The following is a 57,003-nucleotide window of genomic DNA, read 5'->3' on the forward strand; positions in this document are numbered from 1 at the left end:
GTCGACGGACTGCGGATCGGCCGGGGCACCGAGGACGGGACGACCATCGGTCCGCTCATCGACGACCGCGCCGTGGACAAGGCCGCCGGGCTCGTCGACGACGCCGTGCAGCGGGGTGCCCGGCTCGTGACCGGCGGGGAGCGGGTCGACCGTCCGGGCACGTTCTACGCACCGACGGTGCTCGACGAGGTCCCGCCGGGGTCGGACATCCTCACCACCGAGATCTTCGGGCCGGTCGTGTCGATCACGCGGTTCGCCACCGAGGAGGAGGGCATCCGCCTCGCGAACGACACCGAGTACGGGCTCGTCGCGTACGCCTTCACGACCGACCTCCGGCGCGGTCAGCGGCTCGCGGAGCGTCTCGAGACGGGCATGCTCGGGCTGAACACGGGCGTCGTGTCGAACGCGGCGTTCCCGTTCGGCGGGGTCAAGTCCTCGGGGCTCGGCCGCGAGGGTTCGCACGAGGGCCTCGAGGAGTACCTGGAGTCGGTCTACGTCCTCACGCCGGACCCCTTCGCCGCCTGACCCCCCTCCGCACGACGCAACGTCGGCGGTTCCCCGCAACGGTACAGCCCTGCGAGGAACCGCCGACGTTGCGTTCCGCGGGATCGACGTCAGACGAGCAGCTGGTGCTTCGCGAGGTCGCGGTAGAGCGGGGTGGACTGCACGAGCTCCGAGTGCGTGCCCGTGCCGACGACACGGCCGTGCTCGAGCACGACGATGACGTCGGAGTCGACGACGGTCGACAGCCGGTGCGCGATGACGAGCAGCGTCCGGTCGGCCGCGACGGCGTCGATCGCGAGCCGCATCTTCTGCTCGTTCACCCCGTCGAGCGAGGACGTCGACTCGTCGAGCAGCAGGATCGGGGGCGCGGCGAGCAGTGCCCGGGCGATCGCGAGCCGTTGCCGCTCACCACCGGACAGCATGACGCCGTCCTCACCGACCTGGGCGTCGAGCCCGCGGGGGTCGCGGTGCAGCACGTCGCCGAGGTTGACGGCCTCGAGCACCCGGACGCACTCGGCCTCGGACGCGTCGGGGGAGCCGAGCAGCAGGTTCGCCCGGATGGTGCCGGCGAGCACGGGGGCGTCCTGCTCGACGTACCCGATCTGCGCGCGGAGCTCGGCGCGGTCGAGCCCGCGGACGTCGACGCCGCCGAGCCGGATCACACCCGAGGTCGGGTCGTAGAAGCGCTCGATGAGCGCGAGCGTCGTGGACTTGCCGGCCCCGGAGGGACCGACCAGCGCCACCCGCGCGCCGCGGGGCACGCGGAACGACACGTCGTCCAGCACCACGTCCTCGGCGGAGGGTGCGGCGTCGACGGCACCCGAGCCTCCCGACCGGTCCGTCGCGCTGCCCGCGCCCGTCGCGCCGTCCGCGCCCGACGCGCTACCCGCGCCCGACGCGCCGTCCGCGCCCGTCGCATCCGCAGCCCGCGCGTACCGGAACGTCACGTGCTCGAACGCGATCGCGTCGTCGGTCTCCGTCGCCGCGGCGACCCGGACGGCACCGTCGTCCTGGTCCTCCGTCGGCAGGTGCAGGATCTCCTCGATGCGGCCGAGGGCGCCGAGTGCCTGCGCGACCGCGACGGCTGCGCCGAGGGCCTGCCCGAGCGGCATGACCATCATGAAGAGCAGCAGGATGAAGGTGATCAGCGTGGCGATGGTGATCTGCCCCGCGGCGACCTGTGCACCCCCGACCCCGAGCACGGCGATGAACGCGACCTGCATCACGATGCTCGCGACCGGCACCACGAACGCCGACATCTTCGCGATGTCCAGGCCGCGGCGGTAGGCCTCGGTGGCGTGGCCGTCGACCTCCGCGACCTCGCGGCCGGTAGCCCCGGCGGCACGGATCGTGCGGACGGCACCGATGCCCCGCTCGACCGCCGCGGTCAGGTCGCCGACCTTCTCCTGGGCACGCTTCGACGCGACGCGGATGCGTCGGCTGAGCCCGCCGACGACGACGATCGCGACGAGGACGATGACGACGGTGATGCCGAGGAGCAGGGGGTCGATGACCGCCATCGCGATGATCGCGCCGACGAACGTCAGGGCGCCACCGATCGACTCGATGAGTCCCTGCGTGAGCACGGCGCGCAGGAGCGTCGTGTCGCTGCCGACGCGGGACACGAGGTCGCCGGTGCGGCGGGTGTCGAACTCCGAGATCGGCAGGTTGAGGATCCGCGCGATGAGCTTGCGGCGGGTGGAGAGCACCACGCCCTCACCGGCGCGCTGGAGCAGGAAGTGCTGCACGCCGTTCAGGACGCCCGAGACGAGCACGAGGGCGACGAGCGCCCAGACCAGGATCGAGAGCGTCTCCCCGTGCTGCACGGCGGTGACGACCTGGTTGACGAGCAACGGCTGCGCGAGCGACGCGCCGGCTCCGAGGACGCTCAGCACGATGATCACGGCCATCGCGGGCTTGTTCTCGAACAGGTAGGTCAGCAGGCGGCCGAAGCTCGCCCGTGGGCCCTCGGACGGCTTGCGGCGTGCGGAGAAGAGGCTCATCGTTCCTGGTTCCTGCCGCCCGTGCGAGGTGTGCTGGCGGCCGTCGTCCATCTTCGCACCGTCCCGTGGGAGCGTGGTGCGCGGCGTCGTGTTGGTCGTCTCGCCGTTGAACGACATCCCCGCTGTCGGACGACGTCGGGGGTGTCGTCCCACAGCGGCAGCACGCGCAGGCGACATCGCGCGCGCGACCCTGGACGCGACGGACGGGAGGCGCGGTGCCGGACCGGCACCGCGCCTCCCGTCCGTCGGGTGGTCGCGTCAGGACGCGCCGGTCATGCCCGCACGTCTGCCGGAGCAGCGTCCGGCGAACCGGCTGCGTCGGCCTCGTCGAGCCCCGCACCCTTCGTCTCACGGACGAAGAACAGCGCGACCACGGTCACCACGGCGGCGAGCGTCAGGTAGAGCCCGACCCAGACGATCGTGCCGTCCGGCTGCCACAGCGCCAGGGCGATCGTCGGTGCGAGCGACGCCCCGAGGATCGACGCCACGTTGTAGGCGATCGCCGACCCGGTGTAGCGGACGTTCGTCGGGAAGAGCTCCGGCAGCAGGGCCCCCATCGGACCGAACGTCAGGCCCATGAGCGAGAGCCCCACGACCAGGAACGTGACGACGGTGATCGGCCCGGTCGACGCGGCGAACCAGAACTGGAACGTCAGGCCGAACAGGGCGATGCCGATCGTGGTGGGGATCAGCGTGCGTCGGCGGCCGTACCTGTCGGCGAGCCACCCGGCGATCGGGGTGAAGACGCCGAAGAACACGACGCCGATCATGAGCAGCGTGAGGAACTCGCCCCGGCTGTACCCGAGGCCGACCTTCGGCACCAGCGGGCCGGCCTCGGCGGCGGTGGTGCCGTAGGACAGCGTGAACGTCGTCATGAAGTAGAAGAGCACGTAGGTCGCGACCATGCCGAAGGTGCCGACGATCAGGGCCTTCCACGAGGTGCGGAACACCCGTCCGAGCGGCACCTTGGCGACCGAGCCGGACTCCTGCACGCCGCGGAACACCGTGGACTCGACGAGCTTGAACCGGACGTAGAGGCCGACGATCACGAGGACGGCCGAGAGCAGGAACGGGATGCGCCAGCCCCACGCCTGGAAGTCGGCGTTCGGGGTGCCGTCCGCGCCGGCGGGCATCGCGGCGTTGATCGCGATGAACAGGCCGTTCGCGAGCAGGAAGCCGATCGGGGCGCCGAGCTGCGGCATCGACCCGAACACACCGCGCTTGCCCTTCGGCGCGTTCTCGGTCGCGAGCAGCGCCGCGCCGGACCACTCGCCGCCGAGCCCGACGCCCTGGGCGAAGCGCATCACGGCGAGCAGGACCGGTGCCCAGATGCCGATCGACGCGAAGGTCGGCAGGCAGCCGATCAGGAACGTGGCGGTCCCCATCACGAGCAGCGACGCGACGAGGGTGGCCTTGCGACCGACACGGTCGCCGAAGTGGCCGAAGACGATCGACCCCACCGGGCGGGCGAAGAACGCCAGGGCGAACGTGACGAAGGACGACAGCTGCGAGGCCGTCGGGTCCTCGTTGGGGAAGAACAGCGTGGGGAAGACGAGGACGGCGGCGGTCGCGTAGACGTAGAAGTCGTAGAACTCGATGGAGGTTCCGACGAGGCTGGCGATGATCACGCGGGAGCGCGGGTTGCCGGTGGCCTTCGTGTCGGTCGTGGCGGCGGGTGCCGGGGCGGCGGTCATGTACGGGGACTCCGAGGGGAGCACTCACGAGGAGCGCGGCGGTGTACCGAGGCTGCGGACACCGGTCGGTCGCGCGGGGTGGCGCGGGCTCGGACCGGGTGCGTTCGGTGGGTGGTGGACCGCTCGTGACGGAACCCTCACCTTACGACACCCGTCGCGCAGCTGGAAATCGGCCGGGAGGCCCGTGGCAGCGTCCGCGCGCCGCGGAGCGTCCGTCAGCCGGCCACCGCCGTCAGCCGGCCATCCCCGTCAGCTGGTCGCGCCGGTCTCCAGGTGCGCGGGCAGCTGGTGGCCCATGCGGTCGCGCTTGGTGTCGAGGTACCCGGCGTTCTGCGCGACGACGCCGACCACGAGCGGGACCAGCGACGACACCGCGATGCCGTGCTCCTCGAGCTGCCGACGCTTCTCGGGGTTGTTCGAGAGCAGTCGGACGCGGGCGATGCCGAGGTCGGTGAGGATGCCCGCCGCGCCGCCGTACTCGCGGGAGTCGGCCGGCAGTCCGAGCGCGAGGTTCGCGTCGAGCGTGTCGAGACCGTCCTCCTGCAGGCGGTAGGCCTTGAGCTTGTTGATCAGCCCGATACCGCGTCCCTCCTGCCCGCGCAGGTAGATCACGACCCCGCCCTCGGTGGCGATGGTGTCGAGCGCGGCGTCGAGCTGCGGCCCGCACTCGCACTTCAGCGACCCGAACGCCTCGCCGGTCAGGCACTCCGAGTGCACGCGGACCAGGGCGTCGTCCCCGGGGGCCGATCCGTCGGGCAGCGCGGCGATGATCGCGACGTGCTCGGCGCTCGTGACGAGGTCGCGGTAGGCCCGCATCTCGAACGTGCCGTGGGTGGTCGGGACGGTGGTCGCGACCTCGAACTGCACCGGGCTGCCCGGGGTGGGGGAGGTGAGGGCGTCGGTCATGGGGTGCTCCGGTCGTTCTGTGCCTGGTCGGCGGTCCTGGTCGTCGCGGCCGTCGACGTCGCGTCGTCGGCACGGGCGGTCCGGGCGCGGTGGGGTCGAGCGCGGACCAGGAGGTCGGGTCCCAGGCTGGTGGTCGATGTGATGTCCAACGGGTGGCGGTCGCCGATGCTTCCCACGCCGACGTCACCGATCGCGACGCGCGGGCCACCGAGCAGCACGGGCGCGAGGTACACGAGCAGCTCGTCGACGAGGCCCGCGGCGACGAGCGCCGAGGCCACGGTGGGACCGCCCTCGACGAGGACGCTGTGCACGCCGTGGTCACGCAGGGTGCGCAGCGCGGCGGCGAGGTCGTGCCCCGGCAGGGCGAGCAGGCCGCGTGGGTGGCGTCGGACGGCCGCGTCGTCGGGTACCGGGCGGTCGCCGACGACGACGGGGAGCGGCTGGTCGGCGAGCAGTTCGCCGGCGTCGCCGCGTGCGGTGAGGCTCGGGTCGTCGGCGAGCACGGTGCCGGTGCCGACCAGGATCGCGTCGTGGGCGGCACGCTGCTCGTGCACGTGCTGTCGGGCTGCCGCGCCGGTGATCCACTTGCTCGTGCCGTCGGCGGCGGCCGCGCGACCGTCGAGGCTCGACGCCCACTTCACGGTCACCCACGGGCGCCCGGTGCGGACGGACAGCAGCCAGCGCTCGAGGAACGCCTCGGCCTCGTCGGCGAGGACGCCGCTGACGACCTCGACGCCGGACGTCCGCAGTCGCTCGGCCCCGCCGCTCGCCTGCTCACCCGGGTCGTCGACGGCGTAGACGACGCGGCCGACGCCGGCCTCGATCAGGGCGAGCGCGCAGGGGCCGGTGCGACCGACGTGGTTGCACGGCTCGAGCGTCACGACGGCGGTGGCGCCCCGCAGCTGTTCGGCGGGCACCTTCGCCATCGCGTCGACCTCGGCGTGCGGGGTCCCCGCGCCCTTGTGCCAGCCGTCGGCGAGGACGTCCCCGGCGGGGGAGAGCAGCACGGCACCGACGCGGGCGTGGTCACCGACGACCGGTCCGAGCGCGGCGAGCTCGAGGGCGCGGCGCATCGCCCGGAGTTCCTCGGGGCGGGCGCGCGGGTCGGACGGCGACATCACGCTCCGACACTACCGACGAGGCGTCGATGACGCGTCACCTTGCTGTCCCCTGTCAGCGAACGACGCCGCGGGCCAGGGCAGGTCGGACGCAGGGACGCCGTCGGCGCGACGGAGGCCGGTCCACGCGGTCGTCGGCCCGCCGTCCCGGTCGGGGATCCGGGCGGTCCCGGTGCCCGTGAACGCGAAGCCGCCGGCGCGGGCCACCGAGGCGGAGCCGACGTTGCCCTCGTAGCACTCCCAGTACACGTCGGGCGCCCCCTGGGAGAACGCCCACGCGACGACGAGCTCCACCGCCGCGTGCATCAGGCCCTGGCCTCGGGCCGTCGGTGCGAGCCAGAAGCCGAGGTCGCGGTGCTCGGTGCGGAACGACACCACACCCTCGAGCCACGTCGACCCCGGGCGCCGGATGCCCCACGTGTACTCGCGGTCGGACGCCCACCCCGGGCCGACCAGCGCGTCGACGAAGGTCTGCGCGTCGCGGTCCGTGTACGGCGTCGGGACGGTCGTCCACCGCACGACCGACGGGTCCTGGCAGCCCCGCGTGATGGCCGCGGTGTCGGACCGGGTCGGCACCGTGAGGTGCACCCGGTCCGACGACAGCGTCACGGGGAGCATCGTCAGCCGCGCGAGCGGGGCACGAAGCCGATGCGGTCGTACACGCGGGCGAGCGTGGCCTGCGCGATGGACTCGGCACGCTCGGCGCCGACGGCGAGCAGCCGGTCGAGCTCCGCAGGGTCGTCGAGCAGTTCGAGCGTCCGCGCGCGCACGGGTTCGAGCTCGGCGACGACGGCGTCGGCCACGGCACCCTTGAGGTCGCCGTAGCCCTTGCCGACGAACTGTTCCTCGAGCGACGCGACCGTGGTCCGCGTGAACGCCGACAGGATCGCGAGCAGGTTGGTCACGCCGGGCTTCTCCTGGCGGTCCGCCCGGATCTCGCGCTCGGTGTCGGTGACGGCGGAGCGGATCTTCTTCGCGGTGCGCTTCGGGTCGTCGAGCAGGCGGATGAGGCCGTTGTCCGACGCGGCGGACTTGCTCATCTTGCTCGTCGGGTCCTGCAGGTCGTAGATGCGTGCGGTCTCGGTGCCGATCTGCGCCTTCGGGACGACGAAGGTGTCGCCGAAGCGGGAGTTGAACCGGGTCGCCAGGTCCCGCGTCAGCTCGACGTGCTGTCGCTGGTCGTCGCCGACCGGCACCACGGCGGTGTCGTAGAGCAGGATGTCCGCCGCCATGAGGACCGGGTACGTGAAGAGCCCGACCGAGGCCGCCTCGGCGCCCTGCCGTGCCGACTTGTCCTTGAACTGGGTCATGCGGCTCGCCTCGCCGAACCCCGTCAGGGTGTTCAGCACCCAGGCGAGTTCGGCGTGCGCCGGCACGTGCGACTGCACGAACAGGGTCGACTTCGTCGGGTCGATGCCGGAGGCGATGTACTGCGCCGCGGTCGCCCGGGTGCTCGCGCGGAGCTCCGCGGGGTCCTGCGGGGACGTGATCGCGTGCATGTCGACCACGCAGTAGATGGCGTCGTGGTCGTCCTGCAGGTCGCGCCACTGCATGAGCGCCCCGACGTAGTTGCCGAGGTGGAGGGATCCGGCCGACGGCTGGATGCCCGAGAAGATGCGCGTCTTGGTCATGAGGGTGTTCCTGTACTGCGTGGAGGGGAGGGGGTCAGAGCTCGTAGTCGACGACCACGGGGGCGTGGTCGGACCATCGCTGGTCGTACGCCGCAGCGCGGTCGACCGTGCAGCTCGTGACCTTCGCGGCGAGGTCGGGGGTGGCCACCTGGTAGTCGATGCGCCATCCGGAGTCGTTGTCGAACGCCTGCCCGCGCCACGACCACCACGTGTAGGGACCGTCGACGTCGCCGGCCTGCTCACGGCCGACGTCGACCCAGCCGAGACCCGGCGCGGTGGACCCGTCGGCGCCCTCGACCTGCTCGCCCTCGGCGCCGAAGAACCGCGAGAAGTAGGCGCGCTCCCGCGGCAGGAAACCGGCGCGCTTGACGTTGCCCTTCCAGTTCTTGATGTCGCGCTGGTCGTGCCCGACGTTGAGGTCGCCGACGACGACCGCGAGCGGGTTGTGCTCGCGCAGCGCGGGGAGCCGCTCGGTCATCCCGTCGAGGAACTTCCACTTCTCGTCCTGCTTGGGGGTGTCGACCTCGCCCGAGTGGACGTAGCAGGACACCACCGTGACCGTGGTGCCGTCGAGCTCGTAGTCGGCCTCGATCCAGCGCCCGGCGGAGTCGAAGTCGGACGGGCCGAGCTCCACACGGTGGACGTGCGCGCGGTGCCGCGAGGCGATCGCCACCCCCGCGCGGCCCTTCGCCGTCGCGGGGTCGTGCACGATGTCCCACTCGTCGCCGAGCAGCCCCGCCAGGTCGTCGGTCGAGGCGCGGACCTCCTGCAGGGCGAGCACGTCGACGTCGCGGGTGGCGAGCCAGTCGCCCATGCCCTTCCGGAACGCGGCGCGGACGCCGTTCACGTTGACGGATGCGAGGCGCAGGCGTGTCATGCCGACCACCCTACCGACGCGCGCCGACGGCTCCGGCCCAGCCCGTCGCCGTGGGTCGCGAGAGACGGACGGGAGGCACGGTGCCAGCTGGCACCGTGCCTCCCGTCCGTCGTGTGGTCGCGTGCGCGACCGACCTGCTCAGGCCGCGTCGTGGTCCGTCTGCAGGAACTCGACCAGGCTGTCGGCCGTCGTCTCGGCGTCGTCGCCGGTCACCGTGAGGGTGACCTCGTCGCCGTTCTCGATGCCCAGGCCGAGGAGCGCGAGGATGCTGCCCGCGTTGCCGGACTTGTCGCCCTTGGCGATCGTCACCTGGTGACCGGACGCGGTGACGGTCTGGACGAAGAGGGACGCGGGGCGGGCGTGCAGGCCGGACGCGCTGGCGACGGTGACGGTGCGGGTGGCTTCGGACATCGATGGACTCCTGTCGACGGGTGGTGCGCTCATGCTAGCGAGCGCGTGGTGGGCGGTCCCGGGGACCGGCGCCGGTCAGTCGCGACCGGGCCAGAGGACCTCGGTGCCGGCGGCCTCGACCTCGCGCACGAGGTCGGCGTTCACGCCGGGGTCGGTGATGATCGTGTCGATCGCGGCGAGCGGCGCGACGCGGCCGAACTCCTCGCGGCCGAACTTGGTGTGGTCCGCGAGCAGGATGCTCCTGCGGGCGGACTTGATCATCGCGCTCTTCACGGCGGCCTCGGCCATGTTGTGGGTCGTCAGCCCGCGCTCGGGCGTGATGCCGTTGATGCTGATGAAGGCGACGTCGACGCTGACCATGCCGATGAGCTGGTGCGTCCAGGTGCCGACGCCGGCGAGCGAGTCGCTCCGGATGTTGCCGCCGAGCAGGTGCAGGTCGATGCCGGACCGGTTCGCGACGGCCATGGCGACCGGCAGCGAGTGGGTCACGACGGTGAGCCCGCGGTCGGTGGGGAGCATCTCGGCCAGGCAGATCGTCGAGGTCCCGGCGTCGATCATCACCGAGCCGTTCTCCGGCAGCTCGGCGAGGGCCGCCTCGGCGATGACCATCTTCTCGGCCTGGTTGATGCCGCCGCGGTCGCCGACGCCCGGGTGCAGGGTGATCCGCTCGACGGGGATCGCGCCACCGTGTGCACGACGGACGAGCCCACGCCGCTCCAGGCTGGTGAGGTCACGACGGATGGTCTCGGGCGTGACCTCGAGCAGCTCGGCGAGGTCCTTCACGTCGACCCGTCCCTGCGACCTCGCGCGTTCGACGATGCGCTGGTGGCGCTCTGGTGCGTACATGGACCTCGTCGTCTCGGTCGATCGGCCTGCTCGGAACAGAACGGGCATGCTCGGGCAGACCGGCGCCGGATCCGTCCGGATCGCTTCGTCCGCCAGACGCAAACGGGCATCTGTTTCTGCATTTTTATCCCCGGATGTGTTTGTTTGTCAACGCGGATCGGGGTAGTGTGCTGCCAAGCCGCACGGGCGTGGTCCGTTCGTGTCGCTGCGCACCGAACGAACCACCCCCACCGTGAGCGCGTGGAGATGAAGGAGTCTCGAATGTCCGAACTGCTCGGCACCGGCGTCGGCCGTGGCGTCGCCCACGGCCCCGTGCTCCGCATGGCGGACCCGCTCGGCGAACCCTCGAAGGACGCGCTGGCCGGCACGGCGGACGACGCGAAGCACGCCGTCGCCGAGGCGCTCGCGGCCGTGGCCGAGGACCTCAACAAGCGCGGACAGCTCGCCGGCGGCGACGCCCAGGCCGTGCTCGAGGCGCAGGCGCTCATGGCGCAGGACCCGACGCTCCTCGACGACGTGCACGCCCGCATCGACGGCGGCACCAACGCCGAGCGTGCGGTGTTCGAGGCGTTCGGCCAGTTCCGTGACCTCCTCGTCGGCATGGGCGGCTACATGGGGGAGCGCGCGGCCGACCTCGACGACGTGGCGCAGCGCATCATCGCGAAGCTCCGCGGTGTCCCCGCCCCGGGCGTCCCCGAGTCGGACACCCCCTTCGTCCTCGTCGCCCGTGACCTGGCGCCGGCCGACACCGCGCTGCTCGACCTCGACAAGGTGCTCGCCCTCGTCACCCGTGACGGCGGCCCGACCTCCCACACCGCGATCCTCGCCCGTGCCAAGGGCATCACCGCGATCGTCGGCGTCACCGGCGCCGATGACCTGTCCGACGGCACCCACGTCGTCGTGGACGCCGCGGCCGACACCGTCGTCACCGACCCGTCCACCGAGCTCGTGGCCGACGTCGACCAGCGCATCGCGGACCGCCTCGCCGCTGCCGCCGCACCGCTGACCGCCGGTGCACTCGCCGACGGCCACACCGTCCCGCTGCTCGCGAACCTCGGCAGCCCCGCCGACGCCGCCGGCGCCGTTGCTCTCGGTGCGGAGGGCGTGGGGCTCTTCCGCACCGAGTTCCTCTTCCTCGACTCGCCGAAGGCGCCGACCGTCGAGCAACAGACCGAGTCCTACCGCCAGCTGCTCGAGGCGTTCCCCGGCAAGAAGGTCGTCGTCCGCGCGCTCGACGCCGGCGCCGACAAGCCGCTGCCCTTCCTCACCGACAAGGACGAGGAGAACCCGGCGCTCGGCCGTCGCGGACTGCGCGCGCTGCGGAACCACGAGGAGGTCCTCCGCGACCAGCTCACCGCGCTCGCCCAGGCCGACGCGGCGACCGAGGCCGACCTCTGGGTGATGGCACCGATGGTCGCCGACGCCGAGGAGACCGAGTACTTCGTCGACCTGGCCCGCGAGCTCGGCATCCGCACCGCCGGTGTCATGGCCGAGGTGCCCTCGCTCGCACTCATGGCCGAGCAGGTCTTCACGAACGCCGACTTCGTGTCGATCGGCACGAACGACCTGACCCAGTACACGATGGCCGCCGACCGCATGCTCGGCACCGTCGCGTCCTACCAGGACCCGTGGCACCCCGCCGTGCTGCGCCTCGTCGCACAGCTCGGTGCGGCCGGCGCCGACGCGGGCAAGGCCGTGGGCATCTGCGGCGAGGCCGCGGCCGACCCGCTGCTCGCCGTCGTGCTCGTCGGCCTCGGCGCCACCACCCTGTCCATGACCCCCGCGGCCCTGGCCGACGTGCGCGCCGAACTCGGCAAGCACTCGCTCGAGCAGGCCCGCGAGATGGCGAAGGCGGCACTCGCCGCGAGCACCGCGGCGGCGGCCAAGTCCGCCGCGGCTGCCGCGCACGCCGTCTGACCCGACCAGCTCCACCCCACGCAGCACCCGCACCACCGCAGCACCAGCACCACCGCAGCACCCCTTCACACCGCAGCAGCACCCATCACAGAAAGCCAGGCACATGACAACGTCGTCCGTTGCAGCGCCCGACGCACCCGCGAAGTCGCGGGGCGGCGCACGCGTCGCCGTCCAGAAGTTCGGCACGTTCCTCTCCGGCATGGTGATGCCGAACATCGCGATCTTCATCGCGTGGGGCCTCATCACCGCCTTCTTCATCGAGACCGGGTGGACGCCCGTGGGCGTCCTCGGCGGTTTCGGTGAGACCGACGGCGTGGCCAACATCGGTCTCGTCGGCCCGATCCTGACCTACCTCATCCCGCTCGCGATCGCCTTCCAGGGCGGCCGGATGATCTACGAGACCCGCGGCGCCGTCGTCGGGTCGATCATGGCGATGGGTGTGATCATCGGCGCCAACGGCACGATCATGATCCTCGGCGCGATGATCTGCGGCCCGCTCGGCGCGTGGCTCATCAAGCAGATCGACAAGATCTGGGACGGCAAGATCAAGCCCGGCTTCGAGATGCTCGTGAACAACTACGCGGCCGGCATCCTCGGCTTCGTGCTCGCGCTCGTCGGCTTCTTCTGGCTCGCGCCGCTGTTCAAGCTCATCGCCGAGGGCCTCGGTGCCGCGGTGAAGTTCCTGGTCGACAGCTCGCTCCTGCCGCTCGCCAGCGTCATCATCGAGCCCGCCAAGGTCTTCTTCCTGAACAACGCGATCAACCACGGCGTGCTCGACCAGCTCGGTGCGCAGCAGGTCCAGGAGTCGGGCAAGAGCATCCTGTTCCTGCTCGAGGCGAACCCCGGCCCGGGTCTCGGCATCCTGCTCGCCTTCACCTTCTTCGGTGTCGGCATCGCCCGCTCGACCGCTCCCGGTGCGATCCTCATCCAGTTCTTCGGCGGCATCCACGAGATCTACTTCCCGTACGTGCTGCAGAAGCCGGTCCTGTTCCTCGCCGTCATCCTCGGCGGTGCGACCGGTGTCGCGACCAACGTCGCGTTCCAGTCCGGCCTGGTCGCGCCGGCTTCGCCCGGTTCGATCATCGCCGTCCTCACCGCCACGGCGAAGGACAGCTACGTCGGCGTCATCCTCTCGGTGATCCTGTCCGCGGCGGTCTCGTTCGCGGTGGCCTCGTTCTTCCTGCTCGCCAGCCGCAAGCGTGACCTGGCGAACAACGGTGGCGACATGAGCGCCGCGATGGCGAAGCTCCAGGCCAACAAGGGCCGCGACGTCAACGCCGCGACCTCGGGCCTGCTCGGCAACAACGCGCCGGCCAACGACGAGGAGGCCGAGGCCGCGCTCGGTGGCGTCGGTTCGGCGTCCACCGCGACGGCGACCCGGGTCGAGAGCGTCGTGTTCGCCTGCGATGCGGGCATGGGCTCGAGCGCCATGGGCGCCAGCGTCCTGCGCAACAAGGTCAAGAAGGCGGGCATCGAGGGCGTCACGGTCGTCAACAAGGCGATCGCGAACCTCGACGGCACCGAGGACCTGATCATCACGCAGGAGGAACTGACCGACCGTGCGAAGCAGAAGAACCCGAACGCACAGCACGTGTCGGTCGGCAACTTCATGAACGCGCCGCAGTACGACCAGGTCGTCGACCAGCTCAAGAACCAGTAACGAAGTGCAGTATCGGAGGGGACGGGTGCGAACCCGTCCCCTCCACCACGTCCGTCGAGAACAAGGAGAACCCCGATGCCCGTCCTGCAGGAGAGCCAGATCCGCATCCACACCGAGGACACCGCCCCGACCAAGTCGGAGGCGATGAAGGAGGCGGCCGAGATCCTCGAGGCTGCGGGCGCGGTCACGGCGGACTACTACCCGGCGATGCTCGAGCGTGAGAAGAGCGTCTCGACGTACATGGGGAACTTCCTCGCCATCCCGCACGGCACGAACGACGCCAAGGACGCCATCAAGTCCTCGGCCCTGTCGTTCATCCGCTACGCCACCCCGATCGACTGGGACGGCAACCCCGTGCGCTTCGTCGTCGGCATCGCCGGCGTGAACAACGAGCACCTCGACATCCTGTCGAAGATCGCGATCGTGTTCTCGGACGAGGACGAGGTCCAGAAGCTCACCGACGCGCCGGACACCGCCGCGATCCTGTCGATCCTCGGTGAGGTCAACGAGTGACCGGGACCGCCGTCCACTTCGGCGCCGGCAACATCGGGCGCGGCTTCGTCGGGCTCCTGCTCCACGAAGCTGGCTACGAGGTCGTCTTCGCGGACGTCGCCGCGCCGCTCATCGACGCCCTCGCCGCCGCCGACTCGTACACCGTGCACGAGGTCGGCCAGGGCGCACAGGACCACGAGGTCACCGGCTTCCGTGCCGTGAACAGCGCGCAGGACGAGGCCGGCGTGGTCGCCGAGGTCGCCGCCGCCGACATCGTGACCTGCGCCGTCGGGCCGACCGTCCTGAAGTTCATCGCCCCGGTCATCGCGAAGGCGCTCCAGCAGCGCGACGCCGGTGCCGCGCCCCTCGCCGTCATGGCGTGCGAGAACGCGATCAACGCGACCGACCGCCTGCGCGAGTTCATCGTCGAGGCGCTCCCGGCCGAGTCGCGCGACGAGGCCCTGGCCAAGGCCGTGTTCGCGAACACCGCCGTCGACCGGATCGTCCCGGCCCAGCCCGAGGGCGCCGGCCTCGACGTGACGGTCGAGACGTACTTCGAGTGGGCCATCGACCGCACGCCCTTCGGCGGGAACGAGCCGGAGATCCCCGGTGCGCACTACGTCGACGGGCTCGCCGCGTCGATCGAGCGCAAGCTCTTCACGGTGAACACCGGACACGCCACGGTCGCGTACCACGGCTTCCTCGCCGGCGCCGACAAGATCTCGGACGCGATCGCGATCCCGGCCGTGCGGTCGGAGATCGAGTCGGTGCTCGCCGAGACGAGCGACCTGCTGGTGCGTCGTCACGAGCTGGACCCCGAGGTGCACCGCTCGTACGTGCAGGCGATCATCGGCCGCTTCGAGAACCCGCACCTGCCCGACACGGTCACCCGCGTCGGTCGGCAGCCGCTCCGCAAGCTGTCGCGTGACGAGCGCTTCGTCTCGCCCGCGGCCGCCCTCGCCGAGGACGGTACCGAGCCGACCGCGCTGCTCGACGCGATGGGCGCTGCGCTGCGCTTCGACGTCGCCGACGACGAGCAGAGCGTCGAGCTGCAGCAGCTGCTGCGTTCGGACCGCTCGGACGCCGACGTGGCGACGGAGATCACCGGGCTCGACGCACAGCACCCGCTGCACGCGGCGTTCACCGACCGGGTGCGGTCGGCGCGCGGCTGACGCGACGACACGACGCTCTGGAGGCGCGGTGCCGGCCGGCACCGCGCCTCCCGTGCGTCCGGGTACCGCGCCGCCCGCGAGACGCCGCGCTGCCCGCGAGACGCCGTGCTGCCCGCGAGACGCAGCCGGATCCGACGGTGTCTCGCCGACCCGGCGGCGTCTCGACGAGACGCCGCCGTCACGCTGCGGCGCCGCCCGGACCTGAGGGCAGGCCGGTCCCGGAGCGTAGCGTCCACCCCATGACGAAGCACTGGGTCGCCCCCGAGTTCGGCGGCAGCGAGGTCCTCGAGTACGTCGACGTCGAGGTGCCCGCCCCCGGCACCGGCGCGGTCACGATCGACGTCCGTGCCGCCGGTATGAACCCCGCCGACACGAAGCACACCCGGCAGGGCGACCCGTCCGACCTGCCGATCGCGGTCGGGTACGAGGTGTCCGGCGTGATCAGCGCGGTCGGCCCCGGCACCGAGATCGCCTCGGGCGGGGGAGCGGTCGGCGAAGAGGTCCTCGCCTTCCGGGTCGAGGGCGGCTGGGCCGAGCGCATCACCGTCCCGGCCGCGGACGTCTTCGCCAAGCCCGCGTCGCTCGACCACCCGCAGGCCGCGAACCTGCTGCTCGCCGGGACCACCGCCGCCGACATGATCCGGGTCACCCGTGCCGAGGGGCGCGACACGGTCCTGGTGCACGGCGCCTCCGGTGCGGTCGGGGTCGCCGTCCTGCAGCTCCTCCGCCAGCTCGGCACACGCGTCATCGGCACCGCCTCGGAACGCAACGCCGAGACCGTCCGCCGCTTCGGGGGCGAGTGGGTCGCGTACGGTGACGGCCTGGAGGCGCGCGTCCGGGACCTCGCACCCTCCGGTGTCGACGTGGCGCTGGACTGCGTCGGGACGGACGAGGCGGTCGACGTGTCGCTGGCACTCGTCGCCGACCGCTCCCGCATCGTGACCATCGCGGCCTTCGGCCGCGCGCAGCAGGACGGCTTCCCCGCGGTGGGCGGTGCGCAGCCGGAGAGCCAGGCCTTCCGGGACTCCGTGCGGCAGCGGCTGGTCGACCTCGCCGCGGCGGGGGAGCTCGAGGTGCCCGTGGCGCGCACGTTCCCGCTGGCCGAGGCGAAGGCCGCGGCGGAGCTGCTCGAGTCGCAGCACCCGGGCGGCAAGCTCGCACTGATCCCGTGAGCGCACTCGGTTCTGGTTGACTCGACGGGTACGTCGCACGACCGAACACCACGAGGGGGATCACGTGAGCGACCAACGACCGTCCGATCGACCGGGACCGACGGGCCCACCGTCGGCACCGCAGTACCAGCAGACGCAGTACGACCAGCCGCCGCAGTTCCGACCGCAGGGCCAGGCGCTGTTCGAGCGTTCGGCGCCGGTGGGACCGGACGGGCGCCCTCCGCTCTGGGCACCCTGGTACGGCATCGGCTTCGTCCAGGCGTACGCGCGCTACTGGAGGAAGTACGTCCGCTTCGACGGGCGCGCGAGCCGCAGCGAGTTCTGGTGGGTGTACCTCTGGAACGTCGCGATCTCCGTCGTGCTGGGCGCGATCTGGGGCATCGGCTTCGCGCAGTCCGGCCGTGAGACGTACGTGACGCCGTCCGGGGTCGAGACGGTCGTCAGCGAGCCGTCCGCGCTGTTCTTCATCATGGGGTACGTGGGGTCCCTGTGGATGCTCGTGATCGTCCTGCCCTCGATCGCCCTGGCGTGGCGACGCCTGCACGACGCGAACCTGGCGGGCCCGTTCTTCTTCCTCGGCCTGGTCCCGTTCTTCGGCGGGATCGCGCTCCTCGTCTTCACCCTGCTCGACTCCAAGCCCGCAGGCGCCCGCTTCGACCGACCGGAGGGATCGCGGTGACGAACGGCGAGCAGCACGACCGGAATCCTGAGCAGCAGCAGCAGCAGCCGTACGGCCAGCCCTACCCCCAGCACCAGCCGTACGGCCAGCCGTACCCGCAGTACCAGCAGCAGGCGCCGATCCCGACGGACGCCAGCGGCGCCCCGCCGCTCTGGGCGCCCTGGTACGGCGCCGGGTTCCTCGACGCCTTCGTCCGGTTCTGGAAGAAGTACGCCCGGTTCGACGGGCGCGCGAGCCGCAGTGAGTTCTGGTGGTGGTACCTGGCGAACGCGATCGTGGTGACGGTCCTGTTCAGCGCGTACATCGCCTCGATCCTCGTCTGGGCGGCCGGGGCCACCACGACGGACGAGTACGGCACCACGACCTCGACCGGCGGCTTCCCGGTGGTCGCGCTCCTGTTCGCCGGGCTGCTCGGGCTGTGGGGACTCGCGACCTTCGTCCCGTCCCTCGCGCTCGGCTGGCGCCGCGTGCACGACGCCGGTCTCGCCGGCCCCTTCTGGCTGGTCTCCTTCGCGGCTGGGGTCGCCGGCATCGTCTTCGGGTGCCTGGAGTCGAGCCCCGCCGGGGCGCAGTACGACCGACCGGAGGCACCCGGCCCGCAGGTCTGAGCACCCGGACACGACGAAGCGGCTCACCCCGGCAGGGGTGGGCCGCTTCGTCAGGTCAGGGAGATGGGCGGAGGCTCAGACCACCCGGAGACGGACCAGCGAACCGTCCACGACGAGGTCGCGCACCGTGACGGACGGGTCGGCCGTCGCGAACCGGAGCGCGCCTCCCGGCTGGTCGAACCAGGGCTGCACGAACGTGACCGTGACCATGAAGGGCCGGTCGACGACGTAGCGGTGCACCTCGGGTGCCGCCGCGACGTGCGGCGGCAGTGACCGCTGGGGGAGCGGGGTGTCGAGTGGGTGCAGCAGGTAGCCGTCGGGGCCGCCGACGCGGTCGACGGGGACGCCGGCCGGGATCTGGATGGTGAGCCCCTGCGGACCGGCCTGGCCGACCTGCTGCGCGAGCTGCGGGTACGTCGACGCAGCACGGTCACGCAGCCCGTCGAGCTCGTGCCGGGGGATGTCCCGCGGTGCCGGGAAGGCGCGGTTCAGGAAGCGGCGGAGCATCTCGACGGCGTCGTCCTCACCACGCGCGGTGGCGAGTCGGCGAGCGGTGCCGTAGTCGACGACCTCGAGCGCGAAGTCGCCGTGGGCCTCGGTCGAGACGACCCGGAGGGCACCCTCGACCGGGGGCTCGCCGAGCGTCTCACCGGGGAGCTGCACGTAGCGGATCGTGTAGCCGAGCTGGTCCAGGATGGGGCGGGTCTCCGCGAACGTCATGGGCGCGAGCCTACCGGCCGGTTCCATGCCGTTCGCCGAGACACCGCCGTGCCCCCGGTGGGTCGACGTCTCACACGCCGCCGCGCATGATCGCCTGCTTGACCTCGGAGATCGCCTTGGTCACCTGGATGCCGCGCGGGCAGGCGTCGGTGCAGTTGAAGGTGGTGCGGCACCGCCACACGCCCTCCTTGTCGTTGAGGATGTCGAGGCGCACGTTCGCCGAGTCGTCGCGCGAGTCGAAGATGAAGCGGTGTGCGTTGACGATCGCCGCCGGGCCGAAGTACTGCCCGTCGGTCCAGAACACGGGGCACGACGAGGTGCACGCGGCGCAGAGGATGCACTTCGTGGTGTCGTCGAACCGGGCGCGGTCGGCGACGGACTGCACGCGCTCCTTGCCCTTCTCCGGCTTGCTCGAGGCCTGCAGGAACGGCTGGACCTCGCGGTAGGACTGGAAGAACGGCTCCATGTCCACGACCAGGTCCTTCTCGAGGGGCAGGCCCTTGATCGCCTCGACGTAGATCGGCTTCGACACGTCGAGGTCCTTGATCAGGGTCTTGCACGCGAGCCGGTTGCGCCCGTTGATGCGCATCGCGTCCGAGCCGCACACGCCGTGCGCGCAGGACCGACGGAACGTGAGCGAGCCGTCCTGCTCCCACTTGATCTGGTGCAGGGCGTCGAGGATGCGGTCCGTCGGCAGCATCATCACGTCGAAGTCCTGCCAGCGCGGCTCGTCGTCGACGTCCGGGTCGAACCGGCGGACGATGATCGTGACGGGGAACGATCCGGGAGGAGCGCTCTGCACGGTGTCGGTGCGCGGGCTGTCGGAGACCAGGGTGTCGGTCATCAGTACTTCCTCTCCATCGGCTCGTACCGCGTCACGACGACGGGCTTCCAGTCGAGTGTGATGTGGTCGTCGGCGAGTGACGAGTGCGGGTCGCCCGTCAGGTACGCCATGGTGTGCTGCATGTAGTTCTCGTCGTCGCGCTTCGGGTAGTCGTCGCGCATGTGGCCGCCGCGGCTCTCCTTGCGGTTCCGCGCGGAGAACACGACCACCTCGGCCAGGTCGAGCAGGAACCCGAGTTCGACGGCTTCGAGCAGGTCGGTGTTGAAGCGCTTGCCCTTGTCCTGCACGGCGATGTTCAGGTACCGCTCGCGGAGCTGGTGGATCGTCTCGGTCATCTTGCCGAGCGACTCGTCGGTGCGGAACACCTGCGCGTTCTTGTCCATCTCGTCCTGCAGCTCCTTGCGGAGGACGGCGATGCGCTCGGTCCCGGTCGAGGCGCGGAGCTGGTCGAGCATCCCGCGGACGCCGGCGGCCGGGTCCTCGGGCAGGGGGAGGAACTCGGCGGTCTGCACCCACTCGGCCGCGTTGTTGCCCGAGCGCTTGCCGAAGACGTTGATGTCGAGCAGCGAGTTGGTGCCGAGGCGGTTCGAGCCGTGCACGGACACGCAGGCGCACTCGCCGGCGGCGTACAGGCCGGGCACGACCGTGGTGTTGTCGTAGAGCACCTCGGCGTTGGTGTTCGTCGGGATGCCGCCCATCGCGTAGTGCGCGGTCGGCATGACCGGTACCGGCTCGACGACCGGGTCGACACCGAGGTAGGTGCGGGCGAACTCGGTGATGTCCGGCAGCTTCGTCTCGAGCACCTCGGCACCGAGGTGGGTGCAGTCGAGGAGGACGTAGTCCTTGTTCGGACCGGCACCGCGCCCCTCGGCGACCTCCTGCACCATGCACCGGGCGACGATGTCGCGGGGCGCGAGGTCCTTGATGGTCGGGGCGTACCGCTCCATGAAGCGCTCGCCCGAGGCGTTGCGGAGGATCGCGCCCTCGCCGCGGGCACCCTCGGTGAGCAGGATGCCGAGGCCGGCGAGGCCGGTCGGGTGGAACTGGAAGAACTCCATGTCCTCGAGCGGCAGACCCTGGCGCCAGACGATGCCGACGCCGTCACCGGTCAGGGTGTGGGCGTTCGAGGTCGTCTTGTACATCTTGCCGAAGCCGCCGGTCGCGAAGATCACGGCCTTGGCGTGGAAGACGTGCAGTTCACCGGTCGCGAGCTCGAACGCGACGACGCCAGCGGGCTGCTGACGGGTGACCCCGTCGTCGCCGACGACGTCGACCATGACGAGGTCCAGCGCGTAGAACTCGTTGTGGAACTCGACGCCGAGCTTCACGCAGTTCTGGAACAGCGTCTGCAGGATCATGTGGCCCGTGCGGTCGGCCGCGTAGCAGGCCCGGCGGACGGGGGCCTTGCCGTGGTCACGCGTGTGCCCGCCGAAGCGCCGCTGGTCGATCTTGCCCTCGGGCGTGCGGTTGAACGGCAGGCCCATGTTCTCGAGGTCGATGACGGCGTCGATCGCCTCCTTCGCCAGGATCTCGGCGGCGTCCTGGTCGACCAGGTAGTCACCGCCCTTGATCGTGTCGAAGGTGTGCCACTCCCACGAGTCCTCCTCGACGTTGGCCAGGGCCGCAGCCATGCCGCCCTGGGCCGCACCGGTGTGCGAGCGCGTCGGGTAGAGCTTCGAGATGACGGCCGTCTTCGCCTTCGGGCCGGCTTCGATGGCGGCACGCATGCCGGCACCGCCCGCGCCGATGATGACGATGTCGTGCTGGTGGTGGTGGACGGTGGTCTCGCTCACTGGGGCCTTTCGGGGTGGGTCAGCGCGCCGGCGGGGTGGTCGCGGCGTGCGCGTGGGTCTACGGCGCGGTGCTCGTGGCCGAGCCGTGCTGCTACTGCGCGGGGCAGAACGACGGCAGGTCGGCAGCGGCGGCGCCGGCCGGGCACGGGTCGAACGTCCAGCAGACGAGCAGGCCGAGCACGACCAGCGCGACGCACGCGATGAGCACCGCGAGCAGCAGGGTCTTCCGGATGCCGGGCTTCGCGACGTAGTCGTTGATGATCGTCCGCATGCCGTTCGAGCCGTGCACGAGGGCGAGGACGAGCATCAGGGAGTCCCAGACCTGCCAGAAGGGGTTCGCCCACTTGCCGGCGACGAAGGCGAAGTCGATCTGCTTGACGCCTTCGCCGGCGACCATGTTGACGAAGAGGTGGCCGAAGATCAGCACGACGAGCAGGACGCCCGAGGCGCGCATGTAGATCCACCCCCACTTCTCCCAGTTGGTGGTGCGGCGGGCTGCTGCGGCCGAACGAGGCGGCTCGACGATCTGCGTGGTCATGTCCGTGGGTCCCTTCGCCTACTGGAAGTCCGCGACGAGGTTCATGAGCTGACGGGGCAGGAAGCCCGCGATCAGGACGGCCCACACGACCAGGACGATCCAGAACATGGCGCGCTGGTACTTCGGCCCCTTCGACCAGAAGTCGACCAGGATGATCCGCAGCCCGTTCAGCGCGTGGAAGACGATCGCCATCACGAGCGCGATCTCACCGATGTTCATGATCGGCGTCTTGTAGGTGCCGATCACGGCGTTGTACGCCTCGGGGGACAGGCGCACCAGCGCGGTGTCGAGGATGTGCACGAGCAGGAAGAAGTAGATCGCGACACCGGTGATGCGGTGCAGCACCCAGGACCACATCCCCGTGGACCCGCGGTACAGCGTTCCTTCGAGCTTCCGGGACGCACGGGGCGCCTCGATCGTCACTCTCGGTTCGACGATCGTCGTCCCGCCTGCGGTCTGCTCGGCCATGAGCGAGTCCTCCCATAGGACGGGCTCGTCCGATCGGCGAGCCCTTGCCGTTCGTGTTCGTGTGGAACACGACCCATCCTATGCGCGTGCGCTGACACTCTCGTCCCACCCGACACGGAGGGTCCGGGACAGGGTCGGCGGAGCCCCGATCGTGCGGGCGGAGTCGTGGTGTGCGAGGAGCTGGTCGCCGACGGCCTCCCACGTGGTGCCCTCGACCCGGAGACGCCCGGCCGAGCCCATCCGTGCGGCCGCCGCCGGGTCCGTCACGAGCCCGAGCACGGCGTGACGGAGTGCCTGGGGCACGTCGGGGTCGTACAGCTCGCCGTCGAGGCCGGGCGCGACGAGGTCGATCGGGCCGCCCGATGCCGGCGCGACGACCGGCAGGCCACTCGCGTGGGCCTCCTGCAGGGTCTGCCCGAAGGTCTCGGCCGGACCCGTGTGCACGAAGACGTCGAGCATCGCGTAGGCGTCGGCCAGGGCGTCGCCGCGCAGGGGTCCCGTGAACGTGACGTCGAGGTGTCGCAGCCGACGCTCGAGGGACGCACGCGACGGCCCGCCGCCGGCGACCACGATCCGGACCCCCGGCACACCGCCGAGCTCGGCGAGCCGCTCGACCTCCTTCTCGGGTGCGAGCCGACCGACGTAGCCGACGATCGTCTCGCCGTCGGGAGCGATCCGACGTCGGGCTGCGCGGACCGCCGCCGAACGGCGTCGGTCCGGGTGGAAGAGCGCGGTGTCGACACCGCGACCCCACCGGGCGACGCGGGGCACGCCGTCCTCGGCGAGCATCGCCGCGGTCGCACTGGACGGGGCGAGCGTCAGCGACGCCCCCGCGTGGATGCGGCCCAGGATCCTCCTGACCAACGGGACGGTCGCGGTCAGCCCGTTGCGGCGGGCGAACCCGGCCACGTCGGTCTGGAAGACGGCGACGGAGGGGATGCCGAGCCTCCCGGCCGCCGTGATCGCGCGACCGCCCAGCAGGAACGGACTCGCAGCGTGCAGCACGTCGGCGCCGGAGGCGGCGAGGATCGTGTCGAGCACGGGGTGGGGGAGCGCGACCGGGAACTGCCGGTAGGCCACGGCGGGCACCCGGTGCACGTCGAAGGACCGGTAGCGCTCGACCCGGGTGCCCGAGCGGAACCGAGCGAGACCGGGGGCGTCGGGGGCGATGACGACCGCGCGGTGGCCACGGCGCTCCAGGTGGTCGAGGACCGCCAGGACGCTGGTGGTCACGCCGTTCAGGGTGGGCAGGAAGCTCTCGGTCACGACGGCGACGGTCCGCTGGGACGTGCCGCGCTCCACGCTGCGTGCGCTCATGGTGCTGTCCATGGTCCGCGCGCGCCGTGACCGGCCGGGGCGGCGCGGGTGAACGGGCGGCGCGCAGCCGGTGAACTCGCGCTGCGCTGCGAGCCGGTCGGGAGGCGCGGGGCACGGCCGTCCCGTCGGCTGCGGCCCGTCCCGGTGCGAGCGGCCGCTGCGGGCACCCGCAGGAGCGGTGCGGCGGTCGTCCGGGTGGCGTCCAGGTCACGTCCGGCGACACCGGTACGGTGAGCGGGTGGCAGACGCACTCGAGGACTTCTACGCGATCATCCCGGCCGGCGGCATCGGTTCCCGCCTCTGGCCGCTCTCGCGCGCCGACGCGCCCAAGTTCCTGCACGACCTGACCGGCTCCGGCGCGTCGCTCCTGCGACAGACCTGGGACCGGCTCGCACCGCTCGCCGGCGAGCAGCGGATCATGGTCGTGACCGGGCGGGCGCACCGAGCAGCCGTCGAGGCACAGCTGCCCGGCGTGGCCGACCACAACGTCGTGCTCGAGAGCGAGCCGAAGGACTCGACCGCGGCCATCGGGCTCGCCGCCGCCATCCTGCGCCGCCGTGAGCCGGACGTGGTCATCGGCTCGTTCGCGGCGGACCACGTCATCGGTGACGCCCGGGGCTTCCGCCGCTCGGTGCGCGAGGCCGTCGCCGCCGCACGCGCCGGGTACGTGACGACCATCGGCATCACCCCGACCGAGCCGGCGATCGGCTTCGGCTACATCCACGCCGACGGCGCTGCGCTCCCGGTCGAGGGTGCGTCGACGGTGCACGCGGTGAAGTCGTTCGTCGAGAAGCCCGACCTCGACACCGCCCGCGGCTACCTGGAGGACGGCTCGTACCTCTGGAACGCCGGCATGTTCATCGCGCGGGCCGACGTGCTGCTCGCCGAGATCGGCCGCACGAAGCCCGAGCTGCTCGCCGGCATCGAGGAGCTCGCCGCGGCGTGGGACACCTCCTCGCGCGGCGCGGTCGTCGACGCGATCTGGCCGGGGCTCGAGAAGATCGCGATCGACTACACCGTGGCCGAGCCCGCCGCCGCCGCGGGGCGCATGGCCGTCGTGCCCGGCGACTTCGACTGGGACGACGTCGGCGACTTCGCCTCGCTCGCGAAGCTGCAGTCCGGCGGGCGGGCGAACAACCTCGCCGTGCTCGGGGACGGCGCGCGGATCCTCGCCGACTCGTCGAGCGGCATCGTCGTGGCGCACAGCCAGCGACTCATCTCGCTCATCGGGGTCGAGGACATCGTCGTCGTCGACACCCCGGACGCGCTGCTCGTCACCACGAGCGCGAACGCGCAGCGGGTCAAGGGTGTGGTGGACGCACTGAAGCTGAGCGGTCGGGGGGACGTGCTCTGACGGTCCGCCGACCTGGTGTACGGTGATGTTCCGGTCGCGGGGGCCGGGCTGACTCGGGGGAGTGCTGATGGGGGACATCCAGTTCGAGACTTCGGACGCGAGTGCGCTCGCACGTGTCGCGCGACGAGCCGCTGACACGTTGCGAGGGCAGGCCGGTCCGCGGTCGGGCGCCGTCGCATCCGCGCTCGACGACGCTGCTGGCTCGTACGCCGACCGGTTCCGTGAGGCGGCCGTGGTCGAGGCCGAGGACCGGGCACGACTGGCGGGCGTGCTGGTCGACCTCGCCGACCAGATCGACGCCGCGGTCGCTGCTGCGGAGCGCGAACGGGAGCGCCAGCGTGACCACGCCGACTGGAAGGCGCGTGACGCCGACCGGAAACGGGCGGCGTCCGTGGCCGAGGCCTTCGCCGGTCCGCAGGACGATCGGTCGTCGACGCACTGGAGCGCTTCACCGATCCCGAGCCGGCGACCGAACCCGAGCCGAGGCCGGAGGTCGACGCCGAGTTCCGCGGTCGGGAGCGTGCGCGCTACGGCGACGGAGCGAGCCGTGGCAGGAGTTCTGCCGATCCGAGCGCGCTCCGGGCCTTCGTGACGACGACCTCGGGACCGGACACGACCGCGTCGGCCGAGTCCGAGCGCGTGCGATCGGCGTGGTCCTCCTTCCGGTCCTCCTGGGCCTGGGTCACGGTCGACCGCGCGAGCATGCCGGCGGGTTTCGCGCGCTACGTGCGCGAGAACGACGAGGATCGGAGCTGGATCGGCAGGATCGCCGACGCCTTCGAGGCCGCCGGCGGCAGTGGGTCGCTGTCGAACGCGGCTCTCGACATCGCGGCGACCGGACAGGCGGCGCCTGCCCTCCAACGGCTGTTCGCGGAGCACCTGACGCCGACGGAGGTCGCGGAGCGCTGGGCTGCGCTCGGGCTGACGACGGCCGACGCCAGCGTGTTCGACGGTTTCCCGACGGACGTGCTCGCGCGACTCGGGAACCTCGAGGGTGTCCCGTACTGGGCGCGGAGTACGGCGAACGCCCTCGTGCTGAACCAGCGACTGGTCGACGTGGAGCGCCAGATCGAGCAGCTGGAGCGGACGGTCGCATCGGCGGGTGACGGCTCACGGGTGTTGGCGCGGGAACTGACGGCGCGGTACGCGGACCGCAAGGCCCTCCGGAACGTCAATGCTGCCTTGACGAAGAAGGGTTCCGACGGCAAGCGCTTCCTCATCGCTCTCACGGATGATCGACCGCCGCTCGCTGCCGTCTCGATCGGCGATCTGGACCGTGCGAAGTCAGCGACCTGGGCTGTCCCTGGTATGGACACCACGACAGCGGACATGACGACGTGGGCGAGGGCCGCTCAGAACATCGCCGATGAGCAAACGGACGTTGCGGACACCACAGACGTCGCAGACCCTTCGGATCGAGCAGTCGTCGCTTGGGTCGGCTACACCACCCCGGGACCACAGGATGTGCTCCTCATGGCCAAGGCGAAGGACGGCGGCAAGCGTCTCGCAGATTCGATCCGCGGGTTCTCAGCCTTCCGCGGAACTGATGACGTGCAGACGAACGTCGTGGCGCACTCCTACGGCACGACCGCGGGCGCTGTGGCTCTGGCCGAGCGGGGTGTTCACGTTGATCGGTTCGTCGCACTGGGTTCTGCCGGGCTGCCCGATGGTCTCGACGATGCGCAGCAGCTGCACGCAGACCAGGTCTTCGCGGCTCAGGCGAAGGACGGCCCCACCGGCGAGTCCGGACAGGGTGACGAATGGGCGACGTTCGGCCGGGAGAAGAGCCTCGCCCATCGCGTCGACCCGACCGCGCAGGGTTTCGGAGCGACCGTGTTCGGCGCCGACGGCGGGACTGGGAGCGAGGGGCAGACCCTTGCGTCGGTCCTGCATCACGCCCCGGTGTTCAAGGACCACCGAGGTTACCTGGACCGTGGTACCGAGTCACTGCACAACGTGGCACTCGCCACCACAGGTCAGGACGAGTTGCTGACCGGGGCGCGAGATCGATGACCCGGTCCGACGAAGGAGGAGGCACATGAACGCACGACACCGTGCTCGTCGCGCACTCGCGGCGACGGCGGCGCTACTGGCAGTCGTCGTCGTGACCGCCGGATGTGCCGGGCAGCAGCATGATGCAACCCGACCGACTGAGAGGACGTCCTCCGTGGACGCAGACACTGCGAAGCGAAACATGATCGACATCGTCGATCAGACAACGGCCGCGCTCGGCGGCGAATGGGAGACGCGGACGTCTCCCGATTACGTCGAGAGCTGCCAGCTGTCGAGCGACGAAGAAGGAGCTCGGTGGGTGTACCGAGTTGCTCGAGCAGAGTTCGCCGACGTCGAGGCGGACGCTGCTGCTGCCTCCGATGTCTGGAGGTCCGCCGGTCTGACCGTGGACCGACTCGCTGACTCCAAGGGGCCGGCGGTGGTCGCTCGCGGCGGCGATCGCGTCGAGATGATCCGTTTCTTCGCTTTCCCCGGCAACTACAGCATCCAAGCGCTCTCGATGTGCTTCGCTGGCGGCGCAGACGAGATCGAGGAGCAGCAGGCCGACGAATGACCCGCGATCCCGGGTTCGTGGTGTCCTGGCCGTGCCGGATCAGCGCGCGCGACCTCGCAAGCCTCATCGTCGTCCTCGCGCTCGCGGGACTGAGCACCGGGTGTGCGTCCCGAGCGGTCGAGACGAGGACGGCCAGCGCAACGGATCCGATCGTGGACGCAGTGACCGCGAAGCAACAGATGATCGCCGCTGTGGACGACGCCACCGAGCTCCTCGACGGACTGTGGACGGCGCGGACCGGACCGGACGCAGCGGAGCGGTGCTCGTTGCCGGACGGGGAGCGCGGAGCACACTGGCGGTACCTGACGGGGAGCGCGATCGAGGGGCGGCCGGAGGAAGACGGCTCGGCGATGGCCGACCACTGGCGTGCGCAGGGCAAGCGCGTGACCGCGCGGGACACGAGCACCGGGCCGGTGGTCTTCGGTGGGGGAGGCGGGGACATCGCGTCCGTCAGCTTCTACGCGGTCTCCGGCAACTACACCGTCCAGGCCGTCTCGCTGTGCTTCCCCGGCGACGCCGACCGCATGGCCGAGGACGACGCCGACGAGGTCGAGTGAGCCTCCGAGGACGAGACGCCGGAGCGTCTCGAGAGGAGACGAATGTCTGCCGAGCTGACCATGCGGCGCCTGACGAGCGTTGCCCTCACACCCCTCGCATTGCTGATCGTCATCAGCGGTTGCACGCAACACCCTCCGGTCGGCGAGACGCTGTCCGACGATGGAAGGACGGCCCAGGTGGACCCCGAGACTGCTCAGCGGAAGATGACCGAGCTCGTCGACAGGACCGCTGCGGCGCTCGGGGGCGAATGGGTCACCACGCAGGGTCCGGACTACGTCGACAGCTGCACGCTCCCCGACGGTGGACAAGGAGCCAACTGGGTCTACCTGACCACCAGGACGGACGGAGGGGGCAATCCGAACGACGATGCTGCGTCGGTCACGAAGACCTGGCAGTCCGCGGGCATGACCGTCGGACGAGTCGCGGATCCTGACGGCCCGGTCGTCGTCGGACGGGGTGGAGCCTCGACCGCTGATCGATCTGTACGCGTTCCCGGGCAAGTACACGCTGGAGGCCGAATCGCTCTGCTTCCCGGGGAGTGCCGACGAGATCGAAGAGGAGCAGAGCAGCGGGTCCTGATCCGCTCCGTCGAAGGAGGATGCGCATGCACGCAGGACGGCCCGCGCGTCGTCTGACCACGACCACGGGTCGAGGAGCAGCAGGCCGACGGGTGACGCACGGAGCATCGTTCACGGCGGTCTCCGTTCGCCGGAGCAGCGAGCGGATCGTCGCGAGCTCCGCCGTCGTCTTCGCGCTCGCGGGTCTGCTGCGCGGCTGTGTCCCCAGCGCGACCGACACAGCGACGGACCGACGAACGGAGTCCTACCCGGACGCAGCGACCGCGAAACAGCAGATGATCGACGCCGTGGACGATGCAACCCGACTCCTCGGCGGGCACTGGAAGGCGCGAGCCGGACCTGACCACCCCGAGGACTGCGTCCTGTCCGACGGCGAGCAGGGTGCGCAGTGGCGGTACCTCTCGGGGAGCACGCTGGCGGGTGACCCGTCCGAGGACGGCGCCCGGATTGCGGAGCACTGGCGTGGGCAGGGGCTGCGGGTCATCGTCCGTGATCCAGACGACGGACCGGCGGTGCTCGGGCGCGGCGGTGAACAGATCGCTTCGATCAGTGCGTACGCCTCCCCCGGCAACTCCACGGTCCAGGCAGTGTCCCTGTGCTTCCCCGGCGACGCCGACCGCATCGCGGAGCAGCAGGCCGACGAGTGATGCGCGACCGTCGACTGGTGCTTCCGTGCACGAACGACGGCAGGTGTCGCTCGCTGTAGCGCTCCACCACGAAATCCTCGGATCGTCCCCCGGACCGGGTCCCCGGGGGACGTCGGCGTTACGAGCGCGTTTCGTCGGGGTCGCGATCGGGTAACTGATCCCAGCAGTCCCTCAGGGGCGTTCTGTACCGGCCCGACGGTCGTGTACTGTCGCCACGATCGCCCGGAACGCACGTGGTCCGGGCACCGCCCCCCGGAGGAACCAACCCGTGACATCTCGTACCCGCAAGGTCCTGCTCAGCGGCCTCGCGCTCGCCGGCACCATGGCCGTCCTGGCCGGCTGCTCGGCTGCCCCGTCCGACACCACCTCGGCGAAGAAGACCGACTTCCGCCCCTGCATGGTCTCCGACGCCGGTGGCTTCGACGACAAGTCCTTCAACCAGCTCGGCTTCGACGGCATGGTCGACGCGGCGAAGGAGCTCGGCGCCGACTACAACAAGGCCGAGTCCAAGGACGCCACGGTCTACGACTCGAACATCGAGCAGCTCGTCAACCAGAACTGCAACATGATCATCACGGTCGGCTTCAACCTCGCAGACGCCACGAAGAAGCAGGCAGCTGCGAACCCCGACACCGAGTTCGCGATCATCGACGACAACTCGATCGACGCGAAGAACGTCAAGCCGATCACGTTCGACACCTCGCAGGCCGCCTTCCTGGCCGGCTACGCGGCGGCGTCCTACTCGAAGACCGGCGTCGTCGGCACCTTCGGCGGCATGCAGATCCCGACCGTCACCATCTTCATGGACGGCTTCGCGGACGGCGTGAAGTACTACAACGAGCAGAAGAAGAAGGACGTCAAGGTCGTCGGCTGGAACGTCGAGACCGGCAAGGGCTCCTTCACCGGTGGCTTCGAGGCGGGCACGCAGGCCAAGTCGGTCGCGCAGACCCTGCTCGACCAGGACGCCGACGTGATCCTGCCCGTCGGTGGCCCGATCTACCAGTCGGCAGCCGAGGCGATCAAGGACGCGAACAACGGTTCGGTCCTGATCGGCGCGGACAGCGACCTCTACGAAGCCGACCCCCGCTACAAGGACATCGCCTTCACCTCGGTGATGAAGGGCATGCGCCCGGCGGTCAAGGACGTCGTCGAGCAGGCGGCGGACGACAAGTTCTCGAAGGAGCCGTACGTCGGCACCCTGAAGAACGACGGCGTCGGCATCGCGCCGTTCCACGACTACGAGTCCAAGGTGGACTCGGGTCTGCAGGACGAGCTCGACAAGATCAAGTCGGGCATCATCGACGGCTCGATCACGGTCGAGACGCAGTCGGACAAGTAGTCGGGTGAACGCGGGCGGGGGATCGATCCTCCGCCCGCGTTTCCGCGCGTCCACCGACGGGTGACGCGCTGACCAACAGGAACGCAGTAGACAACATGAAGCTCGAGCTCCGCGGAATCACCAAGCGGTTCGGCCCCCTGGTCGCGAACGACCACATCTCCCTCACGGTCGAACCCGGTGAGGTGCACTGCCTCCTGGGCGAGAACGGTGCGGGCAAGTCCACCTTGATGAACGTGCTCTACGGCCTGTACCAGGCGGACGAGGGCGAGATCCTCCTGGACGACGTCGTCCAGGACTTCGACGGCCCCGGCGACGCCATGCGCTCCGGCATCGGCATGGTGCACCAGCACTTCATGCTCGTGCCGGTGTTCACCGTCGCCGAGAACGTCATGCTCGGTCAGGAGCAGACGACCTTCGGTGGTCGCCTCGACCTCGCCGGGGCCCGCAAGCGCGTCCGCGAGATCAGCGACCGCTTCGGCTTCGACGTCGACCCCGACGCCCGCATCGAGGACCTGCCCGTCGGCGTGCAGCAGCGCGTCGAGATCATCAAGGCGCTGTCCCGCGACGCGAAGGTCCTCGTCTTCGACGAGCCGACGGCGGTCCTGACGCCGCAGGAGACCGACGAGCTGATGGGCATCATGCGCCAGCTCCGCGAGGCCGGCACCGCGATCGTCTTCATCACGCACAAGCTGCGCGAGGTGCGCGAGGTCGCCGACCGGATCACGGTGATCCGCCTCGGCAAGGTCGTCGGCGAGGCCTCGCCGACCGCGACGAACAACGAGCTCGCTGCGCTCATGGTCGGCCGGGCCGTCTCGCTCGTCGTCGACAAGACGCCCGCGTCCGGCGGCGAGGACGCCCTCGTGGTCGAGGGCGTGACCGTCACCGACCCGTCGGGCGTCGTGCTCGTCGACGACGTCTCGTTCACCGTCCGCCGCGGCGAGGTCCTCGCCATCGCCGGTGTGCAGGGCAACGGGCAGACCGAGCTGACCGAGGCGATCATCGGCCTCGAGCCCGTGCACGCGGGTCGCATCACGCTCGACGGCAAGGAGCTCACCGGTCGCACGGTGAAGCAGGTCCTCGACGCGGGGGTGGGCTTCGTGCCCGAGGACCGCAAGGAGGACGGCCTGGTCGGGGAGTTCACGATCGCCGAGAACCTCATGCTCGACCGCGCCGACCACGACGAGTTCGTGCGGGCCGGCACGATCCGCGCCGCCGAGCGCGACGCGTTCGCCGACGAGAAGATCGCGGAGTTCGACATCCGCACGCCGTCCCGCACCACGGCGGCCGGTCGGCTGTCGGGCGGCAACCAGCAGAAGATCGTCCTCGCCCGCGAACTGAGCCGCGAGCTGCGGCTGTTCGTGGCCGCGCAGCCCACGCGCGGCATCGACGTCGGCTCGATCGAGTTCGTGCACAAGCGCATCGTCGCCACCCGCGACACCGGCGTCCCGGTCATCGTCGTCTCCACGGAGCTCGACGAGGTCGTGGCGCTCGCCGACCGGATCGCGGTCATGTACCGCGGCGGCATCGTCGGCATCGTCCCCGCGGACACCCCGCGCGACGTCCTCGGCCTCATGATGGCCGGGGAGATCCCAGAAGGAACGGAGCTGGCAGCGTGAGCACCCCCACGCCAGACAACACGCAGCCGGCGACCCCGGCCGAGGCACCCACCGACGACCGCATGCAGGACGTCGAGGGCACCCCGCACCTCATGACGGACTCGGCGGACGACACCGAGCGTCGGGCTGCCGGCGGTGACCGCTGGAGCACGGCGCTGCAGAGCATCGTCAACGGCTCCGTGCTCGTGACCGTCCTCGCCGTCGTCCTCGCCCTCGTCGCCTGCGGCATCCTGATCGCCGTCACCGACGAGAACGTCCGCGCGGCGGCCGGGTACTTCTTCGCCCGCCCCACCGACACCTTCCAGGCCGTCGGCACCGCGGTCGGTGGCGCGTACCGGTCGCTCTTCCAGGGCTCGGTCGTGAACTTCGGCGCGAGCTCCTTCGCGCAGGCCATCGCGCCGATCACACGCTCGGTCGACTACGCCGTGCCGCTGATCGCCGCGGGCCTCGGCATCGCGCTGTCCTTCCGGGCCGGCCTCTTCAACATCGGCGGCCAGGGTCAGATCCTCATCGGTGCCGCAGCCGCCGGCTGGGTCGGCTTCTCGTTCGACGGCCCCGCCGCGATCCACATCCCGCTCACCGTCGTCGCCGGCATCGTGGGCGGTGCGGTCTGGGGCGGCCTGGTCGGGGTCCTCAAGGCCCGCACCGGTGCCAACGAGGTCGTCCTGACGATCATGCTCAACTACGTCGCGCTCTACCTCGTCAGCTACCTGCTCCGCACGCCGGGGCTGCTGCAGGCGCCGGGCAGCTCGAACCCGATCTCGCCCGCCACGAAGGAGAGCGCGGTCTTCCCGGCGCTGTTCGGTCCCCGGTACGGCATCGACCTCGGCTTCGTCGTCGCGCTGATCGCCGTGGTCGTGGTGTGGTGGCTCGTCAACAAGTCGTCGCTCGGCTTCCGCTTCCGGACGATCGGTGAGAACCCGCGCGCCGCCCGCGTCGCCGGCATGAGCGTCCCCGCGCTCACCATCTGGGTGATGGTCATCTCCGGTGCGCTCGTCGGCATCGCCGGCGCCTACCAGGTGCAGGGCGCCGTGACCTCGGGCTTCACCTCGGGCATCGACGCCGGCATCGGCTTCGACGCGATCACGGTCGCCCTCCTCGGCCGTTCGAAGCCGTGGGGCGTGTTCTGGGCCGCGATCCTGTTCGGCGTCCTCAAGAACGGCGGCTACGCCATGCAGGCCGCGAACGACATCCCGATCGACATCGTCGGCGTGATCCAGGCGCTCATCGTCCTGTTCATCGCCGCACCGCCGCTCGTCCGCGCGATCTTCCGCATCCCGCAGCCGGGTGCGCGTCGTCGCGGTCGTGCCGCGAAGAACTCCCGGAAGGCGGTCGCCGCATGAGCACCACCACCACCGCGGCGCCCGCACCGGCGCTGTCCGACCGCCCGATCGAGACGACCCGGAGCTGGAAGGCCCCGATCGGCTTCGGCGTCTTCACCCTGCTCGCGCTGCTGTTCTTCGGCGTGCTCCACCGTGCCGGCGACACCACGTTCCGGCTCGCGAACGGCGGTGACTTCTTCGCGCTGCCGAACGTGCCGCTCCCCGCGACCGGCACCGGCATCGTCGTCATCGTCCTGCTGGCGCTCGCCACCGTGTACGCCGTCGTCGAGGTCCGCGCGAACCGCCGGATCCCGCTCTGGCTGACCGCGGTCTTCGCGGTCGTCTTCGTCGTCGGCTTCCTCGCCTGGTCGGCCGCCGGGGACACCATCCCCGTGCCGGGCCTGCTCCTGGGCGCCCTGGGACTCAGCGTCCCGCTCGTGTTCGGTGCCCTCGGCGGCGTCATCTCGGAGCGTGTCGGCGTCGTGAACATCGCCATCGAGGGCCAGTTCCTCGCCGGCGCGTTCACCTCGGCGATGATCGCCTCGTTGACCGGTTCCGCGTGGGTCGGCCTCGTCGGTGCGCTCGTCGCCGGCGTGCTCGTCTCGTTCCTCCTGGCGGCGTTCAGCATCAAGTACCTGGTCGACCAGGTCATCGTCGGTGTCGTCATCAACGCGTTCATCTCGGGCCTGACGGGCTTCCTCTACTCGCAGGTGCTCTCGCCGAACGAGCAGACGCTCAACATCGGCGTGCGCTTCCCGAAGCTCGAGATCCCGGTCCTGCACCAGATCCCGGTCATCGGCCCGGTGTTCTTCGAGCAGACGGTCGTCGTCTACCTCGCCTACGTCGCGGTCGCGGTCGTCACCTTCGCGCTGTTCAAGACCCGCTGGGGCCTGCGCCTCCGCGCGGTCGGCGAGCACCCGCAGGCCGCGGACACGGTGGGCATCAACGTCGCGCGGACGCGCTTCTGGAACGTCTCGCTCGCCGGCGCGATCGCCGGTCTCGGCGGCGCGTACTTCACGCTCGACGCGGTCGGCCCGTTCACGAAGGACATGACCGCGGGCGCGGGCTACATCGCCCTGGCCGCCGTCATCTTCGGTCGCTGGGACCCGATCCGGGCGACGCTCGCAGCGCTGCTGTTCGGCTTCGCGTCGAACCTGCAGAACATCCTCGGCGCGATCGACTCCCCGGTGCCGAGCGAGTTCCTGCTCATGCTGCCCTACGTGGTCACGATCTTCGCGGTCGCCGGCCTGGTCGGGCAGTCGCGCGGACCGGCGGCCGCCGGCAAGCCGTACACCAAGAGCTGACGGCCTGGAGGCGCGGCACATGACCGACACGAACCCTTCCGGTGACCAGGAGGTCACCACCGGCCCCGCGACCGGCGAGCCGTCCTGGACGGACCCGGCCACGAGCCTCCCGTCCGACCCGGACACCGTGATCGACGCGAGCGTCGACGTCGACTGGAGCGCCCTGCGGGACGCTGCGACCGCCGCGATGCGGCGGGCCTACGCGCCGTACTCGTCGTTCCCGGTCGGCGCTGCTGCACTCACCGACGACGGACGGATCGTCTCCGGCTGCAACATCGAGAACGCGTCGTACGGGGTCACCCTGTGCGCCGAGTGCTCGCTCGTCTCGCAGCTGCACATGACCGGCGGCGGCAAGCTCGTCGCGTTCACCTGCGTGGACGGCGACGGTGCGACGCTCATGCCGTGCGGCCGGTGCCGGCAGCTGCTGTTCGAGCACTCGACCGAGGGCATGCTCCTCGAGACGGTCTCGGGCATCCGCACGATCGACCAGGTGCTCCCCGACGCGTTCGGGCCCCGCACCCTCGCGACCTACCAGCAGGAGCACTGACATGGCAGTCGAGCCCTTCGACACCGTCGACCTCATCCGCACCAAGCGCTCCGGCGAGGCCCTGGCCACCGCCGAGATCGACTGGCTCGTCGACGCGTACACGCGCGGGTACGTCGAGGACCCGCAGATGGCGGCCCTGGCGATGGCGATCTTCCTCAACGGCATGGAACGGCGGGAGATCAAGGACCTGACGCTCGCGATGATCGCGTCGGGGGAGCGGATGTCGTTCGACGCCCTCGGCAAGACCACGGTGGACAAGCACTCCACCGGAGGCGTCGGGGACAAGATCACGCTGCCGCTCGCGCCGCTCGTCGCGTCGTTCGGGGTGGCGGTGCCCCAGCTCTCCGGCCGCGGGCTCGGCCACACCGGCGGCACGCTCGACAAGCTCGAGTCGATCGCCGGATGGCAGGCGTCGATCTCGAACGACCGCATGATGGAGGTGCTCCGCGACGTCGGGGCGGTCATCTGCGCGGCCGGCTCGGGACTGGCACCGGCGGACAAGAAGCTCTACGCGCTCCGTGACATCACCGGCACCGTCGAGTGCATCCCGCTCATCGCGTCGAGCATCATGTCGAAGAAGATCGCCGAGGGCACGGGTGCGCTCGTGCTCGACGTCAAGTTCGGGTCCGGTGCCTTCATGCCGACGTACGAGGCGTCGAAGGAGCTCGCGCAGACGATGGTCGACCTCGGCAACGACGCGGGCGTGGCGACCTCGGCGCTGCTCACCGACATGGAGGTCCCGCTCGGCCTGACGATCGGCAACGCGCTCGAGGTCCGGGAGTCGGTCGAGGTCCTCGCCGGCGGCGGCCCGTCCGACGTGGTCTCGCTGACGGTCGAGCTCGCGTCGGAGATGCTGCGGCTCGCCGGGCTGCCGGACGCCGATCCGGCGGCAGCGCTGGCCGACGGTCGGGCGATGGACACGTGGCGCCGGATGATCGAGGCTCAGGGCGGCGACCCCGCTGCGGACCTGCCGGTCGCCCGCGAGCAGCACGTGGTCACGGCGACGGAGTCGGGTGTGCTCGTCCAGCAGGACGCCCTGCCGTTCGGCATCGCCGCGTGGCGTCTCGGCGCCGGCCGGGCCCGCGCGCAGGACCCGGTGCAGGCGGGAGCCGGCATCGAGCTGCACGTCAAGCCCGGCGACACCGTCACCGCGGGCCAGCCGCTCTGGACGCTCCACACCGACGAGCCGGCGCGCTTCGACCGCGCGCTGGAGTCGCTCGAGGGTGCGTGGGCGATCGGGTCGTCCGCGCCCGAGCGCGGCCCCATCGTGCGGGAGCGCATCACCGGCTGAGCGCCGCGGCCGCCACCCGGCCCCACCGACCGGAGGCTCCCCACTCGTCTGTGGGGAGCCTCCAGTCGGTCCGTCCGTCTGTCGTGCACAGGTGCCGACGCGGCGTCGGCGACCACCGCTAGCCTGGGAGCATGAGCGCCGACGCCCCGACCTACCGCCTGCCCGACGCCGGAGCGGTCATCGACGACCTGCCCAAGGTCTCGCTGCACGACCACCTCGACGGGGGTCTGCGCCCGGCGACCATCGTCGACCTGGCGGACGAGGCGGGCATCGAGCTGCCGACGACCGACCCCGAGGCACTCGGCGCGTGGTTCGCCGAGCAGTCGAACAGCGGCTCGCTCGTCGAGTACCTGAAGACCTTCGACGTCACGACGTCGGTGATGCAGACCGCGCCGCAGCTGCACCGTGTGGCGAAGGAGTTCGTCGAGGACCTCGTGGCCGACGGGGTGGTCTACGGCGAGATCAGGTGGGCACCGGAGCAGCACCTGCGGGGTGGGCTGACGCTCGACGAGACGGTCGAGGCGGTGCAGGCCGGCATCGAGGAGGCGGTCGACGCCGCGGGTGGCGCGATCCGGATCGGCCAGCTGGTCACCGCGATGCGTCATGCGGACCGGTCGCTCGAGATCGCCGAGCTCGCCGTCCGGCACCGGGACCGCGGCGTGGTCGGCTTCGACATCGCGGGGGCCGAGGCAGGCTTCCCGCCCGCGAACCACCGTGCGGCGTTCGAGTACCTGGCATCCGAGCTGTTCCCGGTCACGGTCCACGCCGGCGAGGCCGACGGGCTGGCGTCGATCCGCTCCGCGCTGGTGGACGGTCGGGCGCTCCGCCTCGGCCACGGCGTCCGGATCTTCGAGGACATCACCCTGTCGGACGCCGGTGACGGCTCCACGCTGGCGTCGCTGGGCGAGATCGCGTCGTGGGTCCGCGACCGCGAGATCCCCCTCGAGGTCGCGCCGCAGTCGAACCTGCAGACCGGTGCGATCGCCGCGTGGGGCGACGACCTCGCCGACCACCCGTTCGACGTGCTGTACCAGCTCGGCTTCCGCGTGACGGTGAACACCGACAACCGCCTGATGAGCGGCACGTCGCTGTCACGCGAGCTCGCCCTGCTCGCCGGCACCTTCGGCTACGACCTCGACGACCTCGCCGCGTTCCAGATCAACGCCGCGCTCGGTTCGTTCCTGCCGCTCGAGGACCGCGAGGAGATCATCGCGACCATCACGGCCGGACACCAGGAGGCCTAGCGATGTCCCTGCCGCCGCTGCCGGACGACGCCGTCGTGCTCGGAGCGAGCGCGTCCTCGTGGCGCGACGCGCTCCGGCTCGCCGGTGCCGCGCTCGTCACCTCGGGGTCGGCGACGCCGCCGTACACCGACGCGATGATCGACCTGGTCGAGGAGCACGGCCCGTACATCGTCATCTCGCCCGGACTCGCGTTCGCGCACGCCCGGCCGGGACCGGCGGTGCTGCGGGACGGGCTGGCCGTCGTGACCCTGCGCGAACCGGTGTCGTTCGGGCACCCGCACAACGACCCGGTGTCGGTCGTCCTCGGGCTCGCGGTCGCCGAGGTCGGGACGCACCTCGAGTCGATCGGCGACATCGCGAACACGTTCAACGACGCCACGGTGACCGCGCGGCTCGCGGCGGCGGGCTCCGCGGACGAGGTCCGGACGATCATGGGGGTGTCGGCGTGAAGATCGTGACGATCTGCGGTGCGGGGATCGGGTCCAGCGGGATCCTCAAGGTGAACGCGGAGAAGGCCCTCGGCACGCTCGGGCTGTCGGCGTCGGTCGTCGCGGCGGACGTCGCCTCGGTGCGCGCCGTGGCCGAGGACGCCAACGTGATCCTGACCAGCCAGGAGTTCGTCGAGGCGATCGGGGAGACCTACGCCGAGGTCATCGTGATCCGGAACCACTTCGACCAGGGCGAGATCACGGCCGCGGTCGACCGGGCGCTCGGGGAGCACTGAGCAGCTCCCGACGCTGCCTCTAGAGTTGGGGCATGAGCACGGAGAACCCGCTGAACGACCCCGCCGCCGACCCGTTCGAGGTCGCCCGCGACGCCGCCGCCGTCATCGCCGACCGGTCCGGCATCGAGCGGCACGACATCGCCCTGACCCTGGGCTCCGGCTGGGGCAAGGCCGCCGACATCATCGGCGAGACGGTGTCCGAGATCCCCGCGGCCGAGGTCCCCGGCTTCAGCGCCTCTGCGGTGCCCGGACACTCCGGCACGGTCCGGTCGATCCGCCTGCAGGACGGCCGGCACGCACTCGTCATCGGTGCACGGACCCACTACTACGAGAACCACGGCGTCCGTCGCGTGGTGCACAGCGTCCGCACCGCCGCGGCGACCGGGGCGTCGGTCATGGTGCTGACCAACGGCGCCGGTGGCATCAAGGAGCACTGGACGCCCGGCACTCCGGTCCTCATCAGCGACCACATCAACCTGACGGCGGACAGCCCGCTCGAGGGCGCCACGTTCGTCGACCTGACCGACCTGTACTCGGCACGGCTGCGCGAGGTCGCGAAGTCGATCGACCCCACCCTCGACGAGGGCGTCTACACGCAGTTCCGCGGCCCGCACTACGAGACCCCGGCCGAGGTGCAGATGGCGAAGACCATCGGCGGGCACATCGTCGGCATGTCGACCGCGCTCGAGGCGATCGCCGCCCGTCAGGCGGGCATGGAGGTCCTCGGCTTCTCGCTCATCACGAACCTCGCCGCGGGCATCCAGAAGACCCCGCTCTCGCACGCCGAGGTGCTCGAGGCCGGGCGCGAGGCCGAGCCGGTCATCGCGGACCTCCTCGCCCGCGTGGTGGCGGCGCTGTGACCCGGCACGAGGGTGCCTCGGACGGCGCCATCGCGGACGGCGACCTCGGTGACGGCGGTGCCCTCGCCGCCGTGGACGAGGACGTCCTGTCCCGCGCCCGCGCGTGGGTGGAGCAGGACCCGGACGACGAGACCCGTGCGGAACTCCAGCAGCTGATCGACCGCGGCGACGCCGAGGAGCTCGCCGCGCGGTTCTCCGGTCGCCTGCAGTTCGGCACCGCCGGCCTCCGCGCCGAGCTCGGCGCCGGGCCGCAGCGCATGAACCGCGTCGTCGTCACGCAGGCCGCGGCGGGGCTCGCGCGCTTCCTGATCGACACCGGTCGTGACCGCAGCGTCGTGATCGGCTACGACGGCCGGGTCAACTCCGACGTCTTCGCTCGCGACTCCGCCGAGGTCATGCGCGGCCTCGGGCTCGAGGTCACCCTCCTGCCGTCCGCGCTCCCGACGCCGGTGCTCGCGTTCGCGGTGCGCCACCTCGGTGTCGGCGCGGGCGTCATGGTGACCGCGAGCCACAACCCGCCGCGGGACAACGGCTACAAGGTGTACCTCGGGGGCGAGGACGACGGTTCGCAGATCGTCCCGCCGGTCGACGGCGAGATCGCCGCGGCGATCGACGCGGTCGCCGCGGGGGACGTCCGCGACCTCGTGCGCTCCACCGACTACACGGTCGCCGGTGCGGAGCTCGCCCGGGCCTACGTCGACGCGACCGCCGCGACGGTGCCGGCCCCGACCCTCCCGGTCGACGCGCAACCGAAGGTCGTCTACACGGCGATGCACGGCGTCGGGTGGGAGACCGCGCGAGCCGTGTTCGCCGCGGCGGGGTTCGCCGAGCCCGCCGTCGTACCGGAGCAGATCGAGCCGGACGGCGCGTTCCCGACGGTGTCGTTCCCGAACCCGGAGGAGCCGGGTGCGATGGACCTGTCGATCGCGCGTGGTGTCGCGGTCGGGGCCGACCTGGCCATCGCGAACGACCCCGACGCCGATCGCCTCGCCCTGGCGATCCCCGACGGTGCCGGCTCGTTCCGTCGCCTGTCCGGCAACGAGGTCGGTTGGTTGCTCGGCTGGCGGGCCGCCGCTCGTGCGCAGGCCGCGGGCTCGTCGGACGGGTCGGGTGTGCTCGCGGCGTCGATCGTGTCCTCGCCCGCGCTCGCCCGCGTCGCGGAGCGGTACGGGCTCGGGTACCGGGACACCCTGACCGGGTTCAAGTGGGTCTCCCGCGTGCCCGACCTGGTGTTCGGGTACGAGGAGGCGCTCGGCTACCTCGTCGACCCCGGCGTCGTCCGCGACAAGGACGGCATCTCGGCGGCCCTGGCGCTGCTCGACCTCGCCGTCTCGCTCGCAGCCGAGGGCCGGACCGTCGCCGACCAGCTCGACGCCTTCGCGGCCGAGTTCGGGGCGTTCGCCTCCGGGCAGGTGTCGACCCGCGTGGACGACCTGTCGCGGATCGGGGAGATCATGGCGTCGCTGCGGTCGTCCGCGCCCTCGTCGCTCGGCGGCCGTACGGTCACCGGGGTGACGGACTACTCGGACGGGGTGGAGGGCTTCCCCCCGTCCGACATCCTGCGCTACGACCTCGAGGGCGGCGCGCGGGTCATCGTCCGCCCGAGCGGCACCGAGCCCAAGGTGAAGGTCTACATCGACACGGTGGCGGCCTCGCCGGCCGAGGCGCAGGCGCTCGTCGACGCCCTCGCCGCCGACGTGCGGCCCCGCGTGTCGTAGCGGCGCGGCGCTGGTCCGCCGCGCCGTTGCCGGCCGCGCCTGCGGTGCGGGTGCCGCCCGTGCCGCTGTGCGGATGCCGCCGGTACCTGCACAACCGGAAGCACCTCACGCCACGCAATCACGTGGCGCGAGGTGCTTTCCGTTGTGCACGAGCAGCTGACACCACCGATGGGCATCCGGGTACCTCGGGACCGAGGACGAGCGCGGACCTCGTTGGGCGGCCGGTCCTCCTGCACAGAGCGGGGACGAGCGCTCGCTGCTCACAGGCACGGCCGGGAGGCGCGTGACCGGTCTGCGCGCGCGCCACGCTCAGGACATGGCGACGTTGGAGATCCTGGTCGGTGGCGGCGCGGACGAGACCGGGCGGCGCGGGCGGGACCACCGCGATCGCGCGCTGCGGGGAGAGCTCGTACGACTGGCCCCGGGCCGGTTCGTCGTCGCGGACGACTGGCGACGGGCGACCCCGGGGGAGCGGCACATCGCTCGGATCAAGGCGTTGCACGATCGGCTCGCCCCGCGACTGGTCGTCTCGCACGCCTCAGCCGCGGCGTTGCACGGGCTGCCCTGGCCCGGCGAGTTCCCGGTCCCGGTCGAGGTGATCGATCCGCTGCGATCCACCGGTCAGTCGCTGCGCTCCGTGCACAAGCGTGCCGGCGCGGGGCGCACACTCCGGACGTCGTACATGGTGGCGAACGGGCGAGCCCTGACCGACCTGGCGAGCACGGTGGTCGACCTCGCCGTGGCGTACCCGCTGCGGACGAGCGTGCCTGCGGTGGACCGTGCGCTCGCCCGCGGATCCAGCCTCGATGAACTCCGCGCGACACTGGACGAGAGCACCGCCGTACAGTTCCGAGCGAGGGCGGAGCGGGCTCTGGATCTCGCAGACGCGCGCTCCGGGTCTCCGGGGGAGTCCGTCGCCCGCGTGGCGCTCGACGAGGTCGGGGCGCCGAGGCCGATGCTGCAGCAGGAGTTCCGTGACGGCTCGGGGCCGATCGGCGTCGTCGACTTCTGGTTCGCCGACCAGGGCGTGGTCCTCGAGTTCGACGGTCGAGTGAAGTACGCCGACCCGTCCATGCGTGCCGCGGGCATGTCGGCCGAGGACGTGCTCGTCGCGGAGAAGCGGCGCGAGGACCGGCTTCGTCGCCACCCGGACATCCGGGCGCTCGGCCGGATCAGCGTCGTCGAGACCGACGACACGGAGCGGCTGCGCTCAGTGCTGCGCGCCGTCGGGGTGCCAACGGCGCGCGGCCGCTTCACGACCGTCCGGTGAGCGATCCTCCTGCGGGCGGCAGCCGGCGCGACGTGCCCGGACACAACCGGAAGCACCTCGCGCCACGGAACTGCGTGGCACGAGGTGCTTTCGGTTGTGCGGCGCGGCGGACGGCGCGCGGCGCGGCCGCGGTGCCCGCCCCGCGGCGCGCTACGCGAGCTCGAGCAGCACGTGGCCGGACGAGATCGTCTGGCCGACGGGGGCGTTCAGGCCGGTCACGACCCCGTCGCGCGGGGCCTGGACGGGCTGCTCCATCTTCATGGCCTCGAGGACGACCAGCAGGTCGCCCTTCACGACGGTGTCGCCCTCGGCGACCGCGAGCTTCACGACGGTTGCCTGCATCGGGGACGTCACCGAACCCGAGGACACGAGCCCGCCCTTCACACCGGACGACCGGCGCTTCGGGGGAGCGGAGGGACCGGCCGGACGCCGACCGGCGGCACCGGCAGCGCCACCGCCGACGATCGAGGGCATGGTGACCTCGATGCGCTTGCCCTGGACCTCGACGACGACGCTCTCGCGGGCGGCCGGTGCGGGGAGCTCCTCGGGGGAACCGCTCCAGGCCGGGACGTCGTTCTGGAAGTCCGTCTCGATCCACTGCGTGTACACGCTGAACGGCGTCTCGTCGTCCGTCGCGAACGCCGGGTCCGACACGACCGCACGGTGGAAGGGCAGCACGGTCGGCAGTCCGGTGACCTCGAACTCGGCCAGGGCGCGGCGCGACCGCTCGAGTGCCTCTTCGCGGGTGGCGCCGGTGACGACGAGCTTCGCGAGCATGGAGTCGAACGAGCCGGAGACGACGTCGCCGGAGACCACACCGGAGTCGACGCGGACGCCGGGGCCCGACGGTGCGGTGAACGCGTGCACCGGACCGGGTGCCGGGAAGAAGTTCCGTCCCGGGTCCTCGCCGTTGATGCGGAACTCGAACGAGTGACCGCGCGGGGTGGGGTCCTCGTAGTCGAGCGTGCCGCCCTCGGCGATCCGGAACTGCTCGCGGACGAGGTCGATGCCCGTGACCTCCTCGGAGACGCAGTGCTCGACCTGCAGGCGGGTGTTCACCTCGAGGAACGAGACCGTGCCGTCCGCGCCGATGAGGAACTCGCACGTGCCGGCGCCGACGTAGCCCACCTCGCGCAGGATCGCCTTCGACGACTCGTACAGGCGCGTCTGCTGCTCGGGCGTCAGGTACGGCGCCGGGGCCTCCTCGACGAGCTTCTGGTGCCGACGCTGCAGCGAGCAGTCGCGCGTGGAGACGATGACGACGTTGCCGTGCTCGTCGGCCAGGCACTGGGTCTCGACGTGGCGCGGCTTGTCGAGGTACTTCTCGACGAAGCACTCACCGCGACCGAACGCGGCGATGGCCTCGCGCGTCGCCGATTCGAACTGCGAGGCGACCTCGTCGCGCGTGCGTGCGACCTTCAGGCCACGGCCGCCGCCGCCGAAGGCCGCCTTGATGGCGACCGGCAGACCGACCTCGTCCGCGAACGCGATGACCTCGGCAGCGTCCGCGACGGGCTCGATGGTGCCCGGCGCGAGCGGCGCGCCGACCTTCTCGGCCACGTGGCGCGCGGAGACCTTGTCCCCGAGCTGCTCGATCGACTCCGGCGAGGGGCCGATCCAGGTGAGCCCGGCGTCGATGACGGCACGGGCGAAGTCGGCGTTCTCTGCGAGGAACCCGTAGCCGGGGTGCACGGCGTCGGCGCCGGACCGGCGGGCCACCGAGATGATCTTGTCGATCACGAGGTAGGTGTCCGCGCTCGTGGTGCCGTTCAGCGCGTAGGCCTCGTCGGCGAGGCGGGCGTGGAGGGCGTCGCGGTCCTGGTCGGCGTACACCGCGACCGAGGCCTTGCCAGCGTCGCGGGCCGCGCGGATGATGCGGACGGCGATCTCGCCGCGGTTCGCGATGAGGACCTTGCTGATACGGGGCATGGTACGTCAGCGTATTCGTGCAGCGGCGGCCGGTTTTGACCGGCACGTACAAAGAAACAGCGTCCAGCAGTGTGGATGTCTACAGCGCCCACAGATCGTGCCAGGCGACGCCGAAGCCACGGAGCAGCATCGACCGCAGGACCGGCAGCGACAGCCCGACCACGGCCGACGGTGCTCCGTCGATGCGCGTGATGTACGCCGCGGCCCGTCCGTCGATCGTGAAGGCGCCCGCGACCTCGAGGGGCTCGCCCGTCGCGACGTACGCGTCGATCTCCTCGATCGACACGTCCTCGGCGAAGGTCAGCACGGCGCTGTCCACGGCGACGACGTGGTCGCCGGCGGTGACCAGCGTGGACCCGCCCGGCGCGACGTCACCGAGGTGACCCGCGATGCCCAGCGGCCCGCCGTCTGCCGCGTCCACGTGTCGGACGGGAGGCACGGTGCCGGTCCCCTCCGCGCCTCCAGGCCGGTCCCCGGTCGCGTCCGGGGCCGTGTCGAGACCGCGGTCGAGGCGCCGGTCCACGACGCAGTGGCCGCTCCACAGGGTGCCGCCGCCCGCGGCGAGCATCTGCCGCCACCGCTCCTTCGCGACCTCCGGGTCGTGGGGCTTGCCGTGCAGGACGCCGTCCACCTCGAAGGCGGAGTCGCCGCCGAACACGAAGCCGTCCACGGCGGACCCGGCGACGCGGGCGTCCGCGACGGCGTCCGCCTTGGCGACCGCGAGGAGCCCGACGAGCTCCGGACCGGTGAGCTCCCGGCCGAGCGCGGCCCGCGCGGCGACGACGGCGGCGTCCTCGTCCACGCCCGGCGCGACGAGCACCGGCTCGATGCCGGTCTGCGCCAGGAGCGCACGGCGGGCGGGGGAGGTACTCGCGAGGTACAGACGCATGGGAACATCGAACCATGGGTGAATCCGTCGGAACGCTGCTCGAACTCGACGTCACCGGGATCGCCCACGGCGGCATCTCGGTGGCACGGCACGAGGGGCGTGTGGTCTTCGTCTCGGACGCGGTGCCGGGCGAGCGCGTCGTCGCGCGCGTGACCGAGGACCGCAAGAAGTCGTTCTGGCGTGCCGACACCGTGTCCGTCCGGTCGCCGAGCGAGCACCGGGTCGACCACGTCTGGCCCGAGGCCGCCCTCGACCGCGACCCCGCCGTGCGCGCCGGCGGTGCGGAGTTCGGGCACATCGCCCTGCCGCACCAGCGCACCCTCAAGCACGACGTCCTGGTCGACGCCTTCGCGCGGTTCGCCCGAACGGACCTCACCGAGGTGCTCGGACACGACGTCATGGTCGAGGCCGCCCCCGGCGACGAGGAGTCGAACGGCCTCGGCTGGCGCACGCGCGTCCGGCTGCACGTCGACGAGGACGGCACGGCGGGCCCGTTCGCCTCGCGCTCCCACACGGTGGTGCCGGTGGCCTCGCTCCCGCTCGCCTCCGCGCGCGTGCAGGAGAGTGCGCCGCTCGGGCGCGGTGCGATGCCGGGCGCGTCGGTCGTCGACGTCCTCGCGCCGAGCGGCGCCGAGGGGGCCCGGCTCGTCATCGACGAGCAGAAGCCCACCGTCGTGACCGAGGTCGTGGGAGAGCGTTCGTTCACCGTCGACGACAACGGCTTCTGGCAGGTCCACCGCCAGGCGCCGGCCGTGCTCACCGCGGCCGTGCAGGACCTGGTCGACCGTGACCGGCTCGACCCGGAGGGGCAGCACCTCGACCTCTACGGCGGCGTCGGACTGCTCGCGGCGGCACTCGGCGACGTCGTCGGCCCGAAGGCCCGCATCACGAGCGTCGAGAGCGCGGCCCGGGCCACCGAGCACGCGCAGGAGAACCTGGCGGAGTGGATCGGCGCGCGAGCCGAGACCGGCCGCGTGGACCGTTGGCTCGCCCGGACGGCCGCCGACGCGTCCCGACCGGAGCTGCAGCGCTTCCGCGCCGGCACGGTCGTGCTCGACCCGCCGCGGTCCGGCGCAGGCCGCGAGGTCGTCGTGCAGGTCGCCGCGCTCCAGCCCGCGCAGGTCGTCTACGTCGCCTGCGACCCGGTCGCCCTGGCGCGCGACGTCGCGACCTTCGCCGACCTCGGGTACCGGCTCGAGGCGCTGCGTGCGTTCGACCTGTTCCCGCACACCCACCACCTCGAGGCGGTCGCGCGGCTGGTCCCGATCGCCTGACCCCGGGTCCGCAGTGTGACGCGGTGTCCCACAACTCGGAGCCTGGGTCCGACCTGGGTATCCTTGGTCGGTGATCGCTCCCGGCGACAGGGGCCGGGCGCGCATCGGAACGAGAGGTCACCGTGGCAGCAGACACGAACACCAGCAGCGGGACGACCGGACTGGCCACCAGGCCCGTCCGCGTCGCGATCGTCGACGACCACGAGTCCGTGCGGCTCGGCATCCAGGCGGCGTGCCAGAACGAGGGGTTCGAGGTGGTGCTCACCGCCGCGAGCGTGCCCGAGTACGTGGCCCAGCTCGGCGGGCGTGAGGTCGACGTCGTCGTGCTCGACCTGTCGCTCGGCGACGGCTCGACCGTGACCGCGAACGTCAAGGGTGTGCAGGGCACCGGCTCCGCGGTGCTCGTCCACTCGATCGCCGACCGCGTCGCGAGCGTGCGCGAGGCACTGGCCGCAGGGGCGGCCGGCGTCATCCCCAAGTCGTCCGCGACCAAGACCGTGATGGCGGCCGTGGCGACCGTCGCCCGCGGCGACGTGCTCAACAACCTCGAGTGGGCGAGCGCCATCGACGCCGACCGCGACTTCGCCAAGGCGCAGCTCGGACGCCGCGAGCGCGAGATCCTGCACCTCTACGCCTCCGGGCTGCCGCTCAAGCTCGCGGCGCAGCAGCTCGGCATCGGGTACTCGACGGCGCGCGAGTACCTCGACCGCATCCGTGTGAAGTACGTCGAGGTGGGGCGTCCGGCGCCGACGAAGGTCGACCTGCTGCGCCGCGCGGTCGAGGACGGCATCCTGCCCGGGCTCGACTCGGGCATCGACCCCGACGCCGACGGCCGCTGACCCCGATGGCCACCACGGCCGGACCGGCACGGTCGGCAGGTGTCCCGGCCGGGGCGCCCGACGGGTCGGGCTCCGCGACGGACGACGTCGCGCCGACCGAGGCGGCACCGTTCGGCGTCGACCCGCTGCGCGGTGTGCGACCCGCGCTGACGCAGGCATCGGTCGAACGACTCTTCGCGATCCTCATCGCGGTCGCCGCGGTCGGGTACGGCGCGGTCTACGCGCCCGCCGTCGTGCGGCAGCTGCCGTGGCTCGATCCCGTGTGGGGCCCGGTCGCCGCGGCGGTCCTCGGCGCGTCGTTCGTGGCGGTCGGGGTGTCCGCGTTCGCGCAGCGGTTCGCGCAGGTCGCCCAGATCGTGTGCGCGCTGCTGTTCCTCGTCGTGCTCGTCACGTGGCCGCTCACCGTCCGCGAGCCGATCCCGGACAGTCAGTACCCCTGGCCGTGGTGGTTCCTCACCGTGGGGTCGACGGCGGCGGCGATGGGCTTCGCACCGTGGCGCGCGACCGTCTACACCGCGCTCGTGCCCGCCGTCTACGTCGTCGTGCGCCTCACGCCGCTCGGTGGCGACGCCGGGGCCAGCGCGGTGCTCCAGGGCGTGTACTCGGCGATCCTCAGCGGAGCGGTCCTCGTCATCGCCGTGCTCCTCCGTCGGGCCGCCGCTGCGGTGGACGCCGCACAGGCCACCGCGGTGCGGCGCTACTCGCTCGCGATCCGCGAGCACGCGACCGAGGTCGAGCGCGTGCAGGTCGACGCGATCGTCCACGACAGCGTCCTGACCACGCTGCTCTCGGCGGCACGCGCGGACACACCCGAGGCGAAGGCCCTCGCCGCCCGCATGGCGCGCAACGCCATCGACCACCTCGGCGCCGCTGCAGCCGACCTGCCGGGGGAGGCCCCGCCCGTGACGGTGCACGACCTCCGCGTCCGCATCACCGACGCCGTCGGAGCGCTCGCCGCTCCCGTCCGGCTGCGGGACGCCCCGGTCGGCGGGCTGCGCATCCCGGCGACGATCGCGGACGCGCTCGCATCCGCGGCGTTGCAGGCGTGCGTCAACAGCGTGCAGCACGCCGGCGGGGCAGGGGTCGAGCGGTGGGTCCGTGTCGAGCAGCGTGGTGGCGCCGTGCACGTCGAGGTCGGTGACGACGGCGCCGGGTTCGACCTCGCTGCCGTCCCTGCCGCGCGGCTCGGCGTCCGCCGCTCGATCATCGAGCGGGTGCAGGCCGTGGGCGGCACGGCGGTGGTCGCGAGCAACCCCGGGGCGGGTACGCGGGTCCGCCTCGAGTGGCACCCGGAGGTGTCGGCATGAGGGTGTCCCTGCCGGCGAGGATCGCCATCGGGCTCGCCGCGCTGTTCTCCGTCTTCCACCTCGTACTGGGCGTGGCGTCGTTCCCGTTCGTCCGTGACGTCGGTCCGGTGCTCACGTGCATGGCGCTCTACGCCGCCGCGAGTGCCGTCGCGATCTTCCTGCCCGGTCGGACCCTCCCGGTCTGGGCGGCGTGCTTCTCGCTCGCCACCGCGCTGGTCATGCCGGTCATCGCCGCCCCGGTCGTCGACCTGACGGTGAAGGACGACTCGATCACCTGGTGGGTCGCCGCGGTCGGCACGCTCATGGTCGTGCTCGTCGTGCGGGGCCGACGCGCCTTCGCGTGGGTCGGCGTCGGCTTCGTCACGGTCTTCGGTGTGGTCTGGGCAGGACCGGGTGCCTTCGGGGCGCTCGGACTGGTCGGCAACCTGACGTGGGTCGCCGTCGCCACCGGCTTCGCCGTCGCGATGGACCGGGCGACCCGCACCACGCGCGACTTCATCCGAGCCGAGCAGGAGACCGCGGACTGGCAGGCCGCGCAGGACGCCCACGTGTTCGAGCGGCAGTTCCGCCTGAGCCAGACCACCCGGATGGCGCTGCCGATGCTGCAGCAGGTGATCGATCGGGGTGGGGACCTGACCGACGTCGAACGGGCCGAGTGCCTGCACCTCGAGCAGGCGATCCGCGACGAGATCCGCGGACGATCGCTGCTGTCCGACGACGTCCGTGACGAGGTCATGCGCCTGCGGCGACGTGGGGCCACCGTGCAGCTGCACGACGACGGCGGCCTCGACGACCTGGAGATCGACGAGCTCCGCCGGGTGCACGCCGAGATCGCCGGTGCGCTGCGCCGAGCCCGCGAGGCGGACAACGTGATCGTCCGGACGGTGGCCGAGGGGTCGGAGGCGGCGGTCACCATCGTCGGGCTGCGACTGGACACCGCGGCGAGCGAGTCCGCGGCGCTCGGCGTCGGATCGGACGACGACGGCGACGAGGACGACTCGGTGGTGCTCTGGACCGAGATCCCGCGCCGCGCGACGGTCTGAGGCGGCACCGACAGCCGCCGTCCAGCGAGACGCGCGCGGAAGACCCCTGGGAACGGGGAACGGGCCGGTCCCGAGGGGCCGGCCCGTTCACGACCCGAGCCTGAGCGACAACCCGAATGTCGCCCTGGCTCGCAGCTGGTCGGAGGCGTCGTACCCTAGTCGGCCACCGACCAACGATGTTCTTCTGGGAAGGACACCGAACACAGACAACTATGCCCGCTGCGCGAAGCCGTGTCAGTCGTCATTATGGGGGACAAACCACGCCCTCCCGGTGGTTCCGCGGTCGATGTGTCCCCCGGCCGAGGGGAGACCGACCGGGAATTGCACCCCGCAACCCGAGGTCGACGACCGGGTCGCGCGGTGCGACAGGGGTACATCGTGCCGCCGGTACCCCCGGACGCGCAAGACCCCCGCCGGGGAACGGCGGGGGTCCGTTGAGGGACGTGCGGCGTGCGGCTCGCAGCCCGTCGGTCAGCGCAACGAGCGGGCCCAGGCGCCGGAGCCGTGCTCGAGCGGCCGGCGGAGGCCGCGGGCGGACGCGTCCCACCCGGCACGTGGTGACTCGGTGACCTCGGCGCGACCGGTGGCGGCGACCTCGTCGGCCTGCCGCTGGAGCACGGCGACGACGGCCGCCAGCTCCTCCGGCGAGGGGTCGCCCGCGACGACCCGGACGTCGGCGCCGACCGGGCCGTCCGCCGCGGCCGGCACCGCGGCGTCCGCCGGGAGGTGTGCTGCGTGTCGTCCCATCAGAGCGGGATGTTCCCGTGCTTCTTCGGCGGCAGCGACGCGCGCTTCCCGCGCAGCGCCCGCAGCGCCTTGATCACCGAGACCCGGGTCGCGTGCGGCTGGATGATGCCGTCGAGCTCGCCACGCTCGGCCGCCAGGTACGGCGACGCCACGTTGTAGGTGTACTCGTTCGCGAGCCTGGTGCGCACCGCGGCGACGTCCTCGCCCGCCTCCTCCGCGCGCTTGATCTCGGCCCGGTACAGGATGTTGACCGCACCCTGGCCGCCCATCACCGCGATCTCGGCCGTCGGCCACGCCAGGTTGATGTCCGCACCGAGCTGCTTCGAGCCCATCACGATGTACGCGCCGCCGTAGGCCTTCCGCGTGATGACGGTGACGAGCGGGACGGTCGCCTCGGCGTACGCGTACAGCAGCTTCGCGCCGCGCCGGATCACGCCGGTCCACTCCTGGTCGGTGCCGGGCAGGTAGCCGGGGACGTCGACGAGGGTCAGGATCGGGATGCCGAACGCGTCGCAGAACCGCACGAAGCGGGCCGCCTTCTCGCCGGCGTCGATGTTCAGCGTCCCGGCCATCGCCTGCGGCTGGTTCGCGATGATGCCGACGGTGCGGCCCTCGACGCGGCCGAAGCCGACCATGATGTTCGGGGCGAAGAGCGGCTGGACCTCGAGGAACTCACCGTCGTCGACGATGTGCTCGACGATCGTCGTGACGTCGTACGGCTGGTTCGTCGAGTCGGGGATGACGACGTCGAGCTCGTGGTCGGCGTCGGTCGTCTCGAGTTCCGGGGCGACGTCGTAGGCCGGCGGGTCGGACAGGTTGTTGTCCGGCAGGAAGCCGACGAGGGAGCGCGCGTAGTCGAGCGCGTCGGTCTCGTCCTCGGCCAGGTAGTGCGCGACGCCCGAGACGGCGTTGTGCGTCTGTGCGCCGCCGAGCTCCTCGAAGCCGACGTCCTCGCCGGTGACGGTCTTGATGACGTCCGGACCGGTGACGAACATGTGGCTCGTCTTGTCCACCATGATGACGAAGTCGGTGAGCGCGGGGGAGTACACCGCACCACCGGCTGCCGGCCCCATCACGATGGAGATCTGCGGGATGACCCCGGAGGCCTGGGTGTTCAGGCGGAAGATCTCGCCGTACTTGCCCAGGGCGACGACGCCCTCCTGGATCCGGGCGCCGCCGGAGTCGAGGATGCCGATGATCGGCACACCCGTCTTCAGTGCGTGCTGCATCACCTTGACGATCTTCTCGCCGGCGACCTCGCCGAGGGAGCCACCGAAGACGGTGAAGTCCTGCGCGTAGACCGCGACGTTGCGGCCGTGGATCGTGCCGACGCCGGTCACGACGGCGTCGCCGTAGGGGCGCTTGGCGTCCATGCCGAACGACGTCGTGCGGTGGCGGACGAACTCGTCGAACTCGACGAACGAGTTCTCGTCGAGGAGCTGCTCGATGCGCTCGCGGGCGGTGCCCTTGCCCTTCGCGTGCTGCTTCGCGATGGCGGCCTCGCCCGCGGCGGTCACGGCCTCGTGGTAGCGGTCGCGCAGGTCCGCGAGGCGACCGGCCGTGGTCGAGAGGTCGGGGGTGTCTCCTGTGGTCACCCGCTCACCCTACCGGCGGCCACGGCGGGGCCGGTTGGAGGACCCCCACGGTTCCTGCCCGTAGATTTGCGTGCATGTCCACACCCGTCCCGCCGGTCCTGCCGCGTGCCCGTGCCGTCGTCGAGGCCGCCGGTGGGGTGTTCGACGCCGTCGGGCGCACCGGCTCCACGAACGCCGACCTGTCGGACGTCGCTCCCGGTCGGGCGCACGGCAGCGCCGTGGTCACGCTCGACCAGACGGCGGGGCGCGGGCGGCTCGACCGGTCGTGGAGCGCGCCGACCGGGCAGACGCTCGCGGTGAGCCTGCTCGTCCGCGCCGACCTGGCCGACCGCGACCGCGGGTGGCTGCCCCTGGTCGCCGGCGCCGCGATGCGCGACGCGGTGTCCGCCGTGCTGGGCGACGTCGACGCGGCGACCAGGGCCTCCCGTCCGGCCGCCGACGCCGACGACGCGACGCCCGTGCCGGAGCCGCGTGTCCTGGTGAAGTGGCCGAACGACGTGCTCGTCGACGGACGCAAGGTGTGCGGCATCCTCTGCCAGGTCGCCGCCGACGGCAGCGTCGTCGTCGGCGCCGGCGTGAACCTGACGATCCCGGAGGACGCCCTGCCGACGCCCACCGCGACGTCGTTGGCGGTCGCCGGTGCGACCGGTGACGCCGACGGCCTGGCGGACGCGGTGCTGTCCACCTGGACGACGGCCGTCCTGGAGGCGGTGCGTGCGCTGGTGGACGGGGGTGCGGCCGCCGGAGCCGTCCGGTCACACGTCCGCGCAGCGTGCGGCACGATCGGTCGCCGGGTCCGTCTGGAACTACCCGACGGCACCGTCGACGAGGTCGACGCCACCGGCATCGACGACGACGGTCGCATCACGATCCGGGATCGGGACGGCCGAACCAGGGGCGTCGCGGTGGGGGACCTCACCCACCTGCGCTATGCATGACGGCATGACCGCCGAGCCGCCGCCCGAACGCGTGGTCGCGCGGCTGCGGCCGCACGCGCGCCGACTCGTCCGTCCGGCCGTCTTCGTCGTGGTCGTCGCACTGGCAGGGGGCTTCGGCTTCGGCGTGTTCCGCGCACACCTCGCGTGGTTGAACGCGGTCGTCGCCGGACTGACGGTCCTGCTCGTCGTCCTCGGCGGCCTCGTCCCGCTGCTGCGGTGGATGTCCGAGCGGTACGTGGTGACGACCCGGCGGCTCGTGGTGGTCCGTGGTCTCGGCACCCGGACCCGTCGCGAGCTCCTGCACTCCCGCGGGTACGACGTCACGGTGCGGCGCCGCGGCCTGCAGGGGGTGTGGCGGTCCGGTGACGTGCTCGTCTTCCCCGGCGAGGACACGCCCGTGGTGCTCGCCGACGTCCCGCACGCCGACCTCGTGGTGGCCGTGCTGCACGACCTGGTCGAGGCGCACGAGGCCCGCCGACGGCACCGCGAGCCGGACTGGGACGAGATCGTCGGGGGACCCTCGCGACCCGCCTGGGGCGACCCCGGTCGGTGAGGTGCCGAGCGCCCGGAGTGGGAGTCTTCCTCGTTACCCGGTAGCGTCGTCCCGTGCGTATCTCCGTCATCGGCTGCGGGTACCTCGGTGCCGTGCACGCCGCTTCCATGGCCAAGCTCGGACACGAGGTCGTCGCGGTCGACGTCGACCCGACCAAGATCGAGCGTCTCGCCGCCGGCGAGGCCCCCTTCTTCGAGCCCGGGCTGCCCGAGATCCTGACCGAGGCCCTGGCGTCCGGTCGCATCCGCTTCACCACCGACATGGCCGAGGTCGCCGGGTCCGCCGTGCACTTCCTCGCGGTCGGCACCCCGCAGGGTCCCACCGGTGCCGCGGACATGCGGTACGTCGACGCCGCGGTCGCCTCGCTCACGCCGCACCTGTCGGCCGGTGCGTTCGTCGTGGGCAAGTCGACCGTCCCGGTCGGCACCGCCGCGCGCCTGGCCGCCGAGGTCGAGGCGGCGGTCCCCGGTGCGACCCTGGTGTGGAACCCGGAGTTCCTGCGCGAGGGCTTCGCCGTGCAGGACACCATCTCGCCCGACCGTTTCGTCTACGGCGTCCCGGAGGGCGAGGCCGGCGAGCGTGCCGTCGCGGCCCTCGACGAGGTGTACGCGCAGGCGCTCGCCGCGGGGACGCCCCGCCTCGTGGTGAACCTGCCCACGGCGGAGCTCGTGAAGATCAGCGCGAACGCGTTCCTCGCGACGAAGATCTCGTTCATCAACTCGATGGCCGAGATCGCCGAGGTCGCCGGCGCCGACGTCACGGCGCTCGCCGACGCGATCGGGCACGACGACCGGATCGGTCGGAAGTTCCTCAACGCCGGTCTCGGCTTCGGCGGCGGCTGCCTGCCGAAGGACATCCGCGCGTTCCAGGCCCGCGCCGACGAGCTGGGCGTGGGGGAGTCCCTCGCCTTCCTGGCCGACGTGGACGCCACCAACCTCCGTCGACGCGCGCACGCGGTCGACCTCGCCACGGAGATGCTCGGTGGGACGGTCACCGGGAAGCGCGTCGCCGTGCTGGGCCTGGCCTTCAAGCCGAACTCGGACGACGTCCGCGACTCCCCGGCGCTCGACATCGCGGCACGCCTGCACGAGCTCGGCGCATCGGTGGCGGCGTACGACCCGGAGGCGATCGAGACCGCCCGTCGGCTGCACCCGGAGCTCGAGTACGTCGGATCGCCGACCGAGGCGGTCACCGGCGCGGACATCGTGCTCGTGCTGACCGAGTGGTCGGTGTTCCGTGCGCTCGACGCGGCCGAGGTCGCCTCGCTCGTCGCGTCGCCGGTCGTGGTCGACGGGCGCAACTGCCTCGACCGCGAGGCCTGGACCGCCGCGGGCTTCACCTACCGGGGCATGGGGCGCTAGCGGTCCGACCTCGCCGGTGACGGACGGCCGTTCCCCTCGCCGGGAACGGACGTCCGTCTTCTCCGGACGGCCGTTCCGTTCGCCGGGAGCGGCTGTCGGTCGTCTCCGGTCGGGGCGGATCCCGCCGGGAGCGTTCAGCCCCGGTGCGGGGTGCGGCGCTCGACGGCCGCGCGGAGGACGTCCCGGTAGCGGGAGCCGATGCGCTCGGTCGCGTACCCGGCCGCAGCGGCCGTCGCTCCGGCCTGGTGGCGCTCCCGGGCGTCGGCGTCCGTGAGCGCTCGCGCGAGGGCTGCGCGCAGCGCGTCGACGTCGCCGGGCTCCACGAGCAGACCCGAGACGTCGTCGCGGACGACGTCCCGGATGCCGGGGAGGTCGCTGGCCACGATCGCCGCGCCGACCGCCGCCGCCTCGAGGAGCGTCACCGGGAGTCCCTCCTGGTCGCCGTTCGCGGCCGGTACGGACGGCAGGGCCACGACGGTGGCGGACGCCAGGGTGGCGAGCACCTCGCTCTTGCCGCGCTGCCCGACGAAGGTGACCGGCAGCCCCGCGGCCTGTCGTTCGAGGCGTTCGCGCCACGGGCCGTCGCCGACGACGGTCAGCGACCAGTCGACGCCCTCGAGACCGCGGAGTGCCTCGACGAGGTTCCCGAAGCCCTTCTTCTCCACCAGCCGGCCGACGGCCACCACGTGCCCGGGTCGCCGGACGGTGGTCTCCCTGGCCGCGATCGCGGGCGCGAGGTCGACCCCCATCGGGACGACGCTCGACCGCGTCGGGTCGACACCCCACTCGGTCAGGTGGGCCCGCATCTCGTCGTTGACGGTGGTGACGTGCGCCGCACGGCCGAACACCCAACGCTTCAGCCGGACCAGCGGCGCGGCGCGGAGCGCGTAGACGTCGCCGCCGTGCGTGGTGACGACGAGGGGCACCCCGGGTGCCGCCAGGGCCGCGACGAGCCCCTGCGGGATCGCCCAGTGCGCGTGGATCACGTCGGGACGTGCGGCGCGGACGGCTCGACGCACCGCGAGGAACTGTGCCGCGAGGAGTGCCGGCACCTGGAGCAGACGCTTCCGGTCGGCCTTGAGGTTGTCCAGGATCGCGCCGTCGGCCAGGTCCTCGAAGCGCCGCGGGAAGTAGGCGAACCGACGCACCCGGACGCCGTCGATCGTCTCCGAGCGGGCGGCGCCGGCGACCCGCGGTGTCAGCACCGCGGTGTCGAACTCGACCGCCTCCTGCCGAGCCAGGTCCAGCACGAAGGCGGGGACGCCGTCGTCCGGGTGGGCGGGGAAGGTGGACGCGAGCACGAGCAGGCGGGGCCGGGCAGACCCAGCGGTGCGGGTCATGCGTCCGACGGTCGGAGCGTGCCCGCCTCGAGCTCGCGGACGAGTTCGTCCGGCGACGAGAGGTCCATCTGTCGCGTGTTGACGTAGAGCAGCCGGTCGAACTGCCGCAGCAGCGTGACGAGGACCCGGTGCTCCCGCTCGAGCATCGGAGCCAGCCGCGGGTCGCGCTCCAGGATCGACGCCAGGCTGTCGTTGAGGTCCGCCGACGCAGCGATGCCGTCGGCGAGCTCGTCGACGTTCTCGTCGGTGATCCGGACGGACTCGACACCGGGTCCGGTCTTCCGCAGGAAGCCGATGGCCGTGTACGGCACCGAGTCCGCGAACACCTCGCCCGGGTAGAGCTCGTCCGCGTGGATCCGGGTCGAGATGAGGAACTCGCGGCGCAGGAGACGCTCGAGGAACCACCGGATGACGTTCTTCGCGTAGACCGCCGACGAGTACTTCAGCGGCACCTTCGCGCCGACGAGGTTCTGCACGTTGTACGTGAAGATGTGGAGCGGGCGCGGGTACGGGTGCACCACGCCGCGGCGCAGGTCGACGAACTGCAGGTCGTCCCCGAGGAGCTTGTACCCGGCGGCCATCAGGGACATGCTCAGCGTCGTCTTGCCGGTCCCGCCGTACGCGGGGAGCAGGAACCCCTTCGTGTCGGACGCGACACCGCCGGCGTGCATGAGCAGGACGTCGCGCTCGAGGAGCTTCGCGTAGATGATCGGCTCGAGGACCTGGGCCTGCAGGTAGACGCCGATGGCGTTCATGTAGACCCGGTCGAGCCAGTGGCTGCGGAACCAGATCGTCACGTGGTCGGTGTCCAGGCCCCGGATGACGTACGAGAACCTGAAGAGCCCCTTGAACCGCTCGGTACCACGGACGTCACCGGGCT

At 71.7% G+C, this 57,003-nt stretch carries 53 protein-coding genes and 1 pseudogene (2 of these 54 running past the window's edge); 33 read left to right on the plus strand and 21 right to left on the minus strand.

Translation table 11 applies throughout. From position 1 onward, the window contains the following. Positions 1–525, plus strand: partial view of an NAD-dependent succinate-semialdehyde dehydrogenase gene (locus tag PIJ49_RS01115; protein WP_245172296.1) — the 3' portion only. The gene continues 903 nt to the left of window position 1, outside the view; 525 of the gene's 1,428 nt are visible here — the last part of the coding sequence; its start codon lies off the left edge, out of view; it ends in the stop codon at positions 523–525. 89 nt (positions 526–614) lie between these two features. On the opposite strand, the gene PIJ49_RS01120 is transcribed toward PIJ49_RS01115, so the two are convergent. The 9 genes and pseudogenes from PIJ49_RS01120 to PIJ49_RS01160 form a co-directional block, all read right to left on the minus strand. Continuing rightward, a complete protein-coding gene (locus PIJ49_RS01120) occupies positions 615–2,507 on the minus strand; it encodes an ABC transporter ATP-binding protein (RefSeq protein WP_209685112.1) in 1,893 nt (630 codons plus the stop codon). Positions 2,508–2,779: 272 nt separating this feature from the next. Beyond that, positions 2,780–4,201, minus strand: coding sequence for an MFS transporter (locus PIJ49_RS01125; RefSeq protein WP_066655129.1), 1,422 nt, complete (start codon positions 4,199–4,201; stop codon positions 2,780–2,782). A gap of 249 nt (positions 4,202–4,450) precedes the next feature. Continuing rightward, positions 4,451–5,074, minus strand: a pseudogene (ribA, locus tag PIJ49_RS01130) (GTP cyclohydrolase II); the annotation flags it as partial. A 29-nt stretch (positions 5,075–5,103) separates the two neighbouring features. After that, positions 5,104–6,225, minus strand: coding sequence for a bifunctional diaminohydroxyphosphoribosylaminopyrimidine deaminase/5-amino-6-(5-phosphoribosylamino)uracil reductase RibD (gene ribD / locus PIJ49_RS01135; RefSeq protein ID WP_271825356.1), 1,122 nt, complete (start codon positions 6,223–6,225; stop codon positions 5,104–5,106). Between the two features lie 12 nt (positions 6,226–6,237). Continuing rightward, positions 6,238–6,834, minus strand: a complete 597-nt coding sequence (locus PIJ49_RS01140; RefSeq protein WP_209685114.1) for a GNAT family N-acetyltransferase — start codon at positions 6,832–6,834, stop codon at positions 6,238–6,240. 11 nt (positions 6,835–6,845) lie between these two features. Continuing rightward, complete coding sequence (gene trpS, locus PIJ49_RS01145; RefSeq protein ID WP_271825297.1) at positions 6,846–7,856, minus strand: tryptophan--tRNA ligase; 1,011 nt, start codon at positions 7,854–7,856, stop codon at positions 6,846–6,848. Positions 7,857–7,890: 34 nt separating this feature from the next. Next, positions 7,891–8,733 carry an exodeoxyribonuclease III gene (locus PIJ49_RS01150; RefSeq protein WP_066658424.1) on the minus strand — a complete coding sequence of 281 codons (843 nt, stop codon included), beginning with the start codon at positions 8,731–8,733 and terminating at the stop codon, positions 7,891–7,893. Between the two features lie 138 nt (positions 8,734–8,871). Beyond that, positions 8,872–9,144, minus strand: coding sequence for an HPr family phosphocarrier protein (locus PIJ49_RS01155; protein ID WP_066655121.1), 273 nt, complete (start codon positions 9,142–9,144; stop codon positions 8,872–8,874). Positions 9,145–9,219: 75 nt separating this feature from the next. Further along, positions 9,220–9,990 (minus strand): DeoR/GlpR family DNA-binding transcription regulator, encoded by a 771-nt coding sequence (locus tag PIJ49_RS01160; RefSeq protein ID WP_058728882.1) that lies wholly within the window; start codon positions 9,988–9,990, stop codon positions 9,220–9,222. A 261-nt stretch (positions 9,991–10,251) separates the two neighbouring features. On the opposite strand from PIJ49_RS01160, the gene ptsP reads away from it, so the two are divergent. The 7 genes from ptsP to PIJ49_RS01195 all read left to right on the plus strand — a co-directional run bounded on the left by ptsP (position 10,252) and on the right by PIJ49_RS01195 (position 17,690). Further along, the gene (gene ptsP / locus PIJ49_RS01165) at positions 10,252–11,907 is read left to right on the plus strand and encodes a phosphoenolpyruvate--protein phosphotransferase (protein WP_081984946.1); all 1,656 of its coding nucleotides are present in this window, start codon (positions 10,252–10,254) and stop codon (positions 11,905–11,907) included. Positions 11,908–12,010: 103 nt separating this feature from the next. Then, a complete protein-coding gene (locus PIJ49_RS01170; RefSeq protein ID WP_066655119.1) occupies positions 12,011–13,567 on the plus strand; it encodes a PTS mannitol transporter subunit IIBC in 1,557 nt (518 codons plus the stop codon). A 75-nt stretch (positions 13,568–13,642) separates the two neighbouring features. After that, positions 13,643–14,080, plus strand: coding sequence for a PTS mannitol transporter subunit IIA (locus tag PIJ49_RS01175; RefSeq protein WP_022907882.1), 438 nt, complete (start codon positions 13,643–13,645; stop codon positions 14,078–14,080). Beyond that, positions 14,077–15,231: a mannitol-1-phosphate 5-dehydrogenase gene (locus PIJ49_RS01180; protein ID WP_271825298.1), complete on the plus strand. Its 1,155-nt coding sequence runs from the start codon at positions 14,077–14,079 to the stop codon at positions 15,229–15,231. Before PIJ49_RS01175 ends, PIJ49_RS01180 begins: the two co-directional genes overlap by 4 nt. 239 nt (positions 15,232–15,470) lie before the next feature. Continuing rightward, a complete protein-coding gene (locus PIJ49_RS01185; RefSeq protein ID WP_271825299.1) occupies positions 15,471–16,403 on the plus strand; it encodes an NADP-dependent oxidoreductase in 933 nt (310 codons plus the stop codon). A gap of 64 nt (positions 16,404–16,467) precedes the next feature. Then, positions 16,468–17,082, plus strand: a complete 615-nt coding sequence (locus PIJ49_RS01190; RefSeq protein WP_081984944.1) for a DUF805 domain-containing protein — start codon at positions 16,468–16,470, stop codon at positions 17,080–17,082. Continuing rightward, on the plus strand, positions 17,079–17,690 hold the full coding sequence (locus tag PIJ49_RS01195) for a DUF805 domain-containing protein (RefSeq protein ID WP_271825300.1): 612 nt from the start codon (positions 17,079–17,081) through the stop codon (positions 17,688–17,690). Before PIJ49_RS01190 ends, PIJ49_RS01195 begins: the two co-directional genes overlap by 4 nt. 75 nt (positions 17,691–17,765) lie before the next feature. Here the strand turns inward: PIJ49_RS01195 and PIJ49_RS01200 are convergent, their stop codons facing one another. The 6 genes from PIJ49_RS01200 to PIJ49_RS01225 form a co-directional block, all read right to left on the minus strand. Further along, positions 17,766–18,410, minus strand: a complete 645-nt coding sequence (locus PIJ49_RS01200; protein WP_271825302.1) for a TNT domain-containing protein — start codon at positions 18,408–18,410, stop codon at positions 17,766–17,768. A 70-nt stretch (positions 18,411–18,480) separates the two neighbouring features. Further along, a complete protein-coding gene (locus PIJ49_RS01205) occupies positions 18,481–19,254 on the minus strand; it encodes a succinate dehydrogenase iron-sulfur subunit (protein ID WP_066655113.1) in 774 nt (257 codons plus the stop codon). Then, the gene (gene sdhA / locus PIJ49_RS01210) at positions 19,254–21,047 is read right to left on the minus strand and encodes a succinate dehydrogenase flavoprotein subunit (RefSeq protein ID WP_066655109.1); all 1,794 of its coding nucleotides are present in this window, start codon (positions 21,045–21,047) and stop codon (positions 19,254–19,256) included. The genes PIJ49_RS01205 and sdhA overlap by 1 nt, the downstream gene beginning before the upstream one ends. A 91-nt stretch (positions 21,048–21,138) precedes the next feature. Further along, positions 21,139–21,585, minus strand: coding sequence for a succinate dehydrogenase, hydrophobic membrane anchor protein (gene sdhD, locus PIJ49_RS01215; protein ID WP_066655106.1), 447 nt, complete (start codon positions 21,583–21,585; stop codon positions 21,139–21,141). A gap of 18 nt (positions 21,586–21,603) precedes the next feature. After that, positions 21,604–22,053, minus strand: a complete 450-nt coding sequence (sdhC, locus tag PIJ49_RS01220) for a succinate dehydrogenase, cytochrome b556 subunit (RefSeq protein ID WP_209685124.1) — start codon at positions 22,051–22,053, stop codon at positions 21,604–21,606. A gap of 78 nt (positions 22,054–22,131) precedes the next feature. Then, positions 22,132–23,370 (minus strand): glycosyltransferase family 4 protein, encoded by a 1,239-nt coding sequence (locus PIJ49_RS01225; protein WP_271825303.1) that lies wholly within the window; start codon positions 23,368–23,370, stop codon positions 22,132–22,134. A 238-nt stretch (positions 23,371–23,608) separates the two neighbouring features. Here PIJ49_RS01225 and PIJ49_RS01230 point away from each other — a divergent pair, with 238 nt between their 5' ends. The 18 genes from PIJ49_RS01230 to PIJ49_RS01315 all read left to right on the plus strand — a co-directional run bounded on the left by PIJ49_RS01230 (position 23,609) and on the right by PIJ49_RS01315 (position 42,308). After that, positions 23,609–24,724 carry a mannose-1-phosphate guanylyltransferase gene (locus PIJ49_RS01230; protein ID WP_066655104.1) on the plus strand — a complete coding sequence of 372 codons (1,116 nt, stop codon included), beginning with the start codon at positions 23,609–23,611 and terminating at the stop codon, positions 24,722–24,724. 67 nt (positions 24,725–24,791) lie between these two features. After that, positions 24,792–25,316, plus strand: a complete 525-nt coding sequence (locus PIJ49_RS01235; RefSeq protein ID WP_271825304.1) for a hypothetical protein — start codon at positions 24,792–24,794, stop codon at positions 25,314–25,316. Positions 25,317–25,450: 134 nt separating this feature from the next. Then, positions 25,451–26,737 (plus strand): alpha/beta hydrolase, encoded by a 1,287-nt coding sequence (locus tag PIJ49_RS01240; protein ID WP_271825306.1) that lies wholly within the window; start codon positions 25,451–25,453, stop codon positions 26,735–26,737. Between the two features lie 181 nt (positions 26,738–26,918). Next, positions 26,919–27,290 (plus strand): hypothetical protein, encoded by a 372-nt coding sequence (locus PIJ49_RS01245; protein WP_271825308.1) that lies wholly within the window; start codon positions 26,919–26,921, stop codon positions 27,288–27,290. 161 nt (positions 27,291–27,451) lie between these two features. Continuing rightward, entirely contained in the window at positions 27,452–27,847 is a 396-nt protein-coding gene (locus tag PIJ49_RS01250) for a hypothetical protein (protein WP_271825309.1), read from the plus strand. 605 nt (positions 27,848–28,452) lie between these two features. Beyond that, positions 28,453–29,073 (plus strand): hypothetical protein, encoded by a 621-nt coding sequence (locus PIJ49_RS01255; RefSeq protein WP_271825310.1) that lies wholly within the window; start codon positions 28,453–28,455, stop codon positions 29,071–29,073. A 268-nt stretch (positions 29,074–29,341) separates the two neighbouring features. Next, the gene (locus PIJ49_RS01260) at positions 29,342–30,412 is read left to right on the plus strand and encodes a BMP family lipoprotein (protein WP_066655092.1); all 1,071 of its coding nucleotides are present in this window, start codon (positions 29,342–29,344) and stop codon (positions 30,410–30,412) included. A gap of 95 nt (positions 30,413–30,507) precedes the next feature. Beyond that, on the plus strand, positions 30,508–32,028 hold the full coding sequence (locus tag PIJ49_RS01265; RefSeq protein WP_066655091.1) for an ABC transporter ATP-binding protein: 1,521 nt from the start codon (positions 30,508–30,510) through the stop codon (positions 32,026–32,028). Next, the gene (locus PIJ49_RS01270) at positions 32,025–33,371 is read left to right on the plus strand and encodes an ABC transporter permease (protein WP_271825313.1); all 1,347 of its coding nucleotides are present in this window, start codon (positions 32,025–32,027) and stop codon (positions 33,369–33,371) included. The genes PIJ49_RS01265 and PIJ49_RS01270 overlap by 4 nt, the downstream gene beginning before the upstream one ends. Further along, positions 33,368–34,654: an ABC transporter permease gene (locus PIJ49_RS01275; protein ID WP_066655089.1), complete on the plus strand. Its 1,287-nt coding sequence runs from the start codon at positions 33,368–33,370 to the stop codon at positions 34,652–34,654. The genes PIJ49_RS01270 and PIJ49_RS01275 overlap by 4 nt, the downstream gene beginning before the upstream one ends. 130 nt (positions 34,655–34,784) lie before the next feature. Further along, complete coding sequence (locus PIJ49_RS01280) at positions 34,785–35,201, plus strand: cytidine deaminase (RefSeq protein ID WP_510167326.1); 417 nt, start codon at positions 34,785–34,787, stop codon at positions 35,199–35,201. 1 nt (position 35,202) lies between these two features. Beyond that, positions 35,203–36,492, plus strand: a complete 1,290-nt coding sequence (locus tag PIJ49_RS01285; RefSeq protein WP_209685137.1) for a thymidine phosphorylase — start codon at positions 35,203–35,205, stop codon at positions 36,490–36,492. A 131-nt stretch (positions 36,493–36,623) separates the two neighbouring features. Further along, on the plus strand, positions 36,624–37,736 hold the full coding sequence (locus tag PIJ49_RS01290) for an adenosine deaminase (protein ID WP_066655085.1): 1,113 nt from the start codon (positions 36,624–36,626) through the stop codon (positions 37,734–37,736). Positions 37,737–37,738: 2 nt separating this feature from the next. Then, a complete protein-coding gene (locus tag PIJ49_RS01295; protein ID WP_066655083.1) occupies positions 37,739–38,185 on the plus strand; it encodes a PTS sugar transporter subunit IIA in 447 nt (148 codons plus the stop codon). After that, positions 38,182–38,460: a PTS sugar transporter subunit IIB gene (locus PIJ49_RS01300; RefSeq protein WP_209685140.1), complete on the plus strand. Its 279-nt coding sequence runs from the start codon at positions 38,182–38,184 to the stop codon at positions 38,458–38,460. The genes PIJ49_RS01295 and PIJ49_RS01300 overlap by 4 nt, the downstream gene beginning before the upstream one ends. A 32-nt stretch (positions 38,461–38,492) precedes the next feature. Beyond that, positions 38,493–39,320 carry a purine-nucleoside phosphorylase gene (locus tag PIJ49_RS01305; RefSeq protein WP_066655080.1) on the plus strand — a complete coding sequence of 276 codons (828 nt, stop codon included), beginning with the start codon at positions 38,493–38,495 and terminating at the stop codon, positions 39,318–39,320. A gap of 71 nt (positions 39,321–39,391) precedes the next feature. After that, complete coding sequence (locus tag PIJ49_RS01310) at positions 39,392–41,038, plus strand: phospho-sugar mutase (RefSeq protein WP_271825358.1); 1,647 nt, start codon at positions 39,392–39,394, stop codon at positions 41,036–41,038. Between the two features lie 316 nt (positions 41,039–41,354). Further along, positions 41,355–42,308, plus strand: coding sequence for a hypothetical protein (locus PIJ49_RS01315; protein ID WP_209685142.1), 954 nt, complete (start codon positions 41,355–41,357; stop codon positions 42,306–42,308). Positions 42,309–42,458: 150 nt separating this feature from the next. On the opposite strand, the gene PIJ49_RS01320 is transcribed toward PIJ49_RS01315, so the two are convergent. Beyond that, positions 42,459–44,237, minus strand: a complete 1,779-nt coding sequence (locus tag PIJ49_RS01320) for an acetyl/propionyl/methylcrotonyl-CoA carboxylase subunit alpha (RefSeq protein ID WP_271825316.1) — start codon at positions 44,235–44,237, stop codon at positions 42,459–42,461. 79 nt (positions 44,238–44,316) lie between these two features. Beyond that, positions 44,317–45,126: a Maf family protein gene (locus PIJ49_RS01325; protein WP_251155534.1), complete on the minus strand. Its 810-nt coding sequence runs from the start codon at positions 45,124–45,126 to the stop codon at positions 44,317–44,319. Between the two features lie 14 nt (positions 45,127–45,140). On the opposite strand from PIJ49_RS01325, the gene PIJ49_RS01330 reads away from it, so the two are divergent. The 4 genes from PIJ49_RS01330 (at position 45,141) to PIJ49_RS01345 (ending at position 49,589) form a co-directional block, all read left to right on the plus strand. Next, positions 45,141–46,400, plus strand: coding sequence for a class I SAM-dependent RNA methyltransferase (locus tag PIJ49_RS01330; protein ID WP_271825319.1), 1,260 nt, complete (start codon positions 45,141–45,143; stop codon positions 46,398–46,400). A gap of 122 nt (positions 46,401–46,522) precedes the next feature. Then, a complete protein-coding gene (locus PIJ49_RS01335; protein ID WP_251155536.1) occupies positions 46,523–47,239 on the plus strand; it encodes a response regulator transcription factor in 717 nt (238 codons plus the stop codon). A 5-nt stretch (positions 47,240–47,244) separates the two neighbouring features. Further along, complete coding sequence (locus PIJ49_RS01340; RefSeq protein WP_271825320.1) at positions 47,245–48,546, plus strand: sensor histidine kinase; 1,302 nt, start codon at positions 47,245–47,247, stop codon at positions 48,544–48,546. Beyond that, positions 48,543–49,589, plus strand: a complete 1,047-nt coding sequence (locus PIJ49_RS01345; protein ID WP_251159532.1) for a DUF8320 family protein — start codon at positions 48,543–48,545, stop codon at positions 49,587–49,589. The genes PIJ49_RS01340 and PIJ49_RS01345 overlap by 4 nt, the downstream gene beginning before the upstream one ends. 471 nt (positions 49,590–50,060) lie before the next feature. On the opposite strand, the gene PIJ49_RS01350 is transcribed toward PIJ49_RS01345, so the two are convergent. After that, positions 50,061–50,336, minus strand: a complete 276-nt coding sequence (locus PIJ49_RS01350; RefSeq protein ID WP_271825324.1) for an acyl-CoA carboxylase subunit epsilon — start codon at positions 50,334–50,336, stop codon at positions 50,061–50,063. Next, on the minus strand, positions 50,336–51,931 hold the full coding sequence (locus PIJ49_RS01355; protein WP_066655068.1) for an acyl-CoA carboxylase subunit beta: 1,596 nt from the start codon (positions 51,929–51,931) through the stop codon (positions 50,336–50,338). The genes PIJ49_RS01350 and PIJ49_RS01355 overlap by 1 nt, the downstream gene beginning before the upstream one ends. A gap of 74 nt (positions 51,932–52,005) precedes the next feature. Here PIJ49_RS01355 and PIJ49_RS01360 point away from each other — a divergent pair, with 74 nt between their 5' ends. The 3 genes from PIJ49_RS01360 to PIJ49_RS01370 are packed head-to-tail and all read left to right on the plus strand — an operon-like array spanning position 52,006 to position 54,783. Next, positions 52,006–52,869, plus strand: coding sequence for a biotin--[acetyl-CoA-carboxylase] ligase (locus PIJ49_RS01360; RefSeq protein ID WP_271825326.1), 864 nt, complete (start codon positions 52,006–52,008; stop codon positions 52,867–52,869). A gap of 4 nt (positions 52,870–52,873) precedes the next feature. Then, positions 52,874–53,422, plus strand: coding sequence for a PH domain-containing protein (locus PIJ49_RS01365; RefSeq protein ID WP_066655064.1), 549 nt, complete (start codon positions 52,874–52,876; stop codon positions 53,420–53,422). A 53-nt stretch (positions 53,423–53,475) separates the two neighbouring features. After that, the gene (locus PIJ49_RS01370; RefSeq protein WP_251155542.1) at positions 53,476–54,783 is read left to right on the plus strand and encodes a UDP-glucose dehydrogenase family protein; all 1,308 of its coding nucleotides are present in this window, start codon (positions 53,476–53,478) and stop codon (positions 54,781–54,783) included. Positions 54,784–54,917: 134 nt separating this feature from the next. Here the strand turns inward: PIJ49_RS01370 and PIJ49_RS01375 are convergent, their stop codons facing one another. Then, positions 54,918–56,123: a glycosyltransferase gene (locus PIJ49_RS01375; protein ID WP_271825329.1), complete on the minus strand. Its 1,206-nt coding sequence runs from the start codon at positions 56,121–56,123 to the stop codon at positions 54,918–54,920. Next, positions 56,120–57,003, minus strand: partial view of a hypothetical protein gene (locus PIJ49_RS01380; protein ID WP_271825330.1) — the 3' portion only. It continues 175 nt past the right edge of the window; the window shows 884 of its 1,059 coding nt (coding positions 176–1,059); the start codon falls outside the window, past its right edge; the stop codon is at positions 56,120–56,122. The genes PIJ49_RS01375 and PIJ49_RS01380 overlap by 4 nt, the downstream gene beginning before the upstream one ends.

Source organism: Curtobacterium uvaldense (assembly GCF_028307415.1).
Classification (GTDB): Bacteria; Actinomycetota; Actinomycetes; order Actinomycetales; family Microbacteriaceae; genus Curtobacterium.

Coding starts and splice junctions, on each gene's coding strand:
- PIJ49_RS01205 (WP_066655113.1), bottom strand. CDS start 19,254: ATGACCGACACCCTGGTCTCCGACAGCCCGCGCACCGACACCGTGCAG.
- trpS (WP_271825297.1), bottom strand. CDS start 7,856: ATGACCAAGACGCGCATCTTCTCGGGCATCCAGCCGTCGGCCGGATCC.
- PIJ49_RS01235 (WP_271825304.1), top strand. CDS start 24,792: ATGGGGGACATCCAGTTCGAGACTTCGGACGCGAGTGCGCTCGCACGT.
- PIJ49_RS01245 (WP_271825308.1), top strand. CDS start 26,919: ATGATCGACATCGTCGATCAGACAACGGCCGCGCTCGGCGGCGAATGG.
- PIJ49_RS01160 (WP_058728882.1), bottom strand. CDS start 9,990: ATGTACGCACCAGAGCGCCACCAGCGCATCGTCGAACGCGCGAGGTCG.
- PIJ49_RS01365 (WP_066655064.1), top strand. CDS start 52,874: ATGACCGCCGAGCCGCCGCCCGAACGCGTGGTCGCGCGGCTGCGGCCG.
- PIJ49_RS01175 (WP_022907882.1), top strand. CDS start 13,643: ATGCCCGTCCTGCAGGAGAGCCAGATCCGCATCCACACCGAGGACACC.
- PIJ49_RS01340 (WP_271825320.1), top strand. CDS start 47,245: ATGGCCACCACGGCCGGACCGGCACGGTCGGCAGGTGTCCCGGCCGGG.
- PIJ49_RS01285 (WP_209685137.1), top strand. CDS start 35,203: ATGGCAGTCGAGCCCTTCGACACCGTCGACCTCATCCGCACCAAGCGC.
- PIJ49_RS01290 (WP_066655085.1), top strand. CDS start 36,624: ATGAGCGCCGACGCCCCGACCTACCGCCTGCCCGACGCCGGAGCGGTC.
- PIJ49_RS01360 (WP_271825326.1), top strand. CDS start 52,006: ATGTCCACACCCGTCCCGCCGGTCCTGCCGCGTGCCCGTGCCGTCGTC.
- PIJ49_RS01275 (WP_066655089.1), top strand. CDS start 33,368: ATGAGCACCACCACCACCGCGGCGCCCGCACCGGCGCTGTCCGACCGC.
- PIJ49_RS01350 (WP_271825324.1), bottom strand. CDS start 50,336: ATGGGACGACACGCAGCACACCTCCCGGCGGACGCCGCGGTGCCGGCC.
- PIJ49_RS01185 (WP_271825299.1), top strand. CDS start 15,471: ATGACGAAGCACTGGGTCGCCCCCGAGTTCGGCGGCAGCGAGGTCCTC.
- PIJ49_RS01305 (WP_066655080.1), top strand. CDS start 38,493: ATGAGCACGGAGAACCCGCTGAACGACCCCGCCGCCGACCCGTTCGAG.
- PIJ49_RS01200 (WP_271825302.1), bottom strand. CDS start 18,410: ATGACGTTCGCGGAGACCCGCCCCATCCTGGACCAGCTCGGCTACACG.
- PIJ49_RS01120 (WP_209685112.1), bottom strand. CDS start 2,507: ATGAGCCTCTTCTCCGCACGCCGCAAGCCGTCCGAGGGCCCACGGGCG.
- PIJ49_RS01265 (WP_066655091.1), top strand. CDS start 30,508: ATGAAGCTCGAGCTCCGCGGAATCACCAAGCGGTTCGGCCCCCTGGTC.
- PIJ49_RS01155 (WP_066655121.1), bottom strand. CDS start 9,144: ATGTCCGAAGCCACCCGCACCGTCACCGTCGCCAGCGCGTCCGGCCTG.
- PIJ49_RS01330 (WP_271825319.1), top strand. CDS start 45,141: ATGGGTGAATCCGTCGGAACGCTGCTCGAACTCGACGTCACCGGGATC.
- PIJ49_RS01375 (WP_271825329.1), bottom strand. CDS start 56,123: ATGACCCGCACCGCTGGGTCTGCCCGGCCCCGCCTGCTCGTGCTCGCG.
- PIJ49_RS01150 (WP_066658424.1), bottom strand. CDS start 8,733: ATGACACGCCTGCGCCTCGCATCCGTCAACGTGAACGGCGTCCGCGCC.
- sdhC (WP_209685124.1), bottom strand. CDS start 22,053: ATGGCCGAGCAGACCGCAGGCGGGACGACGATCGTCGAACCGAGAGTG.
- PIJ49_RS01320 (WP_271825316.1), bottom strand. CDS start 44,237: ATGCCCCGTATCAGCAAGGTCCTCATCGCGAACCGCGGCGAGATCGCC.
- ptsP (WP_081984946.1), top strand. CDS start 10,252: ATGTCCGAACTGCTCGGCACCGGCGTCGGCCGTGGCGTCGCCCACGGC.
- PIJ49_RS01325 (WP_251155534.1), bottom strand. CDS start 45,126: ATGCGTCTGTACCTCGCGAGTACCTCCCCCGCCCGCCGTGCGCTCCTG.
- PIJ49_RS01315 (WP_209685142.1), top strand. CDS start 41,355: ATGGCGACGTTGGAGATCCTGGTCGGTGGCGGCGCGGACGAGACCGGG.
- sdhD (WP_066655106.1), bottom strand. CDS start 21,585: ATGACCACGCAGATCGTCGAGCCGCCTCGTTCGGCCGCAGCAGCCCGC.
- PIJ49_RS01255 (WP_271825310.1), top strand. CDS start 28,453: ATGCACGCAGGACGGCCCGCGCGTCGTCTGACCACGACCACGGGTCGA.
- PIJ49_RS01225 (WP_271825303.1), bottom strand. CDS start 23,370: ATGAGCGCACGCAGCGTGGAGCGCGGCACGTCCCAGCGGACCGTCGCC.
- PIJ49_RS01295 (WP_066655083.1), top strand. CDS start 37,739: ATGTCCCTGCCGCCGCTGCCGGACGACGCCGTCGTGCTCGGAGCGAGC.
- PIJ49_RS01125 (WP_066655129.1), bottom strand. CDS start 4,201: ATGACCGCCGCCCCGGCACCCGCCGCCACGACCGACACGAAGGCCACC.
- PIJ49_RS01170 (WP_066655119.1), top strand. CDS start 12,011: ATGACAACGTCGTCCGTTGCAGCGCCCGACGCACCCGCGAAGTCGCGG.
- ribD (WP_271825356.1), bottom strand. CDS start 6,225: ATGTCGCCGTCCGACCCGCGCGCCCGCCCCGAGGAACTCCGGGCGATG.
- PIJ49_RS01345 (WP_251159532.1), top strand. CDS start 48,543: ATGAGGGTGTCCCTGCCGGCGAGGATCGCCATCGGGCTCGCCGCGCTG.